Origin of the sequence: Ruegeria sp. HKCCSP351, assembly GCF_017872535.1 — a bacterium.
In the GTDB taxonomy this organism is placed as follows: domain Bacteria; phylum Pseudomonadota; class Alphaproteobacteria; order Rhodobacterales; family Rhodobacteraceae; genus Ruegeria.
In genome coordinates, this window is record NZ_JAEDOV010000011.1 from 1 (window position 1) to 56417 (window position 56417).

Below are 56417 nucleotides of genomic sequence, written 5' to 3' on the forward strand. Positions count from 1 at the left end.
CAAGATGCCCCAGTCTCTCCTGAGCGTCTCAACCGTCTTTCCAGTCCGTCAGGCCAACCTATGCTGCGCCGGTGAAGGGCGTTCTAAGTATTACTCTCAAAACCCGCAAGCAGAAAATGCACAAAAACCAAAGAAAAAGCAGATTTCAAAATTAGTTATTTATTTTCAATTTTTTAATGACTTTCAATCAAGCGGAGGCGCGCCAAAATCGCCAGAAACACAGACAGGGTTCCGCACTTTATCGCCTTGTTCACAATGTTACTCACAGACTCGCTTCCGAGTCAGGCAGAATCTGCTGTGTTGGACTGGAGTGACAGCCCTGGAATCGGCAACCTAAGGGCAAGAAGGATGACGATAGCTGCCAAATAGATCAGCGGCTCGATCTGAAACCCTTTTGCCAGCATCACATAATGCAGGCCTCCCAGCAAAGCAGCCGGGTATACCAACCAATGCAGCCTGCGCCACCGCGGCCCCAATCGCCGCACCGACCAGTTGTTGGATGTTGCCGTCAAAGGTAACAGTAAAAGAAACGCCCCCATGCCAACTGTAATATAAGGACGCTTGAGGATATCCGCCCAAATCTGGCTGGGAAGCTGAACGTCCAGAACCAGCCAGACAAGGAGATGCAGGCTGACATATACAAAAGTCAGCACCCCAATGGCCCGACGGAACTTCATCAGGTTCAAGCCCACAAATCGGCGCAAAGATGTGATGGCCAAGCCGGCAATCAGCAATTGTAACGCCAGTTCGCCATAGCGGTGCTCCAGCGCCTCAATCGGTTCGATCCCCAAACCGCCAGTCAGGCCAAGATAGAACAGCCAGGGCGCGGGCAGCGCGCCCATCAGATAAACAGCCCATACCGGAATACGCCGGAGTGTCTGATTGATGGCCTGCATGATTCTAGTAATTCCTGGTCAAATCCATACCTTCATAAAGGCTGGCGACCTCTTCTTCATAGCCGTTGAACATCAGCGTCGGTTTGCGCGACGCGAACAGGCCGCCGCCTATTTCACGTTCGGAGGCTTGCGACCAGCGCGGATGATCCACGTTCGGGTTTACATTGCTATAAAACCCATATTCGCGCGAGTTAGCCATGTTCCAACTGGTGGGCGGCTCTTCTTCAGTAAGCGTGATCCGGACAATCGATTTGATCGATTTGAACCCGTATTTCCACGGCACCACCAGACGCAACGGCGCGCCGTTCTGATTTGGAATCGGCTTGTCATAGATACCAGTGGCCATAATCGTCAGCGGATGCATCGCCTCATCCAGGCGCAAACCCTCGCGATAGGGCCATTCCAGAATGGGATAGCGCGTTCCCGGCATCTCATCCGGGCGGTAGGCCGTTTCGAACGCCACGTATTTCGCGCCGTCTTTTATCCCCGCCATGTTCAGAAGATCGGCCAGTTCGAATCCGTTCCATGGAATGACCATCGACCAGGCTTCAACGCAACGGAACCGATAGATGCGTTCTTCGAGCGTCATCTCGGACAGGATGTCCTTGAAATCATACTCACCGGGACGATCGACCAGACCGTCAATCTGGACGCTCCAGGGTTCGGTCACCAGCGTATGCGCATATTTCGCCGGATCGTCTTTTCCGGTCCCGAACTCATAGTAGTTGTTGTAACTCGTGATCTCTTCCCACGTGTTCGGCTCCAGCGCATCCTGCGCCGCCGCTGGTCGGGCCATTGCCGCCAAACCAACACCCGCCATCCCGGCCATGACCTGCCGCCGGTTCAGGAACGCCGCCCGTGGGGTGACGTCGGCATGTGTCATTGTATTGGTCCAGCGATGCGCCATCTGGGTCTCCGTCATATTCGTTTGTCATTACAGACTTAGGGTGCTGATAGCACAGACCCATGGAAACAGGCGTCACGTTTGAGCGACGAGATTGTAACGTTCCAATTGGCGACAGGCCCAGACAGGCGGATTGTGCCGCGCTCTGCCCGCTTTCGGCGGTCGTCACGACCTGAGCCAACTCGCAATGCTCGGACGTTGCTCCGGACAAGTACATATCGCTCAGAGTTGGCTCTGAACGGAGAACAACAGCTGGGTTGTCTGCCTGCAGCCTTTACAACGGCGGGTACAAGACTGCACTCTGTCAGGCAGGCACCATACGCGATCAACAGTGTTGCGGGCCTGTTTTTGCAGCCTCGTGGCCGCAATGGGAGGACGAAAAATGTGTGATATCTGTGTAATGAACGCCGTAAAAGACAGGATGCTATCCCGGCGTGGGTTCTTCAAAGCCGCGGCGGCATCGGGTGTTGCAGCTGCCGCAACCGGGGCTATGGCACCGGCCACACTGGCCGCGGGGCATGGCGGTGTCCAAGACATGACCCACACGCTCAGCCCGGATTTCCCGACCTGGGGCGGAGAGCCGGGTATTTCGGCCGAACAGGCATTCAATTTCGCGGAGCACGGATTCAATCTGTTCAATTTGTCGATCAACGAGCATACGGGCACGCATATAGATGCCCCGCTGCACTTTTCCGCGGATGGTGCATCGGTCGATGAAATCCCGGTCTCAGATCTGGTTGCACCACTTTGCGTGGTCGATATTGCAGCCCGCGCAGCAGAAGACGCCGATACGCGTGTCACCCCGGATGATTTGAGAGCCTGGATAGCCGCCAACGGTGACATCCCCGACGGGGCCTGCGTCGCCATGCACTCGGGATGGGCCGGCAAAACCGCTACGGACGCGTTCCGCAATTTCGACGGTGAAGCGCAGCATTACCCGGGCTTTCACGTTGAAGCTGCGCAGATGCTGATGGAGGAAACCGGCGCGCGGTCTATTGCAGTTGACACCTTGTCACTGGATCACGGCATGTCTGCGGATTTCGCCACCCATTATGCCTGGTTGCCTTCTGGCCGGTTTGGAATCGAATGCCTGGCCAATCTGGATCAGGTACCCGCATCGGGCGCGACTCTTGTTATTGGCGCACCGAAACACGCGGGCGGCACCGGAGGTCCGGCGCGGATAATTGCGCTGATGTAAGAACATTGTGGGTGGTTGCAGTGCGATCACCCACGCCCGGTACTTAAAGATTCGCCGAACAATCCGGGTAAACTACAGGCCCCACCGATTTCTTGAAAGGCTACAGATTTTCATGACATTCAGAATACTCGTGTTGTCGATGGCACTGCTGGCGTCGTCAGCTCTGGCAGACGTACAATCCTGCAAAAACTTACATGAACGCGCACCCGAGTTACTGAGTGACCTGAACCAGGTGGGATCAAAAGATTATGAGACAGAACATCCAGGCCTTGGTTATTCCGTCACATTTGCAGACCCTTCCTCCAAGATCACCGTTTTCTTCTACGACCATCAGGAAAGGAAAGTCACGAACGATATGGCCGTTGAAAGTTTCAGACAGGCCGCCCGGGACATTGCCGCCGTAGCTGAACAGCGCGGTGCCGAGTTGGGGGAAATCAACGCTTATCAGATGCGCGACAGTTCCCAGGTTCTGCCGCTTCGGGCCGAAATGGAAACGTCGGACGGGTTATCCGAGTTTCTGGCCGTTGGCGTGGTCAACGACTGCATTGTGAAGCTGCGCTTTACCGCCCAGTTTGAGATAGAGAAGGCTAAGGTCTGGATGAAGGTTCTGAACGACTACCTAAACAAAGGTTATAGGTCGCCAACGTAAAAAAAACCCGCCGTGAAGGCGGGTTTTTTACGTTTCATCGACTTAGTGAACCACTGCATCATTCGGGCGGGGCCGTTCCGACGTCCCCAACCGGTCACCGATGATCAGGCCGTCAGTTCCGGCAGTGACCGGAACGACCTCACCATCCTTGATCTCACCGGCCAGCAGCGCTTCGGCCAGCGGGTTCTGCAGGGCGCGTTGAATTACGCGTTTCAGCGGGCGGGCTCCGAAAACAGGGTCATATCCTTCATTGGCCAGCCATTCCTTGGCACCATCGTCCAGGGCCAGTTCGATCTTGCGGGCCGCCAGGCGCTTTTGCAGACGCGCCATCTGGATATCGACGATGCCATCCATATCGGCCCGCTTGAGGCGGTCAAAGATGATCGTTTCGTCCAGACGATTCAGGAACTCGGGCCGGAAATGTGCCCGCACCGCATCCATCACGTCACGGCGTGCCTGCGCGCTGTCCGCGCCATCGGGCAACTGGCTGAGCGCCTGAGACCCAAGGTTCGACGTCAGGATGATCAGCGTCTGCTTGAAGTCCACGGTGCGGCCCTGACCATCGGTCAGAACCCCATCATCCAGAACCTGCAACAGCACGTTGAACACATCCGGGTGCGCCTTTTCGACCTCGTCAAACAGCACGACCTGATAGGGCCTGCGCCGCACGGCTTCGGTCAGCACACCGCCTTCGTCATAACCGACATAGCCCGGAGGAGCCCCGATCAGACGGGCAACCGCGTGTTTCTCCATGAACTCGGACATGTCGATACGCACCATCGCGTTATCGTCGTCGAACAGGAAATTCGCCACGGCCTTGGTCAGCTCGGTCTTACCCACGCCGGTTGGTCCGAGGAACAGGAACGATCCCAGCGGACGGCCTTCGTCATTCAGACCCGCACGCGCACGGCGCACGGCGTTGGCGACGGCAGTCACCGCTGCATCCTGACCGATCACACGGGAATGCAGAGCGTCTTCCATCCGCAGCAATTTCTCGCGCTCGCCTTCCAGCATTTTCGAGGTCGGGATACCGGTCCAACGCTCGACCACCGAAGCGATCTGTTCCGGGCGCACCGTTTCCTCAGCCATCATGGCGTTGCTTTCGGCGTTTTCGGCCTCGGTCAACTTTTTCTCAAGTTCGGGGATGACGCCGTAAGACAGCTCACCTGCCTTCGCCAGATTGCCTTCACGCTTGGCGATCTCCAGATCAGCCCGCGCTTTGTCGAGCTGTTCCTTCAGGTCACGGGCACCCGCCAGTTTATCGCGTTCGGCCTGCCACTGAGCGGTCATCTCGGCGGATTGCTCCTGCAGGTCGGCCAGGTCCTTCTGCAAAGTTTCCAGACGGTCCTTCGAAGCCGCGTCATCCTCAAGCTTCAGCGCCTCTTCCTCGATCTGCATCTGCAGAATGTTCCGGTCGAGTTGATCGAGTTCCTCGGGCTTGCTGTCGACCTCCATCCGCAGACGCGATGCCGCCTCGTCGACAAGGTCGATGGCTTTGTCGGGCAGAAAGCGGTCAGTGATATAGCGGTGCGACAGGGTCGCCGCTGAAACAAGCGCTGAATCCGAGATACGCACACCGTGGTGCAGTTCGTACTTTTCCTTGATGCCGCGCAGGATGCTGATCGTATCTTCGACCGTCGGCTCCTGTACCATTACAGGCTGGAACCGGCGCGCAAGGGCCGCGTCTTTTTCCACGTATTTGCGGTACTCGTCCAGCGTGGTCGCACCAATACAATGCAACTCGCCCCGGGCAAGCGCAGGCTTGATCAGGTTGGCCGCATCCATTGCACCATCAGACTTCCCGGCACCGACCAACGTGTGCATCTCGTCTATGAACAGGATGATTTCACCCGCAGCTTCAGTCACTTCGGTCAGAACGGCCTTGAGGCGTTCTTCGAACTCGCCACGGTATTTCGCACCAGCAATCAGCGCACCCATGTCGAGCGCCAGCAGCTTCTTGTCCTTCAGCGATTCAGGCACATCGCCGTTGATGATACGCAGGGCCATACCTTCGGCAATCGCGGTCTTACCGACGCCGGGCTCACCAATCAGAACCGGGTTGTTCTTGGTGCGACGCGACAGAACCTGCATCGAGCGGCGGATTTCCTCGTCCCGACCGATGATCGGATCAATTTTGCCTTCGGCCGCTGCCTCGGTCAGGTCACGTGCGTATTTCTTGAGCGCGTCATAACCTTCTTCCGCCGACGCGCTGTCAGCGGTGCGACCCTTGCGAATGTCGTTGATCGCCTCGTTCAGTTTTTGCGCTGATACGGCTCCGGCGTCCAATGCATCCTTGGCCTTGGACTTCACCATGCACAGCGCCATCAACACGCGTTCGACCGGCACGAAACTGTCGCCCGCCTTTGATGCCAACTTTGCAGCCTCGTCCAGTACTTTGGCGGTCTGGCCGTCCATGTAGATCTGGCTCGCGTCGCCGCTGACCTTGGGGATTTTCCCTATCGCGGTGTCCAGCGCTTCAACCACGCGGTTCGGGGCCCCACCCGCGCGTGTGATCAGGTTGCTGGCCAACCCCTGATCGTCATCCATCAATGCTTTGAGTATATGAGTGGGCTCCAGCCTCTGGTGCCCCTCGCGCAGCGCAATGGTTTGCGCTGCCTGCACGAATCCCCGTGCCCGCTCGGTGAACTTGTTCAAGTCCATGATATTCTCCTTTTCCAAGCGCCCCGTTTTGACATGCCCGCCTGGCAGCACATGTCGGTCGAAGCCTCACATTCAATCTGGGAAATATCTTCAGTGGTTCAAGAGGCTAAAACACAGAAATCGACCTATTCGCGCTGGATGGTATAGACTGAATAACCACCGGTCTCGGCGACCTGAACGGCACCCAGATCATTCACCAAAGATTGGGCTGCCGCACTTCCCGTCGGGCAAGAAACCAGATCTGCCGTATGGTCCAGGAAATTGCCGGTAAACGCCGTTTCACCAGTAAGTTGACACCAATCATCCTCGGACCTGTAACCACCAACCAAACGCAAATCGTCATTGGTCGGCACAGGTGCAGCCCCTGTATCCGTCTCCTCGGGCGGCGTTTCATTACATGCGGCCAGTGCAATCAACGCGCCCAACAAAACCAGCTTTTTCATTTGTCGCCCCTTATTTTGAATTCGAGTTTTCAATACAGAGCACGATAACACGATTTGAAGCTGCCTGCGCGGCTTAGCAGATGGACAGAGCGGCCCGAAGCCGCTAGGACGCAGACGTTTGCCAAAAAGGAGCGCCCCCCATGTCTGATGACCGCCTGATCGTAGCCCTTGATGTTCCCAACGCTCTGCAAGGGTTGGCCATGGCAGAACGTTTGGGGGACAGTGTTTCTTTCTATAAGATCGGGCTGGGTATGCTGACCGGTGGCGGGCTGGCATTGGCCAACGAACTGAAACAGGATCACGGCAAGCGCATCTTCCTGGATATGAAGTTATTCGACATTGGCAACACAGTTGAAAATGCCGTGCGGGGATTGGCGCAATTCGATCTGGATTTTCTGACCGTGCATGGTGACCCTCATGTGGTGCGCGCTGCCAAAGAAGGTGCTGCGGGTAAAGACCTGAAGATCCTCGCCGTGACCATCCTGACCTCGCTGAACCGCGACGATCTGGACGCAAGCCTTCTGAAATCCGGTGATGTGCAGGACTTGGTCGTTGAGCGCGCGGCCAAAGCCTTTGAAGCCGGTGCTGATGGCGTTATCGCCAGCCCGCAGGAAGCCGCCCTGATCCGCGTCCTGCCTCAGGCTGAAGGTCGTCTGATCGTAACCCCTGGTGTGCGCCCTGCTGGCGCAGCGCTTGGCGACCAGAAACGTGTAGCCACCCCGGCAAGCGCCATTCAGGAAGGCGCAGATCACATCGTTGTCGGCCGCCCGATTTATCAGGCAAAAGACCCAAAAGCCGCTGCTGAGGCTGTTCTTTCCGAACTAAATTCTCTGAAGGTAAGCTAAAACCGCTTGGTTTATTCAGGTGCGTTTTGCGTTGAATTTTCCGCGCAACAAGTTGACCTTAGGTCACTTTTTGACAAAACCGCGCCAAATCGTCTCTGTGCCAGAAAACACACATTCAAAACCCGAGTTTTCTCCGCACGACCTTCATCCTATCGAAACTAAGGATTTTCAGAGATTCTGAAGGGGAAATACTCCCCAACGAACCGCTTCTTCCTGAGGTTCGTTACTTCCCCCCGCGATGTGCGGGGGGTCTTCTTTCCAAATCGCCCCATGTCAGCAGGGCCTTTGATCCAGGATCACAGGTGATATAAAGAACGTCCAAGCCAACTGCGGAACGCATGAGGACGCAGATGCCCGGTCTTTGCCGAGATTGCCTGACCACATTGTCAAACGAACAACGCTGTACTGCCTGCGGCAGTCCGCGGATAAAGACACACCCAGAACTGTTTGACCTGTCGATTGCCCATATGGATTGTGACGCCTTCTATGCTTCGGTGGAGAAACGTGACAACCCGGAACTGGCGGACAAACCGGTTATCATTGGCGGCGGCAAGCGCGGCGTTGTTTCAACTGCCTGCTACGTTGCCCGTATTCGCGGCGTCCGGTCGGCTATGCCCATGTTCAAGGCCTTGCAACTCTGCCCCGAAGCCGTCGTGATCAAGCCCCGCATGTCCGTCTACGCCCAGGTGTCGCGCGACATCCGCGCGATGATGGATGAATTGACACCCGTGGTCGAACCCCTGTCGCTGGACGAAGCCTTCATGGACCTGTCGGGAACCGAACGTCTGCACGGCGCGCCACCTGCCGTCATGCTGGCGCGTCTGGTCAAGCGCATGAAGGAAGAAATCGGTGTCACCGGATCTATCGGGTTAAGTCACAACAAATTTCTGGCCAAGGTCGCATCGGACCTCGACAAACCGCGCGGGTTTTCAGTGATCGGCAAGGCGGAAACGGCAGAGTTTCTGAACGACAAACCCGTACGGTTGATCTGGGGCATTGGCCCGGCTGCGCAGGAAGCGCTGGACCAGGCCGGGATCAGAGCTTTCAGTGATTTGCTGCGTTGGGATCAGGAGGCACTAACCGCACGATTCGGCTCAATGGGATATCGCCTGTGGCACTTGGCCCGAGGTCAGGACAAGCGACGCGTATCCGCGCATGAGCCGATGAAATCCATCAGCAACGAGACGACATTTTTCGAAGATACGTCGAGCCTTGATATTCTGGACGGCCATTTGTGGCGGATGGCCTTGAAAGTGTCGGATCGCGCCAAGGCAAAGGATCTGGCTGGTCGGGTTGTCACGTTGAAACTGAAGAAAGCCAATCACAAGATCCTGACGCGGCGCGTATCCTTGCGGGATGCGACACAGATTGCCGACCGGATTTACCGCACGGCCCGGGGCCTGTTCGATCAGGTTGGCGATCAGGGGCCATATCGGTTGTTGGGCTGTGGTTTGTCCGATCTTTGTCCGGCGGATCAGGCGGATATTTTTGGCGACCTATTGGATCCGGATGCCGCCCGCAGATCAAAGGCCGAACGGGCCACCGACAAGATTCGCCAGAGGTTCGGTGCCGAAGCAATCATGAAGGGCCGTGCGCTGCGCTAAAGCTACTCCGCCGCCAGACGCTCTGGGCTCGCACCCAGGTTGGAAATCTCCCGAACCACCTGCCTGAGCAGCTTCGAGAACGCCATGAAATTGGCATTGGGCGCGACTTTTTCCTCGTCCATGTACAAAGCGCGATCGATCTCGATCTGAACAGCGTGCTGCTGGCGGCCAGGACGACCATAGGTTTGCGTCACATATGCTCCGGCAAAAGGCGCATTGCGCGCCACGTTGAGACCCGCTGCTGCAAAAGCCGCTTCAATGATATCCACAACCTCAGAGGATGCGGACGCGCCAAACCGGTCGCCCAGCACGATCTCGGGTCGCCTTCCGCGCGCAGTGCCCGCCATGGCCACCGCCTCATGTGGCATCGAGTGGCAGTCCACCAGAATTGCCTGACCGAACATCTCGTGTGATTCGGCCAGCAGGGATTTCAACCGCGCATGATACGGGCGCCAATAGGTGTCGATGCGCAGCCGCGCTTCGTCCATGGTGAGTTTGCCGCGATAGATTGCCCGACCGTTGGCAACCACGCGGGGAATCACCCCCAGCCCTGACGCGACCCTTGGATTATGCCCGTGCCTGCGGGCACCGCTGATCAAGGCCGGGTCAAGCTCATCCAGACTGCGGTTCAAATCCAGATAGGCGCGTGGCATGGCCGCCTTGATCAAAGGGGCACCGTTTTCCGCGGCGGGCGCGAACAACTGATCAACAAATGCATCTTCTGAGGATCGAATCACGCTCCGGTTCAATACGGACCGGTTCAGAAATACCTCAGGATACTCCCGCCCGCTGTGTGGCGATGAAAAAACCACGCACGAGGTGCGGTTTTCGGGCATATCCAATACATAGGCTGCGCTTTGCATGATCCCTCCGTGTTCGCAATCAACATAGACCGGAAAAATTGTTCTTCCAAACCCCTTGAACCCATTTGCGACTCCTTTTATAGACCCCGCTACCGGCGCGGGGATCCGCGCCCCATTTCGTTATGGGGCAAGGCACGCAAAGGGAACGTGGGCGGTTAGCTCAGCGGTAGAGCACTTCGTTGACATCGAAGGGGTCACAAGTTCGATCCTTGTACCGCCCACCATGATTTCACTGTTCCGGTTTTCCGGGACACCCGAGTAACCCAGGCGCTGGCCACGTCCTTGATGAAGGCGCCGCAGATTGGAGACAGACCATGAAGGTCAAGAACTCGCTCCGCTCGCTCAAGAACCGGCACCGCGACTGCCGGATTGTGCGTCGCAAAGGCCGCGTCTACGTGATCAACAAGACGCAGCGCAAGTTCAAAGCGCGTCAGGGCTAAGAACTGCACATTACTGCTTAATGAAACCGCGCCTCCGGGTGCGGTTTTTTTTGTTTCACCCGCGCCTAAAATGTAATCCCTGCATGGATCAGAATGCCGATGACCATAAGAAAGTTCAGAACCATCGAAATCCCGTTGCCGACATAGATTGGAAGCTTTCCAACAACCAAGCCGTAAGCAAACCAAAGCAGGGATAAGGCGGTATATAGCGACCACGATAACAAGGATTGTCCCGAGGCATGGTGCGAATGCGTCAAGTACAGCTTCACGAGCTGCGGCAGTGTGGCAAAGGGACCGACCACACCAATAAAAACCATGAAGCCTTCAAAGCGCGACATCCAATGGCCAAGGTTAGATTTCTCTAATTTTTCAGCCAGTGTTTCGGGCATATCTCAGGTTCTTCCTTTAAGTGCACAAGCCAGCTTTTTTGATTTCCAAGACAATCTGTCCTGTCAAATTATCCGCTTGAAGCGTTTGGACCAAGCCCCCTCGGCCACGTTACCACCGACCTTTCCCCCTCGCATGCCTTCAGAGCATCGCATGTTGAACGCCACCAGCGACTTTTTGCCCAAGTAAATCAGTCGGATTTACTTGCATCCCGCTCAGAATCGTATAATTGAGAAAATCAGTCGGATTAATGACCGGCCCGAAATTTAATTGTTGAGGCACACAATGCTGAAATCCACGACCTGCCTAGCCGCCGCGCTGTCGGCTTTGATCGCAACCTCTGCCGCCGCCGAGGGCGAACTGAACCTCTATTCGTCGCGCCACTATGACACCGACGAACGGCTGTATACCGACTTTGAAGACGCAACCGGCATCAAGATCAACAGGATCGAAGGCAAAGCGGATGAACTGATTGCCCGGATGGAAGCGGAAGGCGCGAACTCACCTGCCGACGTGATGCTGACCGTGGACACGTCGCGTCTGGCGCGGGCCAAGAATGCAGGTGTCCTCCAATCAATCGACAGCGCTACACTGGAAGAGCGCATTCCCACCAACCTGCAGGATAGTGACAATCAGTGGTTTGGTTTCTCGCAACGCGGTCGGATCATCTTTTTCGACAAGGAAAACGTGACCAACCCGCCGGCCACCTACGCTGATCTGGCCAAACCGGAATACAAGGGAATGGTTTGTATCCGGTCTTCGACCAACACCTACAACCAGACCCTGTTGGCGTCGATCATCACACACGAAGGCACTGAGGCCGCCAAGTCCTGGGCCGAGGGCGTTGTCGCCAACATGGCGCGTGACCCGCAGGGCGGTGACACCGACCAGTTGCGCGGCATCGTTTCGGGCGAGTGTGACATCGCGGTTTCAAACACCTACTATTTCGCGCGTTCCATTCGCACAGACGTCAAAGGCTTGTCCGCAGAGCGCGACATGATCGGCTGGGTCTTCCCGAACCAGGACAGTTATGGCGCGCATATGAATCTATCCGGTGGTGGGGTCGCCGCGCACGCACCCAACAAGGAAAACGCGATCCTATTTCTTGAGTATCTGGCCAGCGATCAGGCGCAGAAATACTTCTCGGCGGGCAATGACGAGTTCCCGGCAGTTCCAAATGTCGAACTGGCCGAGTCGGTCCAGGCGCTGGGTGAATTCAAGGCCGACGACGTGAACCTATCAGACGTTGCAAAGAACATCCCCGAAGCGCAGAAGATCTTTAACGAAGTTGGCTGGAAGTAAGCCTTCTTTCGCTGGTTTCTTAAAAGGATGCGGCTTGTTCGCATCCTTTTTTGTTTGATAAGCTATATTTTTTAGCATATTTTCTCGTATATGAGATATTTTTTCAACTGCTTATAATGCCCGACACCCTGTCAACCCGCCTTGCCAATCGCCTAAGCGAACTGCGCCGCGGGCGTGGTTGGTCTTTGGATTACCTTGCCGAACACAGCAGGATCAGCCGCGCCACCTTGTCCCGCATGGAAAAAGGGGATGTCAGCCCAACAGCCGACAATCTAGGCCGTCTGTGTGCTGCATACGATCTGCCAATCTCGCGGCTGCTGATGATGGTTGAGGACAGCTTTGACCCCAAGGTTCCATTCGAACGCCAGACCGAGTGGCGCGACCCTGAAACCGGCTTCACCCGCCGTGCTGTTTCACCACCTGCAAATGGATTGAACGCCGAGGTTCTGGAATGCCACCTGCCCCGGGACACGGTCATCACCTACGAAGTGCCTCCTAAATCGGGGCAAGAGCATCATCTGATCTTAATGGACGGCGCGCTTACTCTGACGGTTGATGGAACGGCGCACGCGCTGAACGCCGGGGATTGCCTGCGCTACCATCTGTCGGGACCGACCCGGTTTGAAACAGGGGCGTCGCGTGGCGCACGTTACCTGCTGGTGCTTATATGATCACGCGCCTGACCGATAACGATTTTGACGCGGCACTGGATGACCTGGCTGAAATCCTGCATGCCTGTGTTCATGATGGGGCCAGCGTAGGTTTCATACTTCCGTTTACCCTGAATGATGCGCGTGCGTACTGGCACCAAAACGTACAGCCCGGTCTAAGGTCAGGTAAGCTGGACTTATTCGTTTCGTATGACGGTCCCCGCATTACAGGCACCGTTCAACTGATCCCGGCGGCAATGCCCAACCAACCCCACCGCGCCGATGTGGCGAAACTTCTGGTCCACCCTAACGCCAGACTGCGGGGGTTAGGCCGATCCCTAATGAATGCGCTTGTTCTTCGCGCGCAAGAGGTGGGGCGCACGGTGCTTGTACTTGATACGCGCAGCACCGATCCCTCGCGGCTGCTTTATCAAAGCCTTGGGTTTCAGATCGCGGGGGAAATACCGAATTACTGTCGGAACCCATTTGAACCAAAATTCGAACCCACAACTTATATGTACAAAAACCTTGACGCTTGAAAAGACGCGGCCCCCGCTACTCGGCGGCTCTGATCTTTTCGGGGAACTTGTTCGGCAACAGCCCGAGGCGGCGCGCACGACGAACATCTGCCAGCAGGTCCCGTTCGGCGGCCTCAAACAATTCTTCAGGGTCATCCAGAACAAAATACCCCATCTGATGCATGTCGATCCGGTAGGGTGTTCGTAGAATCGTCAGAACATCAAACGGGTCACGATCTGGTATGTCGCTGGTCACAGCGTAGACCAGTTCAGTCGGTGACGAGGCCAACCCTGATCCCAGCGCCTTGATTTGACCGTTCTGGCGGCGCAGACCAAACTCGATCGAAAACCAGTAGAGCCTGATCAGCCAAGCATAATCCGCGTCATCTGCCTGCTTTCCGGCTAGCCCGATGGCGTGGCTGAACGCGGCAAAACGCGGGTCGCTTAACAACGGGGTGTGTCCGAAAATCTCATGAAAGATATCCGGCTCTTCGATATAGTCGAAATCTTCCCGGGAGCGGATGAAAGAAGCGGCCGGAAAAACCCGATCCGCCAGCATCCCGAAAAATGTCTTGAACCCGATAAGCGCCGGAACCGGCTGCACCCGCCAGCCGGTCAGGTCCAGCAGCCGTTTCGAAATTTCTGCACAAGAAGGCACTTTGGTCTTCGGCAAATCCAGCCGCGCCAAACCGCTTAGGTATTCCGGCGCCATATAGCGCCGTACGTTTTCTTCCTGTGCCGCGTAAAGATCAGCCCAGACCGCATTCTCTTCGTCTGTGTAGGTAATGTGGCCATGTTCATCCGCTAGTTTGGCGACATATTTCGTAGATTTGGGCATCAGCATCCTCCTGCATGAGATCAGGATACCTCAACTCACACGGAGAATTTGTTTTGATATTCTGATTTTCGTCCGTACTATGAATGAAACATTCCGAGATACTACGATTTGCGGCCCAAATGCTTCACTCAGCCGACATCGATATTTTGCGAGAGCTTCAGGCCAGTGGACGTCTGTCTATGCAGGAGCTTGCCGACCGGACCGGATTATCTGCGTCGCAATGCTGGCGCCGCGTCCGTGACCTTGAATCGTCCGGGGTGGTTTCAGGGTATCGCGCGCAGGTTTCAGCCAAGGCTGTCGGTCTGAATGCCATTGCCTATGTCCACGTCGCACTGAAAGACCATCAGGAAAACAGCATCTCGGCGTTTCTTCGTCTGGTCGAGACCGAGCCGCAAATCGTTGAGTGCGCCTCGATCACCGGGGATCACGACTTTATCCTGAAAGTTTATGCCAAAACCCCCGAGGATCTTGAGGTCTTCATCATGCAGCGCTTGTTGAAATCAGGGCTGGTCCGCGACACCCGCAGCAACTTTGTGCTTCGCCAGACCAAGACCCGCGGCCCTTTACCCATTCTTTGACAGTGTCCGCCGAAACGGAACCTGAGCGGATGTGTCAGGTGCATAACCCATCCTTGCTATGACGTGGTGTTGAAGGGCAGAGAGTGTCGTTCAATTGGAAAAGCCCGGCCACCATTTCCTGGCGGCCGGGCTTTCAAGATTCAAAACGCGTCTTCAGAAATGAGCAGATTTCGCGGACGCAGGCTTTTCCATCGGCGGTGCGAACTTGGTCAAGTCGATCCCCTTGACCGCCGACTTGTATTCCTCGGCAGTTGGGGTCCGGCCCAAAATGGCCGAAAGCACGACAACCGGCGTCGACGCCAGCAGGGACTCACCCTTTTTCTCATCCGAGTCTTCGACAACACGCCCCTGGAACAGGCGCGTGGATGTCGCCAGAACGGTATCGCCTTTTGCAGCCTTTTCCTGGTTCCCCATGCAAAGGTTACAGCCGGGCCGCTCAAGATACAGGATATTTTCATATTCTGTACGTGCTTTGTTTTTCGGAAAAAGATCATCGAATTCAAAGCCCGAGTATTTCTGAAGAATGCTCCACTCGCCTTCTTCCTTCAGTTCATCGATGATGTTGTAGGTTGGTGCTGCGACAACCAGCGGGGCCTTGAATTCGACGGTGCCCCGTTCCTCTTCAAGGTTCTTAAGCATCTGCGAGACGATAATCAGATCGCCCTTGTGCACCATGCACGACCCGACAAAGCCCAGATCGACCTTCTTTTCACCCTTGTAGTAGGAAACCGGGCGGATCGTGTCGTGGGTGTAACGCTTTGATACGTCAGCATTGTTCACGTCAGGATCGGCAATCATCGGTTCGTCGATCTCATCCAGATCAACGACGAGCTCGGCAAAATACTTGGCGTTTTCATCGGGTTTCAGGGCCGGCTTATCACCCGACCTGATTTCCGCGATCCGCGCATTCGCCTTGTCGATCAGACCTTGCAGCGTCTGGGCTTCGTTTTCCATACCCTTGTCGATCATGATCTGGATGCGGCCTTTGGCGATTTCCAGAGATTCAATCAGCGTGTCATCTTCGGAAATACAGATCGACGCCTTGGCCTTCATCTCGGCCGTCCAGTCGGTAAAGGTGAACGCCTGATCCGCCAGCAAGGTGCCGATATGAACTTCGATGATCCGGCCCTGGAAGACATTGTCACCGAATGTCTTCAACATCTGCGACTGGGTGGCGTGAACCACATCGCGGAAATCCATATGGTCTGCCATCTGGCCTTTGAAGGTCACCTTAACCGATTCAGGGATCGGCATCGTGGCTTCACCGGTGGCCAGCGCCAGCGCAACGGTGCCCGAATCCGCGCCAAACGCTACGCCCTTGGACATGCGGGTGTGCGAGTCGCCGCCAATGATGATGGCCCAGTCGTCCACGGTGATGTCGTTCAGCACCTTGTGGATTACGTCTGTCATCGAATGGTAAACACCCTTGGGATCACGCGCAGTGATCAGGCCAAAGTTGTTCATGAATTTCATCAGTTTAGGAATGTTCGCCTGCGCCTTTGCGTCCCAAACTGACGCTGTGTGGCACCCGGACTGATATGCGCCATCAACTATGGGCGAGATCACTGTTGCCGCCATAGCTTCCAGCTCCTGCGCAGTCATCAGGCCGGTGGTGTCTTGCGACCCAACGATATTGACCTTAACCCGAGCATCCGAACCCGCGTGCAGAACCTTTCCGTCAGCCACGCCAACCGCGTTTTTGTTGAAGATCTTCTCGACAGCTGTCAGGCCCTGACCCTCGTGCGAGATTTCCTTGGACGGAGCAAATGCAGATTCCAGCGCAACGCCAAGGGTTTCTGCCGCAAATGTCTGCAGCTTCTTCCCAAAGACAATCGCGTAAGAGCCGCCAGCCTTGATGAATTCGACCTTTTGCGGCGTGAAGGACGACGATACATCGACAAGCTCTTTATCGCCTGCTTCATTGTAAAGCTTCTTGTCCTTTGTGTTGATGGTCAGAACGGTTCCGGTCTCGACCGAGTATTTCTGTTCAAGGACAGGGCTTTCGTCGTTGTTCAGAATCGGGTTGCCGTCGTCATCCAGCTTTTTGACCCAGTTCTTCAGGTCAATGCCGATACCTCCGGTCACACCAACGGTGGTCAGGAAGATCGGTGAGATTCCGTTTGTTCCCGCGACAACTGGTGCGATGTTCACAAAAGGAACATAAGGGCTGGCTTGCGTTCCGGTCCACAAGGCAACGTTGTTGACACCGGACATGCGCGACGACCCGACGCCCATGGTTCCTTTTTCGGCGACCAGCATGACGCGTTTGTCCGGGTGTTGTTTCTGCAAATCCTGAATCTCGGCCTGCGCCGCCGGTGTGATCATGCATTTGCCATGCAATTCCCGATCCGCACGAGAATGCGCCTGATTGCCGGGCGACAGAAGGTCGGTGGAAATGTCTCCTTCGGCCGCGACATAGGTCACAACCTTGATTTCCTCTTCGATGTCAGGCAGCCGGGTAAAGAACTCGGCCTTGGCATAGCTCTCCAGAATGTCCTTTGCGACTGCGTTTCCGGCCTCAAAAGCAGATTTGAGGCGCTGGGTATCCGCATCATACAGGAACACCTGTGTTTTCAGCACCTCTGCCGCCTGACTTGCAATCGACACATCATCGCCCAGCGCCAGATCCAGCAGAACCTCGACCGAGGGGCCACCTTTCATATGTGACAGCAGCTCGAACGCGAAGACCTGCGAGATTTCTTCGACCGAGGCTTCACCCAATATGATCTCTTTCAGGAACCGTGCCTTTTCACCAGCTGCGCTGGTTGTACCCGGCAGCGTGTTATAGATGAAATAGGTCAAAGACTCGGCGCGGTGAACGTTGTCCACATCCTTGATTTGTTCGATGATTTCCTGAATCAGCGCACCGTCTTCAATGGGTTTGGGGTGTAAACCTTGCTCTTTGCGCGTCTCGATCTCGTTCAGGTATTCTGTATATAGGCTCATGACGGTTCCGACCATTTAGCTGGTGCGCTGGCGGGTAACAAACCAGCACCTTTATTTTGTATGCCGCGGTATACTAAATGTTCGCAACTTGCAAGACACTCTCCTGCGACCCTGTGTCCTGATCGAGGATGTATCCGTCGAAATACCTGTCTGTCAGGCGTGATCTGTCTGTTGCTGCCAACAGGTATCAGCACCCTGGCACGCTAGCTTCCTGCTGCGGAAATCAGTTCCTTGGCCAGCGGCAAGGATGAATAACCCAGCCGGGATGGCGTCAATCCCAATCGCACGATCACCATATTATGAGAGGGGAAAATACCGATGGACTGCCCATCATGCCCCTGCAACCAAACCGCATCTTCAAAAGGTGGAAAACCTCCGGGTGCTTCCAGCCAAAGGTGACCCTTGGCGTATTTGCCATCCGAAGCATCAACCGGTTCGAACATCCAGTCCACATAACCTTCTGGTAATATCCGAGAGCCCTTCCAAACCCCTTTTTGCAGTAATAGCTGCCCGTACCGGGCCCAGTCACGCGCCGTCGCATACATATAACTGGATCCGATGAAAGTATCGCTGACATCCGTCTCGACAACCGCCGATGTCATGCCAATCGGTGCAAATAGCGCGTTTTGTGGATAGCTCAGCCCACCGTCGCCCAACTTGTTTTGCCAAACCCGAGACAGCGTCGTGGACGTGCCCGAGGAATAGTTGAAGTTCATTCCAATACTGGATTCAGCAACGCGCCCGGCAGCAAATTCGGCCATATCGTCACGAAGATACAGCATGCGTGTTACGTCTGAAACGTCCCCGTATTCTTCATCCCATTGCAGCCCGCTTGTCATCGCCAACATGTCAGCCACGGTAATACCCCGCCTTGCGTCGCCGGCCCAATCGGGAAAGCTGTCGACAAGCGTATCTGACAAGCTCATTTGACCCGCTTCAATCAAGGTGCCGATCAACCCGGCCGTAACTGTCTTGGTCATGGACCAGCCCAGTAACGGGGTATCCGCATCAAACCCATCGGCATATCGTTCAGCAATGATGCGCCCTTTTCGAACCACCACAACTGCGCGAAATCCTTCACCCACCAAACTGTCATTCAACATGACATTCTGAAGCTTCGAGTCTTGGGACAAGGCAACGTCATTCCCGTTTGGCCATAGACCGTCTGGCAGCGGATCAGGCGCGGAAAGTGTCTGATTGCTCAGATCAGCCTCATGAACATTTGTGCAGCCCAGCCCCTGACGAAACTGCGATGTCGCAGGCGCAAAGAACTGAAAGATCCGCGCCGTCACAGTCTGCGCGTCACGATCCACCTTAATTGAGATTTGCCCCAGCAACGGATGACCAGGTGCCTGCACGTCCACGGCCAGAACTTCGCCCGGAGCCCGTCCGGCAATGAAAACGTTCGAACACACGATCTTGGCAGAGTAATTGGTTCCCACCTTCAAAAGATCCGGGGGCGCGAACCAAAGGTAGCCAATCAGAGCCACCCCGCCCAGAACCACCGCACCGCCGGTCATTTTTAGTACTTTGCTGAACATCCGCCGCAACCATTTCTGCCGCTACCTCGCGCGGCAAAGGTTAGAAGCAACCGAGTCGGCATTACCACAGTTTCGTTACGTCGATTGATGGGTCAGAGCTTGTGGACAAATGCGTGGTCAGTGCCTTCCAAGTTGCACATCGCTCAATCAGCAAACAGCGCAAATCGACCGCAGCCCTCAGCTCGCGGAGCATTGATCTTTATACCATGTAGGAGTGCTCAAAACGCCGCATCCCCACCATTTGTTTTACTCAAAAAACTGAAGATTTTTGCTCACAATTTCACGCGCCATTTGCGCATAAGCCTGCACGATTTCCCAAAAACTTACGTAATTCGAGAGACGTGATCAATTAGTGGTAGTCACCAAATATCTCTTAAAAAAATTTGAACCCCTCATTCAAGAGGGTATTCGGATTGGAAAAAGTCAATCCCAATCAGAGGGAAAACAGCCCATTATCAGACTCGTGTTGGGTCCCGCTCGAAGAAAGGACATTGCCGAATACGCGAAGTGAGCGCGTCCAAACCAGCGCGCTCACTCAATATGGTATTGCCTGTCACCACGACTTAAAAAGCGATGTGTTACTCGGCTGCAACCGTTTCCTCTGCCAGCGACGGATAATCGGTGTACCCTTTTTCATTGCCACCGTAGAGGGTAGTTGGATCCAGCTCATTCAACGCGGTGTCTTTCTCTAGCCGGCTGACAAGATCCGGGTTGGAAATGAACGGCCGACCAAAGGCCACCAGATCGACGGCTCCGGATTCAACCGCTTCGATTGCCATTTCCCGATCGTAAGAGTTGTTGCCCATTTTCGCACCGTCAAACAATTCATAGAGCGCCTTCAGATCGCAACCTTCCGGAATATCGCGCGGGCCGCCGGTCTGTCCTTCTACGAGATGGAGATAGGCCAACCCATAGGTATTCAGCAATTTAATCGCATGTGCGAATGTCGCCTGCGGGTCGCTGTCGGAAATGTTATTGGCTTCCGAGAATGGGCTGAGGCGAACACCCACACGGTCGGCACCCCACACGTCGACAACCACATCCGTGACCTCTTGCAGGAACCGTGCCCTGTTCTCGATAGGACCGCCGTATTCGTCTTCACGCTTGTTGGACTCATCGCGCAGGAACTGATCGATAAGGTATCCGTTGGCTGCATGGATCTCGACACCGTCGAAACCCGCTTTCTTGGCGTTTTCCGCGGCTCTCCGGTAGTCCGCAACAATGCCAGCAATTTCTTCGATGGCCAGAGCCCGCGGTTCAGATGTTTCAACAAACTGTTCACCATCAAACGTCTTGGCCTTAGCGCCAATTGCGGAAGGTGCAACAGGGGCGCCACCATCTTGCTGCAAGCTGTAATGCGAAATCCGACCCACATGCCAAAGCTGGATTACAATCTTCCCGTCATTGGCATGGACGGCCTCAGTCACTTTTTTCCAGCCGTCGATCTGCGCTTCGGAATAAATGCCGGGCGTCCAGGCATAGCCCTTGCCTTGGGGCGAGATTTGCGAAGCCTCCGTGATGATCAGACCTGCACCCGCCCGCTGGGCGTAGTACTTAGCCTGCAATTCATGGACACTGTCATCCTCGGCTCTTGCCCGGTTGCGGGTCAATGGCGCCATGACAATGCGGTTTTTCAGCTCGATTGCACCAGCTTTGATGCCGGAGAACAGTTTTTCATCAGCCATTGCTGCTTCCTTCTTTGGTAAACTTCGTTCAGATATTATTGGACCAATTAGTCCAATATTAGGGTCACTGTCTGTTGATTGAGTTTGTTTTAGGTTTCATTTCCTTATGGTGGCGGGAGGCCTTATGGCGAAATCACCAACCGGGCTTGTTTCAGGGTTTGCGATATCTGCTCAGCGGGAACGCCCGCCTTGCGCAAGGCTAGTGTTCCGATTGCAAGGGACGCAAAGGCGCGCGCCTTGTCGAGGGCCTGTCCCGGATCCGAAGGCTCTAGCGCTCTCGCAATAATCTCGTCAATACTCTCCAAATGCTGCCGCCCGAGAGCCGCCACTTCATCATCATGAGGAGCAAGTTCCGTCAAGCAGTTGATAAGCATGCAGCCATCACGACCGCCTTGAGGGTTCGCCAAAGCTTCCATTATCGCACCAACAGGGTCATCTCCGCCCGCGTCAGCAACGTCACGCAGCGCTTTCAAACCACGCCTTGAATAGTGGCTGAGGGCTTTGTGAAACAGAGCCTGCTTGTTGCCGAACGCTCCATAGAAGCTGGACCGACTCAAACCCATGGCCTTGGTCAGATCCTCCACCGACGCGGTCTCGTAGCCCTTGTGCCAGAATACGCACAAGGCTTTTTCCAATGCCTCAGCTTCGTCAAAGGCACGGGGCCGACCTGGGCCTGCGGGTGTTTTGATGCCACCATCTGAAAGGGTATCTTTGCTCATGAGTAAGATTTGGAATGATCAGTCCAGAAATTCAAGGTGCCGGTGGGAAGTTTTTTGGAACAGTCAGTCCATATTGCGATCAGATACAGGAGTATAGGCCGGAAAGAATGAAAAACCTCACGTTGGTTGACCCGATTTAACTGCCCGGTTTGATTGTTGGTTCACACCATGCAGGTGTGCTCCTAACACTGCATCTCCGGCATTGATTTCTCAAAAGATAATCTTGCAATTTCGTCCATGACCCCGCGCAGCGTTTGCCCATAGGTTTGCATGCCACATAGAACCCATCGAACAAACAACCGTGTAGGTGCGCTCATAACGCTGCATTCCCAACATTGATTTCATTGAAGAAAATCTTGGAAGATTGCCCATAACTCTGCGCGGTATTTGCGCATAACTTTGCACGATTTGCCCATAAGTTTGCGTGCCACAGAGAATCCATCGAACAAACCAGATCCTAAGGCTTATCTGCAATTCTCATATGCAACTTATTCCCAATCACCAGCAGACGAGCGCCACGTCTTAGCGTCCGCATCCCAAACACTGGCGGTGACGCAAGGCGTTGGGTTCATTCCGTCGCAATTGGATCCATGAATATCCGCAACAACAACGCGTTGACGCCCAAAATCAACAACCGTCCAGCCCTGGTTGAGCAAGGATTGAACCTCCTCTTCTATCAAGAAGTGCGACATGCATCCGCCAGTTCCGCAGTAAAGAGATGCGGCGCTCGAACACACAAAACCAGACTCATTCAAAACCCAGTCTCGTTGTAGATCTCCGTCGAGATCGACCCTTTCAACCGCGCCCCAGGCTATGTCAAACTGACCGTCGTTGAACTCCGCGCAGGCTCGTGCCGCCAAATCAACCCTCGCCTGCAAACCGGACGGAAGTTGCGATACATCAGCCGCGACAGCTGGTGAGGTCCAAACAAGGCCCGAAGCAAGCACAATCCCGGCGACGAAACATTTTATCTTACACGCTATTTGGGAAGCTGGTTGGAAGGAGGAATCAATTGCACTGATCATACCTGTAGTCCCCATATTCCAGCCAGTTTGCCGAGCCTTCGCTAAAAATCAGAAACTCAGACCTGTCCTCCCCAAGCAGGGCGACGACAAATCCGGCGGGCGGCACAGAGTTTCCGAAGTAACTGTAGGCCGTCATGGCTCTGATCGACTCGCCGTTGACCGTTACTCGCGCGTCCCACTCGCCCTCTGGATTGTCCAGAATTACATATTCGATCTGGCGTTTTATCGCTCCGCCACCACAATAGACAATGCCCTCGGGTGCTTCGTAGGACCCCCCCTGGCTAGTATCTGAATCGCACGCGGAACGAAGGGACCGAATTGCCGCGCCGGAACCTTTCAAGTCAAAGATTCCGTAGCTGACATCTTGATCAATCATCGACAGATTAACCGATGCATTGGCCGCAAGCTGGTCCAGTACAAAACTATAGTCTTGCTGACTATTGAAACTGACCTCGACAGGATAATTGTCGACGATCTGAAAAGCCGCGTTTTCTGCGCCAACCTGAAATGCCCCAACTTCGGTGGTGCCGTTCTTCAAAAAACGAATGGAAAGCCCTTGCTTCTGCAAAATGTCCTGGCTGTCCTCATATCCAGCCGGAGCAAAGCGGATACGGTCACACTGAAGTTCAAGGGTCATGTTTCCGGTCTGAATAAATGCATTGGGATTAGGCCCGGAGTTGAACGACCACTCCGCCGATGCTGTGGTCGCCATTGCGATCATCAACGCTCCAATGGAAATCGTTTTGAACCTCATTTTTTCTCTCCATGGTGTTACGTTTCGCGCAGTCATTCAGCAGAGATTCCGGCCCGTTACCTAGGCAACCAGATCAGGAAACAGGTTCGCCATATTCGTTTTCGCCTTCTTGGGAAGGTCGCGTCAGCCACCAGATCATCAGGATGGACAGAACCAATTGCAGAATTGAGACAACAACAATACCGGTCACGCCCAGGACTGCGGCGGGTCCTCGTAATGCATCGGGGTTTTCGGTCCCTTGTTCCAACACCGAGAAGAACGCCACCCCACCCAACATAACAAAAAGCGTTGCAATGCTGAGCGCCATCGGCAGCAGCAAATACCAGCCAGGTCGCCCTGTATCATGCAGCCTTCGCCAACCGGCGGCCAGCATAGGTACGATAACTGCAAGTTGGAAAACAAAGGACAGAACCCGAGATCCTTGCCCTGTTTCGAGGTTGATCCCAAATATGATGGTATCCAGCACAGCTAAAGCAGCACTCACGAGAACCACAAACAAGAAGAACCACCAGTATTCTGAGCGTAAAGCCCGACCGGAGAACTGGAAGTATTTCGAGAAACACGTTTTAACGGCTTCAACAAACCCCATTTTCAATCCTTTCTTAGTTTCTGTGCGACCTCAGAACGCCTCGCCGACCCAAAAGAATACACTCTCCCTTATGGATGTTCCCACTTACCTTTATGCTTGAAAGCAAAAGCCTATCGCACAAGAGCGTAATGAATTTTTCGCGCGAAAAAAATATTGATTTATCAAAAATAAGATTCAAACATTCGAATTCGACACAACTTTATTTTACCTCCGTTGTGGTCGCTACTGCTCGCTGTGCCGAGCCCTTCCGACTGCTGGAGTGAGTGCTGGTGGTCGGAAGGCCTTTTACATTGATCAAGCGTAGGGAGGACGCGATGCTCAGACTTAGTGTACTCGCCCTCTTTCCAGAGTTTGCTCTAGCATTTGCTAGTGACGTCATTCGGCCTTCACACGTTATTGTCGGCCCCGATAGTCAACGAAATATCGTCCCGCCGACCAAGCCCCCCGCGGCAAGTTTTGGGAAAGGTCGTCACAGGAACGTTGTGTGTTCTGTCGGCGCCCAAACGCGAGAGCTTCAAACAAGCGCATCCAATTTCGTTAATTTCAAGGGAACCAGAGGGAGAAGAAAATGTCTAACAAGATGGTGATGATTGCAGGCACAACTTGTTTCGCACTGCTTGCGGCCTGCGACGATACGAGTACATCAAGCGCGTCCGCCGAGCTCACTCCGGCTCAGCAGGCGTGTTTGCGAGATGTAGCCAGCGCGACGAACAACTCGCAAGTCGTAGTACTCTCATCCGCGTTTAGCGAGGCGGGAACACAAGTCACTGTCGGCGTTGGCGAGGATCGTGCTCCGTGGAATTGCATTGCTTACAGTGATGGCGCGACAGCTGGTATCGAGTTCCTGGGCGACGAAGGCGCATTGTGAGTAGTCTGATGCGTAGCCGATAACGGCTTCGCAGCACTGGCTTGATCTGCTGAGGCTAGACTTGGTTTGTAGAATAACCACCATCGTATTCGCGGTCCTGTACCTGTTGGCGTTGGTTGCATTCTTGACGGGCACATTTGGCTGGCTGGGACAGGAACGAGACCCCTTGTCCGGAGTGTTCCTACTGCCGTTGGGACTACCTTGGATACTTGTAGCGGACTTAATTTCGGAGCCCGCCAAGCCGTGGTTCGCGGCGATTGCACCGGCGCTCAACCTGTTAGCGCTGGTTTTGATTTGCAGATGGGCACGCAGTTTGCGCCAGAAGTGAAGGCGGAGCTCTTTCGCACCCAAAAGGAAAAAACATGGGGAAAGCGATCTTGGGAATTGTGATCGGGCTCGTCCTTGGCGTGGTTAGGGCGGTGACCTTGGGTGGCGGGGCCGCAGTGGGGGTCGGCGTTGCGACAAACCGTCAGAAATCCAGATTTTCGACGCTCAAGGCGTTCTTCTGGATAAATTCCCGACGAGGTTCGACAACATCACCCATTAGCTTGGTGAACAGATCGTCAGCTTCCACCATATCGTCAACGCGCACTTGCAGCAGCGTGCGTGCATCCGGGTCCAAAGTTGTTTCCCAAAGCTGGTCGGGGTTCATCTCTCCCAGACCTTTGTAGCGCTGTAGGGACAGGCCCTTTTCCCCTTCTTCCAGAATGGCGCGCAACAGGTCCAGCGGACCGTGGATCAATTGGCTACGATCACGGCGGATCAACGTGGCCGAGGTGTTGTAGACCTCTTGCAGGCTTTGCGTGAAGCTGCCTGTTTTGCGGGCCTCCCCCGACCGCAACATCGGGCCGTCCAAGGTGCGAACCTCTTCGACACCACGCAGAATGCGGGCCAGCCGAATTCCGTGATCCTGCGTGATCCGGCCCTGCCAGCCACGCTCATACTCCAACGCGATCAGGTCCAGACGGGCGGCAACCTTGTCAGCCACCCCTTGCAGATCGGCATCCACCGCACCCGGCACAAAGGCACCGGCAACAGCGGCCTGTTCCAGAATGTGGCGTGGGTAGTGCGTCGGAAAGGCGTCCAGAACGCGTTTCAACTGGCGCGCTTCGTCCACCACCCGGGCCAGGTCCTGACCAATGATCTCTTCGCCCGATCCCAGTTTCAGTACGGCGCCCTCGACCCCCTGGTTGACGAGATAATCGTCCAGAGCCGCCTGATCCTTCAGATAAACCTCTGATTTACCGCGCGAAACCTTATAGAGCGGCGGCTGCGCGATATAGAGATATCCACCTTCGATCAACTCGGGCATTTGCCGGTAGAAGAACGTCAGCAGCAGGGTTCGGATATGCGCGCCGTCCACATCCGCATCGGTCATGATGACGATTTTGTGGTAACGCAGCTTTTCAATGTTGAACTCATCACGGCCAATACCGGTACCCAGCGCCATGACAAGATTACCAATCTCTTGCGAAGACAACATCCGGTCAAACCGCGCGCGTTCCACGTTCAGGATCTTACCGCGCAGAGGCAGAACCGCTTGTGTCAGACGGTCCCGGCCCGTTTGCGCAGATCCACCCGCCGAATCCCCCTCGACAAGGAAGACTTCGGTTTTGGACGGGTCTTTCTCGGAACAATCCTTCAACTTGCCCGCCAGATAGTTCACATCCATCGCCGTTTTGCGGCGGGTCAGTTCACGCGCCTTTCGAGCGGCTTCGCGCGCCAGTGCGGCCTCGATGATCTTGCCGACGATCGCTTTGGCCTCGGTCGGGTTTTCTTCAAACCACTCGGCAAGTTTTTCGTTCATCAGACCTTCGACCGCCGGGCGAACCTCGGAACTGACCAGCTTGTCTTTGGTCTGCGACGAGAACTTCGGATCAGGCACTTTGACCGACAGCACACAGGTCAGACCTTCGCGCGCGTCATCACCGGTAAAGCTGACCTTTTCCTTTTTCGCAATCCCGCTGGATTGCGCGTAGTTGTTGATAGTCCGGGTTAGAGCACCACGGAAACCTGCCACATGGGTGCCGCCATCGCGCTGAGGGATATTGTTGGTAAAGGGCAGGACAGACTCGTGATAGCTGTCATTCCACCACATTGCGATCTCCACACCTATATCGTCGCGCTCGCCCTTGATATAGATCGGCTCGGACATGGCAGGGGTTTTGGACCGGTCGAGGTACTTGACGAACTCCTTGACCCCACCTTCATAGAACAGCTCGGTTTCCAGCCGTTCCGCCGGACGCTCGTCAATCAGGATGATCCGAACACCCGAATTCAGAAATGCCAGTTCGCGCAGGCGTTTTTCCAATGTCTCGAATGAGTATTCAAGGTTCGAGAATGTATCGGTCGAAGCCAGAAACCGCACTTCTGTTCCTGTCCGGCCCCCGCATTCACCGACAACCTTCAGGTGCTCGGCGGTTTCGCCACCTTCAAAACGCGCGACATGCTCTTTGCCATTGCGCCAGACACGAAGTTCCAGCCAATCCGAAAGCGCGTTCACTACCGAAACACCCACACCGTGCAGGCCGCCCGAAACCTTGTACGAGTTGCTGTCGAATTTCCCACCGGCGTGCAGCTGGGTCATGATCACCTCGGCCGCCGACACGCCTTCTTCCGGGTGGATGTCCACCGGAATACCACGCCCATTGTCGCTGACAGAAACACTGGAATCGGCGTGAATTTTCACCGTCACATGGTCGGCATGACCCGCCAAAGCCTCGTCAATCCCGTTGTCGACAACCTCATACACCATATGGTGCAGACCCGAGCCATCATCCGTGTCCCCGATATACATGCCGGGGCGTTTGCGAACTGCCTCCAAGCCTTTGAGAACCTTAATAGAATCTGCGCCGTATTCTTGAGGGGCCTGTGCGTCTTCGGACATTCAGTCAGTACCTATATTATTTTGGTAACTTATACGTTTTCTGGTAGGGATTGTCACGCCATCCCCCAATATTTTGTGTTGTTCCGGATCGTTTTTCGCCACCCGAAAAGGGGATCACAAACGATCGATATCAGAAGCGATATCCGCGGCAATTTCCAACGCATCGACATCCTCGCGCTCGGCCGACAATCGCAGCCCGAGAATGTCCGACTGATACCGTGCCGCCAATCGATCCGGATCATGTCCCGCCCCGATTTCACCGGCATCCTGAGCCTTGCGAAACAGATCCGCGAAACATTCTTTCATTTCCGCCATGTGATGGGCCGCCTGATCCGCAAGGTCATGATCCTTCGCCTTCAACTCGGCATATGTCTTTGCCAACATGCAGGCCTTTGCCGGGGTCTTGGGCGCTTCGATCACCAATCGGGGCTGCGCTTTCAGCGCTTCCTTCGGGCCCAGTTTTTCCGCCAGGGCCTTTAGGCGCGCCACACCTTCTTGCGTATAACTCTCCATTGTCAGCGCATAGAGCGCATCTTTCGACCCGAATGCCGCATAAAAACTGCCGGGCTTCAGCTTCAGCTCCCGCTCAAGGTCCTTCAGCGATGTACCAGCCCAGCCCTGACGCCAGAAGATATCCTTCGCCTTCGCGATCAACGCGTCACGATCATATGTAGGTTTGCGGGGCATCAACATCACCAATTCTTGAACGTTCACTCAAATATATACTTGAGCGACCACTCAAGAAACCCTAAATACGACCCATCGCGCCAAAAACAGGAGTTCCAACATGGCCAATTTCCCGTCTCACGACCTCGAAACCGCGCCTGAAGCGTCCAAACCGCTGCTGCAAAAGTCTCAGGCCGCTTTTGGTCGCTTGCCCGGCCTTCATAAGGTCATGGCCGAAAGCCCTCAGCATCTCGAAGGCTATCAGGTTCTGCACGGCCTGTTCCTGCAAACTGATTTCGACAATGATGAGAAAACCGTCGTCTGGCAGACCATCAATGTGGAAAACGAGTGCCACTACTGCGTGCCCGCCCACACCGGTATCGCCAAGATGATGAAGATATCGGACGAAATCTCGGACGCGCTGCGTAAAGAAACTCCGCTGCCTTCAGCCAAACTCGAAGCACTTCGCACCTTCACCCTGCAAGTGATGGAAACCCGAGGCAACCCGACCGAAGATCAGCTTCAGGCGTTCTTTGATGCGGGCTATTCCCATCGCGCGGTTCTGGATGTCGTGCTGGGTCTGGCCCAGAAAACCATGTCGAACTACGTCAACCACATGGCCAAAACCCCAGTGGACGAAGTTATGCGCGGCTTTCTGTGGGAACGTAAAGTCAGCGAACCGGCCTAAGCCGCCACGACCGAACCCTCATCGCTTTCGGTCACGATCAGCGTCTGGGCCCGGTCGCCCAATTCCGCAAACAGTTCAGGTCCGGTGCCCGTCATCCAGGCCTGAGCGCCCAGCGCGCAAACCTCGTCATAAAGCGCTGCGCACCGCCCAGCATCCAGATGCGCGGCCACTTCATCCAGCAGAACGATCGGAGGTGCGCCCAAGATCTCCGCCAGCGCCCGCGCATTGGACAGGATCAGCGACACCAAAAGCGCTTTCTGCTCACCAGTGGAACACTCCCTTGCCGGCACGCCCTTGGCCGCGAACACACCGTACAGGTCGGACCGATGCGGCCCCACCAGGGTCCGGCCCGCTGCCAGATCCCTGAACCGGCTCTCGCTCAACGCGTCTCGCAAATCTTCCACCGTCTCGGGAATTGCGCCTTCGGTTTGCACCAATTCAAGTTCAGCCGAAGGGAACACGGTTTCCGCCCGGTCCTGCGCCGCCCGCAGAAGATCCAGCGACCTCAACCGCGCGGTATGGATGCGGTGCCCCGTCTCGGCCAACTGCCCTTCAAGCGCGGCATACCAATGCGCGTCCCTGACCTGCTCTTTCAGCAGACGGTTACGCTCGCGCATCGCTTTTTCATAGATCAGCGATGTTTCAGCGTGGGCTGGGTCAAAACTCAGCGCAATACGGTCCAGAAACCGACGGCGCCCTTCAGCCCCTTCAATCCACAGACGGTCCATGGACGGGGTCAGCCAGACAACCCGCGCAAGTTTTCCCAGTTCGATCTGGGTCGCCGACTTGCCATCAATTCGCACCTGTCGCGCTGCGCCGCCCTCGGACCAGGTTTCGATTTCAAAACGCTGCCCCTGAGCGTCCAGCAACCCGGACAGTTTCCAACCCAACGCTTCGGGCCGCCGGGTCATCTCGGCTGCACTCGCCCGCCGCATCCCGCGACCGGGTGAAAACAACGACACCGCTTCAAGAATGTTGGTCTTCCCCGCACCGTTAGGCCCGTGAATGGCAACGGGTCGCCCGTCCAGAGACAACCGCGCCAGCTTATGAGATCGAAAATGCGAGACCGTAAGCTCGGTCAGGGCCAATCCCATGACCCCTCCCTTCATCTTTTCAAAAATACTCCCGCCGGAGGCATCGCGCGTCCGCGCGATCAGACGCGCATCGGCATGACGACGTATACGGCGCTCAGGTCGTTGCCTTCGCGCATCAATGTCGGGTCACCAGCCGAGTTGAACAGGAAAACTGCATTCTCACGATCCACCTGAGACGCAATCTCCAACAGGTATTTGGCGTTGAACCCGATCTCCAACCGCTCATCCCCGTAAGCGACGGCCAGTTCTTCCTCGGCGGCACCGCTGTCGGGAGCGTTTACCGACAGGATCAGCTTGTCACCTTCCAATTGCAATTTCACTGCCCGCGACCGTTCCGACGAAACAGTCGCAACGCGATCCACGGCCTGCGCGAACTCAGCGGCATCCACTTCAAGCTTGCGAGTGTTTCCTTGTGGGATAACACGTGTGTAGTCGGGGAAAGTGCCGTCAATAACCTTCGACGTCAGCGTGATATCCGGCGTAGCAAAGCGCACCTTGGTTTCACTGACCGAAACGGCGATATCCATCTCGTCGTCATCCAGCAACTTGCGCAACTCGCCGACTGTTTTGCGGGGTACGATCACGCCCGGCATATCCGCCGCACCATCCGGTAAATCTGCGTCAATCCTCGCAAGCCGGTGGCCATCGGTGGCCACACAACGCAACATTTTTCCACCTTCGGACCCATCTGCCACATGCATGTAGACACCGTTCAGATAGTACCGGGTCTCTTCCGTCGAGATGGCGAATTTCGACTTGTCGAACAACCGGCGCAGCAATGCCGCCGAAGCAGTGAAATTCGATTGATACTCAGACGATGCCATCACCGGGAAATCTTCTTTTGGCAGCGTCGCCAGCGAAAAATTCGACCGACCCGCTTCAACTGTCAGCCGTCCGGCAGCGCTGTCAGCGGTCAGTGTCACCAGCGCACCGTCGGGCAGTTTGCGCACAATCTCATGCAGGGTTGTTGCCGCAACGGTTGTCGCGCCTGCCTTTTCGACCTGTGCGGGTGCCTTATCGACCACTTCGATATCCAGATCGGTGGCACGGAACTGGACCTGATCGCCTTCGGCCTCGATCAGGACATTGGCAAGTATGGGAATGGTATTGCGACGTTCTACAACAGACTGGGCCTGCGAAACGGCCTTTAGTAGGGTGCCGCGTTCAATGCTGATCTTCATACCCTCAATTCCTCTGACTTGCGTACCGACTTGGGCGGGACTGGCACGTTAGCGGTTCCACCCCGAGGCACAAGGATTTTTTACGGATTTCTGGGTTGGAATGCACCAACCGTCAAGTGCGGCGTGCCCCACAGGCCTCAGTTCTGGTGCAACCGTGGATTATTACGCACAAAAAACGCCCCGGCGCAGAAGCCCGGAGCGTTTCTAAGCACTACTGACCCGGTTCAGGCTTCGAGAGACCGGCGCAACATTTCCACGTCTTCAGCGATCTGACCGTCGGTCAGCTTCAGCTCTTCAATGCGCTTGACGCCATGCATGACCGTGGTGTGGTCGCGCCCGCCGAACCGACGACCGATCTCTGGCAGCGACCGGCTGGTCAGCTGCTTGCACAGATACATCGCCACCTGACGGGGGCGCGCGTAGGATCGCAGGCGCTTGGGACCGATGATATCGGACATGCGGATGTTGTAGTATTCGGATACTTTCCGCTGAATCTCCTCAACCGTGATCTTGCGTTCGGATGCGCGCAGGACATCTGCCAGACAATCCTGCGTCAGCTCCATGTCGATCTCGCGCCCAACCAGCGAGGCAAAGGCAAACAGACGTGTCAGAGCACCTTCCAGCACGCGGACATTGGTTGAGATACGATGAGCCAGAAATTCAAGAACGCCATCGGCAATCGTCAGATCGGGGTAGGAGCTGCTGTATTGCTGGACCTTGTTTTGCAGAATGCCCAGACGCAATTCATAGTCGGTCGGATGCAGGTCAACGACCAGACCACATTGCAGGCGGGACTTTACACGATCTTCCAGGTCCTTGATTTCGCCCGGGGCGCGGTCGGCCGAAATGATGATCTGCTTGTTCTGATCCACCAGCGCATTGAACGTATGGAAAAACTCTTCCTGAGTAGAATCCTTTCCGGCAATGAACTGCACGTCGTCAACCATCAGCACATCGACCGAACGGAACAAATGCTTGAAATCCATCATCCGGCGTTCCCGCAGGGCCTGCACGAAGCGATACATGAACTGTTCGGCTGACAGGTACAGGACATTCAGTTCCGGATGCTTGGTTTTCAGCTCCCAGGCAATAGCGTGCATCAAGTGGGTCTTACCCAGACCCACTCCACCATACAGAACAAGCGGGTTGAATGTTACCGGGCCACCTTCGGACACGCGGCGCGCGGCAGCATGGGCCAACTCGTTGGGTTTGCCCACCACAAAACTGTCAAAGGTGAAACGCGAATCCAGCGGCGCGGCCTGCAACGACTCCAAAGCGTTCTGCGGACTATCCGTCGCTGCCAAGGGTACCGGCTCTGGCTGAGGTTGGGTGACCACCTTGGCTGCGGGCTTGGGGCGCGCGGGCGAGTTGGCAGCAACACGGAAGTCCAGGCGCTGAACGGTTTCCCCAGCCGTATTCAGCTCATACAAGATAAGGTCCGCAAAATTCTGGCTGACGTAGTTCCCCATAAAGTTCGTTGGCACGAAAAAAACCGCCACACCATCCTGCAGCTCTTTAAATTCCAGAGGCTCGATCCATGTGGTGTAATTATTCCGACCGACAGCCTTCAGCAATTTGTTACGCAGTAGTCCCCATTTCTCTTGTGTCATTCAGCGCCTCACGCATCCCATTCTTATTGGCCTGTCGGCCTTATCATACGAAGCCGGTTGCCCGGTCTTGTATTCACACGCCCAAAGGGAACCTATCGCCAAACCCAATGGTTTGGCGGGGATTGCCCCTGAAAGTTCGGTGCACCCGGATTTTCGACGCTCAACAATACACGAGCGTCCCGAAACTCGGGCTGCACATCACAATCTCAATTTTCAGACAGGGCCGAGAATCCCGGATAACCCGGACTTCGCGGCAAATCGGCAGCCCAGCTTGCGCCAGTCGTCGACGAATGTTTCCTGATCGATCTGATGCCCGTCAGTCCGACCGAGTAAACAGCCTGTCCCCCCAAGCGAGTGAATCGCTGACATCAGTGGTAGCAACTTGAAATGGGGCGCGGCAACGAAACTCTGATATTGACTCGGGTCTTTGGTCGAAAGAATCTCTCGGTTTCGTGAAGGCGCGGTATTCCGGCAACACGAAAAAAGGCGCCGCAATGCGCGGCGCCTTTGACATTAGTTCAGCCTTGCTGACTTGACCCTAGGTAACCCGCAGGCTTTAGCCCAGAGCTTTGACCCGGGCCGACAGGCGCGACATTTTACGCGCGGCAGTGTTCTTGTGGAATACGCCTTTGGTGACGCCGCGCATCAGCTCAGGCTGGGCGGCGCGCAGTGCTGCGGTTGCCGCATCTTTGTCACCGGATGCAATCGCTTCTTCGACTTTACGCAGATAGGTGCGGATGCGCGAACGACGCGCTTTGTTAACAGCGAAACGCTTTTCGTTCTGACGGGCGCGTTTCTTTGCCTGGGGCGAATTTGCCATGTGTCTCTGACCTTCGTTCGGTACGTTTATCAAGGGTTGCGCGCCACGGATATATCCGCACCGGATCAGAAATCACGAGTGTGAGTCGGGCCAAGCGGGCCGCACGCGCATGTATTGCGGCGCTCAATACCTAACATTTCAAGGATTGCCAAGCCGATTCTTGGAACTCACAGACCCGGCAAAGAAAAGGCGGGCAACGCCCGCCTTTCTTTAATCTCTTGCGATTTACTTGTCGCGAAACTGCGCAGCCCGCTTTTCAAGAAACGCCGCCATGCCCTCTTTCTGGTCTTCGGTGGCAAACATGGAATGGAAGACGCGGCGCTCAAACAGCATGCCTTCACTCAGCGGAAGCTCGTAACTGCGATTGACCGCTTCTTTTGCCGCAGCTGCCGTCAGCGCCGATTTCTCTGCTATTTTTTGCGCCGCACCGACGGCTTCGTCGATCAGTTTCTTGGCTGGTACGACCCGGCTGACCAAACCAGCGCGCTCGGCTTCGTCCGCGTCCATGAACCGACCGGTCAGGTTCATGTCCATCGCCTTGGACTTGCCGACAAAGCGCGTCAAACGCTGGGTGCCGCCCAACCCGGCTATGACGCCTAGGTTGATTTCAGGCTGACCGAATTTGGCAGTGTCCGCAGCAATGATGAAATCGCAGAGCATTGCCAACTCGCATCCCCCACCCAGAGCATAGCCCGCAACAGCAGCGATGATCGGTTTGCGAATCGCCGAAACTCGATCGTTTGCATCAGCAAAAAGGTTGGTGGTGTAGACATCTACAAAGCTCATCTCGGACATTTCCCGGATGTCCGCGCCAGCGGCAAAGGCCTTGTCCGATCCGGTGATGACGATGCAACGCACCTTGTCGTTGCTATCCGCCTCTTCCAGCGCAGTACACAACTCACCCAGCAACTGGGAGTTCAGCGCATTCAACGCATCCGGTCTGTCGAGTTTGATTAGGGCGACGTGGTCTTCGATTTCGACGATGATCGTCTCAAAAGCCATGAGAAAGAAGCTTCCGGTTGTTCAGTTCAGTTACGAGTCCTTACCACGCGAATTCTCTGGATCAAGCTATCTTTGGCATTGCGCACAGTAAAAGGATGAGCGACCGGACTGGGTGATTCTCTGGATCAGACCATTGCAACCCTCGGTCCGGCAGGGCTTTCCTTCGCGGCCGTAGACATCAAAGCTATGCTGAAAATATCCAAGTTCTCCATCGGCTTGCCGGAAATCCCGCAGGGATGATCCGCCTGCTTCGATCGCGTCCTGCAACACCTTCCGAATGATCGGAACCAGCGACGATACACGTGCCGCAGATATTTGCCCTGCTTTGCGACGTGGCGACACCTTGCCGCGATAAAGCGCTTCGCAAACATAGATATTGCCCAACCCAGCAACGATTCCCTGATCCAGAAGGGCTGATTTGACAGAGGTATTCCTGCCTTTGAACGCTTCAATCAGGTGTTGCTCATGGAAATCATTGCCCAAGGGTTCCGGTCCCAGAACCGCCAGAAGTTTGTGATCCTCGGCCGTGGCTGTGGGCAGAAGGTCCATCGCCCCGAACCGGCGTGGATCGTTAAAGGTGATACGCGCCCCGTTGGCCATGTGAAAAACAACATGGTCATGTTTCTCAGCGGCCGGATGCTCGCGCAGGAAATGACCTAGTGGATCGCCTGACACCGTCATTCGCCCCGACATCCCCAGATGGATCAACAAGGTCTCGCCACTGCTGAGGTCGGCCAGGATGTATTTTGACCGCCGCCGCAACCGATCCACCCGCTGCCCGGTCAGCCGTTCTGCCATGCGTTCAGGAAATGGCCAGCGCAGATCCGGGCGATTCACATCCGCCCTTTCAATCTCGACCCCTTCCATCGCAAGGCTCAGGCCGCGTCTTACAGTCTCGACCTCGGGCAATTCTGGCATTACAGGGCTCCTATTCCAAAGGGCCGCATTGTGCCCCGCTTCCAGAGCCCTATAACAGAAGCGAAATTCGACAAACGGCAAGGCTTATGTCCGACAACAGCGACAACACCACTCATTTCGGGTTCGAAACCGTACGCGAGGCTGACAAGGCCGGGCGCGTGCAGGGCGTGTTCAACTCGGTCGCCTCGAAATATGACGTGATGAACGATGTCATGTCGATGGGTATCCACCGGGTCTGGAAAGATGCGATGATGGACTGGTTGGCGCCACGCCCCGATCAGCGTTTGCTGGATGTTGCAGGCGGAACCGGTGACATTTCCTTTCGCTTTCTGAAACGCGCAGGCTATGGCCATGCCACGGTTCTTGATCTGACAGAACCCATGCTGGTCGAAGGACGGCAACGCGCCGAAGCCGACCAGATGGCCGACAGCCTGAACTGGGTGGTGGGCGACGCTATGGCCCTGCCGTTCGAAGACAACACCTTTGATGTCTACACGATCTCGTTCGGCATCCGGAACGTGACCCGCCCGCAAGAGGCCCTGAACGAAGCCTTTCGCGTTCTGAAACCTGGTGGCCGCCTGATGGTGCTGGAGTTCAGTCAGCTTCCCAATGACGGGCTGCAAAAGCTCTATGACCTCTACAGCTTCAATGTCATTCCACGCATGGGAAAGCTGATCGCGAATGATTACGACAGCTATCAGTATCTGGTGGAGTCGATCCGCAAGTTCCCCGATCAGGAAACCTTCCTGAACATGGTCCGAACCGCTGGCTTCGAAAACGCGAAATTCCGCAATCTCAGCATGGGTATCGCCGCGCTGCATTCCGGCTGGAAGATCTGACGCATGCGCGGTCCCCACAACATCATCCGCCTGATCCGAACGGGCGCCACGCTTGAGCGCACCGGCGCCATGAATGTGGTCCTCGACGCGTTCGAGGCACCACGGGCTATCCGATTTCTTGCCCACGCTCTAGGCAAACCGTTTTGGTGGCTGGGTTACAAGGGCGACCCAAAGATGCCGCCTGCAACACGTGCGCTCACCGCCCTGGGCCCGGCCTACATCAAGTTTGGTCAGGTGCTTTCGACACGCCCGGATGTTGTAGGCGATGAACTGGCTGTGCAGCTTCGTGTTTTGCAAGACAAACTGCCACCGTTCTCAAAAGCCGAGGCTTTGGCCGAAGTAGAAAGGGAACTGGGGCAACCTGTTGCCGAGATATTCAGCGAATTCAGTGAACCCATAGCTGCCGCCTCGATCGCACAGGTCCACAAGGCCAAGCTTGCGAGCACCGGAGAAGACGTGGCCGTCAAAGTCCTGCGTCCCAATATCGAACGCGCCTTTCGCAAGGATGTAGATGCGTTCTACTTCGCCGCCCGCATCGTCGATTTGTTTGCGCCCGGAGCCCGCCGATTGCGCCCGATGGAGGTCATTGAACATTTCGATGGCGTTGTACGGGGTGAACTGGATCTGCGTCTGGAAAGCGCTGCTGCCTCGGAATACGCGGCCAACACAAAAGACGACACAGGGTTCTGGCTGCCGCCCGTATTGTGGTCACTGTCGGCACGACGCGTGATGACACTCAGCTGGGCCGACGGTATTCCATTGGGTGAAAACGACGCGCTCGATGCCGCCGGCCACAACCGCCGTGATCTGGCGGAACGTGTGCTGCGCCTGTTCCTTCTTCACGCCCTGCGCGACGGCTATTTCCACGCCGATATGCATCAGGGCAACCTCAAGGTCGCCGCCAACGGTGATATCATCGCTTATGATTACGGTATCATGGGCCATATCGACGAATACACGCGCCGGGTCTATGCCGAGATACTGTTCGGCTTCATCCGCCGCGACTATAAGCGCGTGGCCGAAGTGCATTTCGAAGCCGGTTACGTTCCCGCACGTCAGGACGTCGACGAATTCGCCCGCGCCCTGCGTGCGGTTGGCGAACCGATCTTCGGCATGGATGCCTCGCATATTTCGATGGGCCGTTTGCTAAGCTATCTGTTCGAAGTGACAGAGCGTTTTGGCATGGAAACCCGAACCGAGCTGATCCTTCTTCAGCGCACGATGGTCGTGGTTGAAGGCGTAGCCCGGTCTCTGGATGACCACATCAATATCTGGGAAGTTGCCCGCCCCGTGGTCGAAGATTACATCAAACAATCCATCGGCCCGCGCGCCGCGCTTCGTGACTTTGCCAAAACAGCTTTGGTTCTGGCGCGCTTTGGCCCACGACTGCCGACGCTGGTCGAAGATGCATTGATTGCGCAGACACACAAAGATGAGCCGGATAATCCCGGACTGATGCAAAAAGTATTGCCCGCCGCTATCGGCGCTTTTGTCGGCGCAGCTGCTGTTTTGCTGATCGCCACACTCGGCTGATTGTGATCCGTAGCTTCATCTGGCTGAAAATATCCTCGGGGCGAATCGCGCCTTGCGCGATGGGGGGCAGACAGCCCCCCTTGCCCAGGCCCGGATCAGAGCCGCTCGATGGCAATGGCAATCCCCTGACCGCCACCAATACACATGGTGATCAACCCTTTTGATCCGCCTGTGCGCTCCAACTCGTAAAGCGTCTTCATGGTAATGATGGCGCCCGTCGCGCCTACAGGGTGCCCCAGCGCTATCGCGCCTCCATTCGGGTTCACCTTCGCCGCATCGAACCCAAGTTCCTGGTTGACGGCCAGCGCCTGCGCGGCAAATGCTTCGTTGCTTTCGATCACATCGAAATCTTCCGCCGAAAGACCCGTCTTCCTGAGCAGGTTTTGCACGGCCGGTACCGGGCCAATACCCATGACTTCGGGGCGCACGCCAGCATGTGCATATCCGATCACGCGCGCTTTTGGCTTCAATCCGGCCTTTTCCGCCGCGTCCGCCGTTGCCAGAACCATCGCCGCCGCGCCGTCGTTGATGCCCGAGGCATTGCCCGCCGTCACACGCCCATCTTTTTTGAACACCGGTCGCAACCCGGCCAGCGCATCGGCTGTCGTCGCCTTTGGATGCTCATCAACTTTGAAATCCACCATGTCACGCTTGACCTTCACCTGAACGGGCACGATCTGGCTTTCGAAATATCCGGCTTCAATTGCAGCTGCCGCGCGGGTCTGGCTAGTCAGGGCGAAGTCGTCCATCTGTTCACGACTGATCTGGTGTTCATCGGCAACGTTCTCGGCCGTCACGCCCATGTGCCCTGTGCCAAAGGGGCAGTTCAATGCACCCAGCATCATGTCCAGCGATGTGACATCACCCATTTTCGCGCCCCAGCGCGCCTGTGGAACAATGTAAGGGCTGCGCGACATGCTTTCTGCGCCACCTGCCACGGCGAAATCGGCATCGCCAAGCATCAAGGATTGCACTGCTGACACGATCGCCTGTGCCCCCGAACCGCACAGCCGATTTACATTCATCGCAGGGGTGCCGTTCGGAATTCCGGCCTGCATCGCGGCCACGCGCGACAGGTACATGTCCCGAGGTTCGGTGTTGATGACATGGCCAAATACAACATGCCCGATCTGAGCACCTTCTACCCCAGACCGCTCCAAGGCGGCTTCGGTGACCACCGTCGCCAGATCAATGGGCGCGGTTGACGCAAGTGCGCCACCGAAAGTTCCAATCGCGGTGCGCGCACCATCCAGCAATACGATGTCTGTCATGTCTTTCTCCTCTTGGAATCGTCGTCAGTATGCACACGCAGCATTATTCTGTCCTATAGGACGTGCCGTCACGGATGGAATTGACAAGCGAGGTCCCAATACGCATGGATTCCGTCATGACGGAGAACACAGACGATATCCTGAACCTTTTGCCCGCCCGCCTGAAAGAAGCACGACGGGCCAAAGGACTGTCGCTGGAAGCAGTCGCAAACCTCAGTGGCGTATCCAGATCCATGGTTAGCCAGATCGAACGCGGGGAAAGCAGCCCAACGATCTCGACCCTCTGGAACCTGACACGTGCGCTACAGGTGGATTTTGCCGGTCTTCTGGAAGGTTCAAAAGCCAGCGATCAAATCGAGGTGCTGCGCGCGTCCGAGGTGCCCAGCATCGACAATATGGGGCAGAACTGTCGCATTCGCATCCTGTCCCCACCGGAAGAGGCCGGAGGTCATGAGGTTTATGATATCGAGTTCGACACAGGCGGGGCCTTGAACAGTCAGCCCCATGCGCGCGGCGCGCACGAACAGCTGACAGTGCTGGAAGGCACCGTCAAAGTTACATCGGGCAGTGCCGTTTCGGAACTGAGCCAAGGGGACACCGCCCGCTATGCCGCGGATATCGTGCATTCCATCTCGGCCAAAGAACCTGCGCGGGTGTTTTTGATCGTAAAGAACGCCTGACATCAGCAATCTTCCGCCTTCACGGAAATTTTTCCTGTATATTGAAATTCCCCTATTTGGGAAATTCATCCGCTATGTTAGATGTGCGACTCAGTTGAACGGAGGTCGCCATGGCAGATGCATTCCTGTCCCACATCACGGACACACTCGCGCAGATCGAATCCGAAGGGCTGTACAAGCGCGAACGAATGATCACCTCGCCTCAGGGCGGTGAGATTACGGTGGGCGGAAAACGGGTGATCAACCTGTGCGCCAACAACTATCTGGGTCTTGCGGATCACCCCGCGCTGATCGAGGCCGCAACCAATGCGATGGGTCCGAAGGGTTTCGGCATGGCCTCGGTCCGGTTCATTTGCGGGACGCAGGATATTCACCGTGAACTGGAACAGCGGTTGGCCAAGTTCCTGAACAAGGACGATGCGATCCTGTTCGCGGCCTGTTTTGATGCCAATGGCGGGCTGTTCGAACCGTTGCTGGGGCCTGAAGATGCCATCATTTCGGACAGTCTGAACCACGCCTCTATCATTGACGGGGTGCGGCTGTGCAAGGCCAAGCGCTATCGCTATCTGAACAATGACATGAATGACCTTGAAGCGTGGCTGAAGCAGGCGCGCGAGGATGGCGCGCGTCATATCATGATCGCAACCGATGGCGTGTTCTCGATGGATGGCTATTTGGCCAACTTGCCGAAAATTCGCGAACTGGCTGATAAATACGATGCCATCGTCATGGTCGATGATTGCCATGCAACAGGCTTCATGGGGCCGCGCGGCGCCGGAACACCGGATCACTTTGGTGTTGATGTCGACATTCTGACAGGAACTTTGGGCAAGGCACTTGGGGGGGCAATCGGCGGCTACATCGCCGGGCCGCAGCCAGTGATCGACCTGCTGCGGCAGCGGGCGCGGCCCTATCTGTTCTCGAATTCGCTGCCGCCATCCATCGTCGCCGCAGGGCTTGAGGCAATCCGCCTGGTCGAAGAGGGCGACATTCTACGCGCGCAGTTGTTCGGAAACGCAAAGTACTGGCGTGCCGGTCTGGAAAAGCTTGGTTTTGATCTGTTGCCCGGTGAACATCCGATTATCCCTGTCATGCTGGGCGATGCAACGCTGGCACAAGAGATGGCCGCCAAGCTGTTTGATGAGGGCGTGTATGTCTCGGGCTTCTTCTTTCCTGTTGTTCCCCGCGGACAGGCGCGGATCAGAACGCAGATGAACGCTGCCCTGACGCGGGACGAACTGGACCGCGCGTTGGCGGCCTTTGGCAGGGTCGGCAAGGAACTGGGGGTGATTTGATGCGACCCAACACGATGAAAGCGCTGGAAAAGTCGAAACCCGAAGAAGGGTTGTGGATGGTACAGGCCCCGGTTCCCGAAATCGGGCCTGATGAGGTGCTGATCAAGATCAACAAGACCGGAATTTGCGGTACCGACATTCACATCTGGAACTGGGATGAGTGGGCCTCTCACACCGTTCCGGTTCCGATGATCACTGGTCATGAGTTCGCCGGGGAAATCGTCGAGATTGGGCGCAACGTCACCGGTCTGGATGTTGGGCAGCGCTGTTCCGGCGAAGGGCATCTGATCGGCACTGAAAGCCGTCAAAGCCGAGCCGGCAAGTTTCACCTCGACCCCGGCACGCGCGGGATCGGGGTGAACGAACAGGGCGCGTTTGCGCAATACCTGAAACTGCCTGCTTTCAACGTTGTTCCCCTGCCGGACGATATCCCGGATGAGATCGGGGCAATCCTTGATCCGCTGGGCAATGCTGTACACACCGCGCTAAGCTTTGACCTTCTGGGCGAGGACGTCCTGATCACCGGCGCAGGACCCATCGGCATCATGGCGGCCGCCGTTGCCCGCCATGCAGGTGCCCGCAATGTTGTGATTACGGACATTAACGCTGAACGATTGAAACTGGCTGAACATGTGGTGCCGTCGGTGCGGACCGTTGATGTTTCCAAACAAGATTTGCACGACATCATCGCACAGCTTGGAATGAAAGAAGGCTTTGATGTGGGGCTTGAAATGTCCGGCTCACAAGCCGCGCTGGACCAGATGGTCGAAGCGCTTGTGATGGGTGGGAAAATCGCCTTGCTGGGGATACCGCCGGGGAAATCTCCGGTCGACTGGTCGCGCATCGTTTTCAAGGCGATCACAATCAAGGGCGTCTATGGTCGCGAGATGTTCGAGACCTGGTACAAGATGATCGCCATGCTGCAAAACGGTTTGGATGTGTACCGCGTGATCACGCATCGCTTTGCGGTTGATGATTTCTCGGATGGTTTCGCCGCGATGAAATCAGGCCTCTCTGGCAAGGTTGTCCTTGACTGGACCTAACCCGCTGGAAAGTTACGAACTCAACGCCTAGACAGGTGCAAGGATCGCACAAGGGAGGCATGAGATGGGCGAGAACAAAGACGATCGTCTGTTGCAAAGAGGTGTCGAAGACACTCTGGTCACTGATTTCGCCGAGACACATCGCAAAAGCTATGGAGATTTTCTGCAACTCAAAACACTGCTGAACCTGCAAAAGACCTTTCAGGACCCCGCGCAGCCGGACGAGATGCTGTTCATTATCATCCATCAGGTCAGCGAACTGTGGCTGAAACTGATGCATCACCAACTGGTCGAGGTGCGCCGTTTTTTGCAACAGGATGAATTTGGCCCAGCGATGAAAAACCTCGACCGCATCAAGGCCATTCAGCGGCAGCTGATTGCGGCCTGGGAAACCCTGCTGACCATGACGCCTGCCGACTATTTAACGTTTCGGCCGGCACTGGGCAGCTCGTCAGGGTTTCAGAGCTACGGGTATCGGCAGATTGAGTTCATTCTCGGCAACAAGGATGCGTCAACACTGAAGGTCCATGCGCATGACCCAGAGGTGATGGAGATGCTGAATGCCGCTCTGACCAAACCGTCGCTTTATGACGAAGTGTTGCACATGCTGGCCCGTCAAGGGTTCGACGTGCCCAAGGATCTGATCGAACGCGATTACGCCCAACCCTATTGCGGCGATTCGCGCGTGGTACAAATCTGGGTCGAGGTATTCCGCAACACTGAAAAATACTGGGATCTTTATGCTTTGGCCGAAAAACTAATGGATGTGGAAAGCCTGTTTCAACGCTGGCGCTTTGATCATGCCACCGCAGTTGAGCGCGTGATCGGGATGCAACCCGGCACTGGTGGCTCAAGCGGCGTGGCCTTTTTGCGAAAGGCGCTAGAGCTGCGGTTCTTTCACGACCTTTACGACGTGCGTACGGAATTGATGTATAGCGGGCAGACCTAAGACATGCTGTATCGAGGATTTTCGCAATCCGATCTGGAGCGGGAGTATTCCCCCAGCACAATGATCGGCGGCGACCTGAGCCCTTATCTTGCCGGTTATAAAGCACTGAGCGCTCGGGCGCGGGCCGACTTTCCGGTACGGGAAAATCTGGCTTATGGTGATAGCCCCCTACAAGTTCTGGATTTCTTTCCCGCTCGCGATGACAAGGCACCTCTTCACGTTTTCATTCACGGCGGGTACTGGCAGGCGCTCAGCCAGAATGAATCGTCTCTGATGGCACCCGGTCTGGTAGAACACGGGCAAGCTTTTGCGACTGTGAACTATACGCTGGCACCCGATGCCCGGATTGGTGACATGATCGACGAATGCCGTGACGCGTTGCTGTGGCTGGCGGCCCAGGCGGAGGAGCTGGGGTTCGATCCGTCGCGGATCACCTTGTCAGGTCACAGTGCAGGCGCGCATCTGGCGGCGATGGTAATGGCAACCTCATCAGATGCACTTGCCAAAGCGGGGCTTCGGGTGCGGGATGTGATTCTGATCAGCGGTATATACGACCTGGAACCGATCAGCGTGATGTCGGTGAACGATCCGCTGCAATTGACGCCGGTCGAGGTCAACGATCTGTCACCTATCCGCAATCTGCCCCGGCCCGGTCCTCGATACCACGTTTCGGTAGCCGAACGGGATACGGGTGAGTTCATTCGCCAAAGCCGCGACTATGCCGAAAGGCTGCGAAAGGCCGGACACCCGGTTAGTTTTACGCTCGCGCAAGGAATGCATCATTTCGATATAATCATGCATTCAGCTACATTTCTGCGTCGGACAAAATAAGAGCTTCGTCAAAAGAAAACAGCGGCCTGAGGGGGCCGCTGTTTTTCGTTTTCATCTTTTGCCGGGTTAGTCCAGCGTGCGGGTGACTTCTTCGCGCTCGAAGATTTCGATCACGTCGCCTGCGCGAATGTCATCGTAGTTCTCGAATGCCATACCACATTCCTGACCCGACTGAACCTCGGCCACTTCATCCTTGAAACGCTTCAGCGTCTTTAGCGTTCCTTCGTGAATCACCACGTTGTCGCGCAGCAAGCGGACACCGGCGGAACGACGCGCCACGCCTTCGGTGACCAGACAGCCAGCAACCTTGCCAACGCCGGTAACCTTGAAGACTTCGCGAATCTCGGCGTAGCCAATGAACTTCTCGCGAATTTCGGCGCTCAACAGGCCGGATGCGGCTGCTTTCACGTCGTCTACGAGGTCATAGATCACCGAGTAATAGCGAATCTCGACGCCCTTCTGGTTTGCGGTATTCCGTGCCGAGGCATTTGCCCGAACGTTGAAGCCAAAGATCGGAGCTCCAGACGCTTCGGCCAGACCGACATCCGTTTCAGTAATGGCACCAACACCCGAATGCAGAACGCGCACGCGTACTTCTTCGTTGCCGATCTTCTCCATCGCCTGAACGATGGCTTCCGCCGAACCCTGAACATCTGCTTTCATCAGAATAGGCAGCTCGGTGACGTTTTCGTCTTCCTTGGCCTTCTGCATCAACTGCTCAAGGGTCGTTGCGGCACCGGCGGCGGCGCGTTTGTCCTTAGCGGCCTGTTCACGGTAGGCGGCGATCTCACGGGCCTGTGCTTCGGTCTCGGTCACGTTCAGAACATCGCCTGCTTCAGGCGTACCATTCAGACCAAGAACCTCAACGGGAACCGACGGGCCAGCCTCCTTGACGCGCTCACCCTTGTCGTTGATCAGCGCGCGGACTTTACCATACTGCTCACCCACGACAAAGATATCGCCCTGACGCAATGTACCGTTCTGAACCAGAACCGTTGCGACCGGACCGCGGCCCACGTCCAGCTGTGCCTCGATCACGGCACCTTGGGCAGCGCGATCAGGGTTGGCTTTCAGTTCCAGAATCTCGGCCTGCAATGCGATGGCTTCCAGCAGCTCGTCCAGACCCTGACCGGTGATGGCAGACACTTCTACGTCCTGAACTTCACCCGACATTTTCTCGACGATCACTTCGTGTTGCAGCAGATCGGTGCGCACCTTGTCCGGATTTGCATCATGCTTGTCGATCTTGTTGATCGCCACGATCATCGGCACCTTGGCTGCCTTCGCGTGATTGATCGCCTCAATGGTCTGCGGCATGACAGCGTCATCGGCAGCGACAACCAGAACCACGATATCCGTCACTTGGGCACCACGCGAGCGCATCGAAGTGAAAGCCGCGTGGCCGGGTGTATCCAGGAAGGTCAGCGTCGAGCCACCATCCGTTTTCACCTGATAGGCACCGATATGCTGGGTGATGCCACCGGCCTCACCAGCCACAACTCGGGCATCACGGATTGCATCCAGCAGCGAAGTTTTCCCGTGGTCGACGTGACCCATAATGGTGATGACAGGTGGACGGGGCTTCAGATCTTCCTCGCTGTCTTCGATCTCTTTGATGACGTCTTCGACATCCGAATCAGAGACGCGCGTGACCTTATGGCCGAATTCTTCAATGATAAGCTCGGCAGTATCGGCATCGATGGTCTGGTTCTGCGTGACCATCATACCCATCTGCATCAGCGATTTGACCACGTCAGCCACACGCTCGGCCATACGGTTGGCCAGTTCCGAGACCATGATTGCCTCAGGCAGTTGTACGTCGCGGATCACCTTTTCCCGCTCGACCGAACCGCCCATGGCTTTCTGACGAGCGCGTTCCTGCTTGCGCTTCATCGCTGCCATCGACCGTTGGCGGCTGCCTTCGTCACCGGTGGCCTGACCCAGTGTCAGCTTGCCGGAACGACGGTTGTCTTCGCGACCCTTGCCACGACCGCGCTGTTCGCGTTCGCGATCCTGCTTGCGAGGTGCGGCAGCAGGCGCAGGTTTGCTGGCCGGGTTGCGCGAAGCTTTGGCTTCTTCCGGAGCTGGCGCCGCAGCAGCAACAGCAGCACGCTTGGCTTCTTCTTCAGCCTCCAGGCGCTTGCGCTCTTCGTCTTCGGCTTTCTGACGTGCGCGCTCTTCGGCTTCACGCTGCTCGCGCTCTTTCGCCTCCTGTTCCGCGCGGCGGCGCACACGCTCTTCTTCGCGCGCCTTTTCAGCGGCTTCGCGTTCAGCGGCCTCTTCGACCTCGCGGGCTTTTGCAGCCTGCAAAGCCTTCATACGGCGCGCCATTTCCGCGTCGGAAATACCTGCGGGGCGACGCGACGGATCACCCGAAGGTGCGGCACCGCCACCCGGCTTTGCCGCGCCCGGCTTGGGGACCACCACGCGTTTGCGTTTGGTTTCCACCACGACATTCTTGGTGCGTCCGTGGCTGAAACTCTGTTTCACATTTCCGGGGCGTGCCCCGCCACGTAGACCCAATGTCTTTTTGCCGTCACTATCGCTCATAAAGCTTCTTACCCTTCCGCGCGGCCCTTGCCGCCGTCATCCGTTTCGCGCAAGCCACGCAGGCGCTGCGCTTCCTCTACAACACGTTTGGCGAGTCCGCCAGAGGCCAAGGCCGCATGAATCACCGTTTGGCGCCCAAATGCCTGCCCTAATTCGTCTGCCGTCAGCCAACCGATGTATTTTCCGAAGTGCGGCGTACTGAGCTTCGACTTGCCGCGCCCCGATCCATCAGTGGCCTGAATCAGGACCTGAGCCTCTTCCCGGTCCAACCACGACTTGACCTTTTCATACCCGGCAACCGCGTCGCCGGACTTGCGCGCCAGACTGAGCAACTCAATCACGCGGCGCGCGATCTGTTTTTCAACCTCTGCCGCCAGATCCTGAGGCACGGTCACCTGTGCCTTGAACCCCCGTGCAAACAGTTTCTTGCCTATGGCCTTGTCCAGCGCGGCACGATCCGCCGCCACATAAACGCCTCGCCCCGGCAGTTTCGCCGCGACATCCGGAAAGACCTGACCATCCGGCCCCGTCACAAAGCGGATCAAGCCATATTTAGGCTGAACCTCGCCCGAGGCGATACACTTACGCTCAGGTCCATCAGACCTATCCTTATGGACACCACCGCGACTCATACGCGCCACCCGAGACCTGAGATCAGGCCTCGACCTCCTCGTCTGCTTCGTCTTCTTCCGCCTGCTCCAGCTCGGCCGGATCAACCCAACCCAACAGGATACGCGCAGTCATGACCATGTCTTGTGCTTCTTCGAGTGTAACGCCAAAAGGCTCCAGCACGCCATCATCCTTGACGCGTTCACCGTCGACCGTGGTCCAGCCACCGGCCAGTTCCCAGTCGGCACAGGTTGCGAAGTCTTCCAGCGTCTTCACATCGTCCTTGGCCAGCGCCTCTACCATCTGGGGTGTCAGACCTTCGAATTCAATGAGGCTGTCCTCGGCGCCCAGTGCGCGGGCTGCATCCAGGGCGGCTTTGGCCTGGGCCTCCAGGAACTCGCGCGCCCGGGTTTGAAGTTCCTGCGCGGTGCCTTCGTCGACACCGTCAATGACCAGAAGTTCATCAATCTCGACATAGGCTACTTCTTCGAGGTTGGTGAAGCCTTCGGACACCAGCAGTTGCGCAAAGAACTCGTCCAGATCCAGACTGTCCATGAACAGTTTGGTGCGAGATTCGAATTCCTTCTGACGACGCGCCGATTCTTCAGCTTCGGTCATGATGTCGATATCCAGACCGGTCAGCTGGCTTGCCAGGCGCACGTTCTGACCGCGACGACCGATTGCAAGAGACAGCTGCTCTTCAGGAACGACAACCTCGATTTTGCCTGCTTCTTCGTCCAGAACAACCTTCGAAACCTCGGCAGGTTGCAGCGCGTTGACCAGGAAGGTCGGTTGGTCTTCGTTCCAAGGGATGATGTCAATCTTCTCACCCTGTAGTTCGTTCACAACGGCCTGCACGCGGCTGCCGCGCATACCAACGCAGGCGCCAACGGGATCAATCGAGCCGTCATACGAGATCACGGCGATCTTGGCACGCGAACCGGGGTCACGAGCCACGGCCTTGACTTCGATGATACCGTCATAGATTTCCGGCACTTCCATCTTGAACAGCTCGGCCATGAATTCCGGCGCGGTACGCGACAGGAAGATCTGGTGGCCACGCACTTCGCGACGCACTTCCTTGATATAAGCACGCACACGATCGTTCGGGCGATAGCTTTCGCGACCGATCTTGTCATTGCGGCGCAGAACAGCCTCGGCACCGCCCAGATCGACGATGACATTGCCGAATTCCTCGCGCTTGACGGCACCGTTGATGATGGTGCCCGCACGATCCTTGAATTCTTCATACTGACGATCCCGCTCGGCTTCGCGGACCTTCTGCAGGATCACTTGCTTGGCGGACTGCGCCGCGATCCGGCCCATTTCGACCGGCGGCACTTCTTCAACGAAAACGTCACCTACCTGCGGGTCTTCCATGTACTGCTTGGCTTGTTCGACGGTGAACTCGGCCTGATAGTTCTCAAGCTCGTCATCCTCGACCACGGTGCGCACGCGGGTAAAGGTCGCCTTGCCGGTCTTGCGGTCGATGCTGACGCGAATGTCCATCTCGGCGCCGTAGCGGCTCTTGGCGGCGCGAGCGAGCGATTCCTCCATCGCTTCGACAACCAGACCGGGGTCGATCATCTTTTCGCGGGCCACGGCCTCGGCAGTCTGCAGCAGCTCCAGCTGGTTGGCTGAGGTAATTGCCATCAGTTCGTCTCCTCTTCGGACCCTTCGGTCTCAATCTCGTCGAAAGCGTTTTCGTTCAGGGCGCCCGCATCTTTGCGCTGGCGCAGCATTTCCTTGATCAGGTCGTCGGTCAGGACCAGCTTGGCATCGCTCAGCCAGTCGAATTGCAGACCGATGGTGATGGTTTCATCCCCCTCGGGGATGTTGATCAGAACCTCGTCCCCTTCGATCCCGGCCAATTCGCCCTTAAAGCGTCGGCGGCCGTCAATCAGTTCGGCGGTCTCGATCTTGGCCTCATACCCTTCGAAGGTCTCGAAATCCTTCAGACGGGTCAGGGGGCGGTCGATACCGGGGCTGGACACCTCTAGCGTATAGGCGTCGAGGATCGGGTCCTCGACGTCCAGGGTGGCGCTGATCGCATTCGAAATCTCGGCGCAGTCATCCACTTCGATGCCGCCTTCGGGTTTGTCAGCCATGATTTGCAGCGTGGTCTGCTTGCCACTCATCAGCCGGACACGGACCAACTCATACCCCAGGTCTTCAATCACCGGGGTAATGATCTCGGCAAGTCGCCGGTCGATGGCAGCTTTGGCTATCAGGTCGTTTGTCATCAGGTTCTCTACCCTGTCAATCGGGCACAAAAAAACGGGCGCGCGGCCCGTCGAATTTTCCGGTGGAGCCTTGGACCGGAAGTCCAACGCGCCGCTGTTGAAACTGCGTATACGCAGGATGATCCGAGTCTGCAACCCCTGACAGAAGTGTCACCTGGAATTACACGATCCACCACCGTTCAGCGATACGACCGTCGTCCAAAACAGTGCGTCCGGCAATCTGCCGCGGCAATCCCACTGCCCCAGAGATGGCCAGTGCCATGTCCGTCTCGGACGGATAGTAGCGAAGACCGCGCGTACCACGGATCTCTGACGGATCTGGGAAAGCCGCAATATCGACGTAGCCATCGCGCAATGCCTCGGCGCGGACACGGGCATCGGGAATAACGATCACTTCGAATGCATCGACCCAACCGGCCTGACCGTCCTTGTAATGCCCCGAAACACGGCGACCCAGGAAATGTCGGCCGTCTTCGGCGCGCTCGACACGGTAGCAACCCGTACCGTTGGCCCTGTGTAGCGGCGTGACGCCTTCGCCATTGCGGGCAATGACAAAACGACTTTCTGCCAAAAGGAATGGAAGGCCCGGATTTGCCTCGGCCAGTTCCAGCCGCAAACGGTTGACAGTCAAAGCCTCGGTATGCCCGATCTCGCCCAATACGGCCGCAACGTCTGCGATATCCAAAGGCGCTCCGTCGTGGAACACCGCATCATTGCGCAGATCAAAGCTCCAGACCTTCGCATCGGCGTCGGTTTGCCAGCCGGTCGCAAGCTCGCCCCGCAAAGTGCCATCCGGGGCGATCTCGGTCAGCGTGTCGAAAACCGCACCGCGTGCCACCTGCCCAAGACTGTCGTCGCGCGGCACAGCCAATCGCAGCGTGCCGCCTTTCTCGGGTCTGTCCGCCAGGGACGCGCCAGTCGCGGCAAGCAGCGCGGCCGCGGCACCCGAAGCAAACAAGGCACGGCGGTCGATGCGTGTCATGCCAAACCCTCCGCTACGCGATCCATGATCCGGATCAGTTCTGCGCTGATCCCGGGTTCAGAAAGCGCATGACCGGCCTGACGTACCATCTTAATCTCGGCATTCGGCCAGCGTTCGCTCAGCGACCAGGCGGCCTGCGGCGGGCAAATCATGTCGTATCGCCCCTGCACGATGTGTCCCGGGATATGAGCGATCCGGTCCATTTGATCTAGGATCTGCCCATCCTTTTCCAGAAAAACCTTATTGTAGAAATAATGATTCTCGAGCCGGGCAAATGTACGTGCGTATTCGCCGGGGCTTTCGCCCACTGATCCGTTCGTGTGGATCGATGCCAGCGCATTTTCCCAGTGCGACCATGCCCGCGCATACAAGGTCTCGGTCGCGCGGTCCCCAGAGAACAGGCGTTTGTTATAGGCGGTGATGGTGTCCTTCAGCTCGGCCTCGGGCAAAAGCGCGGTGAACTTCTGCCACTGCTCCGGCCAGAAACGCCCCACTCCGCCGCCATAAAACCAGTCAAGTTCAGCCTGAGTTGCCAGAAACACACCCCGCAGCACCAAGCGGCTGACCCTGTCGGGATGCGACTGCGCGTAGATCAGCGCAAGCGTCGCGCCCCAGCTGCCGCCAAAAGCTATCCATTCATCAATCTCGAACAGTTCGCGCAACCGTTCAATGTCGGCCACCAAATGCCAAGTCGTGTTGTTCTCAACCGAAGCCGTGGGGCGAGACCGGCCACACCCACGCTGATCAAATAGAATCACCCTGTACGCATGCGGATCAAAGTAGCGACGCATTGCAGGGCTGCAGCCGCCACCCGGACCGCCATGCAGGATCACGACGGGTATGCCTTCGGGATTACCGCATTGTTCCACATAGATACGGTGCCCGTCGCCCATATCGACCATACGCTGGTCGAACGGATCGATCGGCGGGTACAGATATTGAACTGCGCGCTTTTGGTCCGGGTACTTGTCCATTATGGCCCTATATAGTCCTTAAGCGTAAAAGAGCATACGGAGACAGGAATGCAAGCGCATCCGAACACGGTGGATCCGTCCGAGATCGCAAAATTCGAAGCGATGGCGGCAGAATGGTGGGATCCTCATGGGAAATTCAAACCCTTGCACATGCTGAATCCTTGCCGTTTGGATTATATCACACAGCAGATCGCCGGAGAATTCGATCGCGACCTAAAGTCGCCTATGCCGTTCGAAGGCCTGCGCCTGCTGGATATCGGTTGTGGCGGTGGGCTGCTGAGCGAACCCATGGCGCGTCTGGGGGCCGAGGTCGTTGGGGCCGATGCCGCCGGAGGCAACCTGCCTGTTGCGCGCATCCATGCCGAGCAGTCCGGTTTGCAGATCGACTATCGCCACACCACAGCCGAAGACATGGCCGCCGCTGGTGAGCAGTTCGACGTGGTCCTGAACATGGAAGTGGTCGAGCATGTGGCCGACCCGGCGGGTTTCCTGACCGCCTCGCAGCAGTTGCTCAGGCCCGGCGGGCTGCTGATCTGCTCAACCATCAATCGCAACACGAAATCTTATGCGATGGCCATTTTCGGGGCTGAAGTGGTGATGCGCTGGCTGCCGCGCGGCACGCATGAGTGGAACAAGTTCATCACGCCGGAGGAGCTGTTTGACCTGCTGCGCCAGGCCGGGCTGGACCCGGTGGACCGCAAGGGGTTTGTCTTCAACCCGATCCTGTGGAGCTGGTCGATCTCGGACCGGGATTTGAGTGTGAATTACGTGACGGCGAGTGTGAAGCCGGGCTGAGGGTTATTCCCCTTCCAACTGCTTTCTCAGATCGCGCAACACTGGCAGTGTTGAACGAACACGGTCATCCCCCAACTCTCCGACCACGCGGTTGATCAACGGGGCAATCGAAGAAATCGCCTGATCGCGTGCGCGGCGCCCTGCGGGGCTGATCGCCACCATCTTGCGGCGGGCATCGTCCCAATCGGGTCGGATGTGGATGTATCCGGCCCACTCCAGCTTGGCCAAGGTGTTGGTCATCGCGCCGCGGGTGACGTGGAACGTGTTGGCCAGCTGTGCCGGGCTGCGCTCATCCGCGACAAAAGCCAAGTGGTTCAGAACCGAGAAATGCGAGATTTCCATGCCCTTGGGCAGCACACGGCTAAGCCGGTTCCGCAATAGCTGATCGGCGGTCAGGATCTCGCTGAACAGCGTGACCGCAAGGGCATTGGTGTCGTCTGTCATTGTTCCGTTCTGTCAGGGTCCGTCGAAGGAACGGCGGTGGTGCAGTGAAGGGACACGTCGTCGTGCCTCAGTCACAGAACTATCATCCAAATCGAAAATGTGAATGCCTGGATCGGTCCCTGCGTCGATCAGCACCTTTCCCCACGGGTCGACGACCATGCTGTGCCCGTGAGTATAGCGGGTTTTGCCGCCGGTTTTCGGGTGTTCCCCCGTCTGGGCCGGGGCCAGCACCCAACACCCGGTTTCGATTGCGCGCGCGCGTAGCAAGGCTTCCCAATGCGCGGCGCCCGTGACTGGTGAGAACGCGGCCGGGACGGTCAGAATGCGCGCGCCCGCCTGCGCCAGTGCCGCGTGCAAATATGGAAAGCGGATATCGTAACAGATGGTCAGACCAACCTTGCCGAAATCCGTCTCGGCGATGACCGCTTTTTCACCTGGACGGTAATTCTTTGATTCGCGGAACGTCTCGGTCTCGGTGACCTGCACATCGAACATATGGATTTTGTCATACCGCGCCACGATCTGACCTTGCGGTCCGATCATAAAGCAACGATTGGTAAAGCGACCGTCACTCTCATGGGTCTTGAGCCCCAACGAGCCGATCAGAAGCCACACACCCAGATCAGCAGCCTGTTCGCGCAGGCCCGCCAAGGTGATGTCATCTTCTTCATGTTGTAAAACCGCGCGCTGCCGTGTGGTGCTGGTCGAAACGCAATTCGTAACCTCTGGTGTCAGAACAAAGCGGGCGCCCTGTTCTGCCGCTTCGGCCATCATGCCTCGTACCATCCCGAGGTTTTCAGCCGGATCGTCCGACGAGGTGATTTGCAGCAGCGCGGTTTTCATCAGGCCGCAAGCAGAGGGTCAAGCTTGCCCTGACGCTCCAACTCGTACAAATCATCGCAGCCGCCGACATGCGTAGCGCCGATGAAAATCTGCGGGACCGTGCGTTTACCCCCGGCACGTTGAATCATTTCAGGTTTGCGTTTGGGGTGCATCAACACGTCGATCTCCTTGAACTCGACACCTTTCTGCTTCAGCAGGCGTTTGGCCGCATGACAAAAGCCGCACAGTGGCGATGTATAGATCTCTACCGACTTCATTTTCCGTTCCCTTCGGATATCGCGCAATCTTGGGCGAATTAGGCATCCTTGGCAACGCGCGCCAGAGCCAACACGAAAATATGATTTGCCCCCGCTGCCTGACAGACCCGAGTGCATGCGGCCAGTGTTGCCCCGGACGTCATCACATCGTCCACCAGCAAAATGTCCCGGCCAATAAGGTGTCGGGCATTTCGGGGGTGAAGGCATATTGCGTCTTCCAAAATCTGTGCCCGCTCGGCTGCTGTTTTGCCATCCAATACCTGCGTCTTCTTTTTGCGAATCAACAGATCGGGTACACATTCCAATCCTGTCTCACGCCCCAGGTTCTGCGCCAACAGAGCTGACTGATTGTATCGCCTTTTGAGCAAGCGCGACCAATGCAGAGGAACCGGAGCAATCACCACATCCGGTCGCAGCAATGGGCGCCCTGCCTGCGCCATCCACTGTGCGGCAGGGCGGGCCAGTTCAGGCCGATCACCATGTTTCAGCGCCAGGATCAGTGACCGCGCCTTGCCGTCATACAAAAGCGCCGCGCGGCCTGCCCTCCAGGGGCGCGCGGTCTTCAGGCAATCATCGCACTCAGTCCGAAACCCATCCTGCCCCCCAATCAGGGGCATACCGCAGCTTTCGCAGACCGTGCCGCCAATAAATGGCGTTTCGCGCCAGCATGGGCCACACAGGCCAAAATCGGACTCTGTCAGGTCGCCACACCCCATACAACGTGGTGGATAAATAAGCGCAAGTGCGGTTTGAATCCGTTGCGCGATGCGATACTTGCCAGCTATGAAACTGCCCGAACCCACTGCGCCCTCACTTTTTGACCGTGCCGCCATTCTGCGTCATCGCAGCCGCGTGCAGGATGATGCCCTTTTTCTGCACCGCGCCGCGATGGAAGAGGTTCAGGATCGGCTCTCCATGGTTAACAAAACCTTTACGGCACCAGCGATCGTGACGGCCTACCGGCAGCTTTGGACGGACGCTTTTCCCGAAGCCTTGATCATTGCGGATGACGAAGTGCTGGCACTGCAACCCGGCGCGCATGATCTTGTGATCCACTCCATGACACTGCACTGCGCAAACGATCCGGTAGGTCAGTTGATCCAATGCCACCGCGCGATGAAACCTGATGGGTTGTTGCTGGTTGTTTGTCTGGGCGGCGAAACGCTGCACGAACTGCGCGCGGCGTTGGGTCAGGCCGAGATTGACGTTACCGGTGGCCTCAGCCCCCGCATCGCCCCAATGGCCGGGCTGCGGGACATGGGCGGTCTGTTGCAGCGCGCCGGTCTGGCCTTGCCGGTCGCAGACTCGGTGCCACTCACGGTTGAGTATCGTGACATCTGGCACCTGATGCACGATCTGCGGAATATGGGTGAGGCCAATGCGTTATCCGCGCGCCTGAGACATCCGACCAAACGCGCAGTATTTGAGACCGCGCAAAACACTTATGTGTCTCATTTCAGCACAGGATCGGGACGCTTGGCAGCCACGTTCGAACTGATCTGCCTGACAGGATGGGCCCCCCACGACAGTCAACCAAAGCCACTGCGTCCCGGGTCGGCGCAAACACGTTTGGCTGACGCCTTGCGCACGGACGAGGGCAAACTGCCCGATTGACGCGCGACCAAATCCCCTTATTTCAGGCCCTAACGCTAGAAATTCAGGAAGCTTCATATGTTTGATGCCACTCGACCCGCTCATGCTCCTACGAATCACCCCAAGATCAGGATGGGTCGCGTCGGCGTATTGCTGGCCAATCTGGGCACGCCGGACGACTACACATATTGGCCAATGCGCCGATATCTGAATGAGTTTTTGTCGGATCAGCGCGTCATCGACTATCCGAAATGGAAATGGCAGCCGATTCTGCAGGCGATCATCCTGACCAAGCGGCCATTCAGTTCCGGCGAGGCTTACAAATCGATCTGGAATCAGGAAAAGGGCGAAAGCCCGCTGATGACCATCACCAAGGACCAGACCGCCAAGCTAAGCCAGGCGATGCATGCACGTTACGGTGATCAGGTCATGGTCGATTTCTGTATGCGTTACGGCAACCCGTCGACCAAATCCAAAGTGCGCGCGATGGTAGCGGCAGGGTGCGATCGCATCTTGTTCTTTCCGCTTTACCCACAATACGCTGGCGCAACGACGGCCACCGCCAACGACCAGTTCTTTCGCGCACTGATGGACGAAGCCTGGCAGCCCGCCACGCGAACCGTTCCGGCCTATTTCGATGAACCTGCTTATATCGATGCGCTGGCGCAGTCTGTTGAACGAGCATACGAGGCTATGGAGACAAAACCCGACATTCTTGTCTGCTCATATCACGGGATGCCCGAGCGGTATCTTCACCAGGGCGATCCCTATCACTGCCAGTGTGCTAAAACGACAAGGCTGTTAAAGGAGCGACTGGGCTGGACGGATGATCAACTGGTATCGACTTTCCAGTCGCGCTTCGGTCCCGAAGAATGGCTAAAACCTTACACTGTGGATCACGTGGCCGAACTCGCGAA

54 protein-coding genes and 1 tRNA gene (1 of these 55 running past the window's edge) are annotated in these 56417 nt (G+C 56.4%); 22 read left to right on the forward strand and 33 right to left on the reverse strand.

Going from position 1 to position 56417, the window contains the following annotated elements; genetic code table 11:
• Positions 1–281 precede the first annotated feature (281 nt).
• Both msrQ and msrP read right to left on the reverse strand, forming a co-directional pair.
• On the reverse strand, positions 282–896 hold the full coding sequence (msrQ, locus tag I9182_RS18135; RefSeq protein WP_209599177.1) for a protein-methionine-sulfoxide reductase heme-binding subunit MsrQ: 615 nt from the start codon (positions 894–896) through the stop codon (positions 282–284).
• 4 nt (positions 897–900) lie between these two features.
• Positions 901–1803 (reverse strand): protein-methionine-sulfoxide reductase catalytic subunit MsrP, encoded by a 903-nt coding sequence (msrP, locus tag I9182_RS18140; protein ID WP_209599247.1) that lies wholly within the window; start codon positions 1801–1803, stop codon positions 901–903.
• A gap of 379 nt (positions 1804–2182) precedes the next feature.
• On the opposite strand from msrP, the gene I9182_RS18145 reads away from it, so the two are divergent.
• Both I9182_RS18145 and I9182_RS18150 read left to right on the forward strand, forming a co-directional pair.
• Complete coding sequence (locus I9182_RS18145) at positions 2183–2998, forward strand: cyclase family protein (protein ID WP_209599178.1); 816 nt, start codon at positions 2183–2185, stop codon at positions 2996–2998.
• 112 nt (positions 2999–3110) lie between these two features.
• Positions 3111–3647 (forward strand): hypothetical protein, encoded by a 537-nt coding sequence (locus tag I9182_RS18150; protein WP_209599179.1) that lies wholly within the window; start codon positions 3111–3113, stop codon positions 3645–3647.
• Positions 3648–3689: 42 nt separating this feature from the next.
• Here the strand turns inward: I9182_RS18150 and clpB are convergent, their stop codons facing one another.
• Together clpB and I9182_RS18160 are read right to left on the reverse strand one after the other, a co-directional pair.
• Positions 3690–6308, reverse strand: coding sequence for an ATP-dependent chaperone ClpB (gene clpB, locus I9182_RS18155; RefSeq protein WP_209599180.1), 2619 nt, complete (start codon positions 6306–6308; stop codon positions 3690–3692).
• A gap of 125 nt (positions 6309–6433) precedes the next feature.
• Positions 6434–6751, reverse strand: coding sequence for a hypothetical protein (locus I9182_RS18160; RefSeq protein WP_209599181.1), 318 nt, complete (start codon positions 6749–6751; stop codon positions 6434–6436).
• A 140-nt stretch (positions 6752–6891) separates the two neighbouring features.
• Between I9182_RS18160 and pyrF the strand changes: the two genes are divergently transcribed.
• Both pyrF and I9182_RS18170 read left to right on the forward strand, forming a co-directional pair.
• A complete protein-coding gene (pyrF, locus tag I9182_RS18165; protein ID WP_209599182.1) occupies positions 6892–7596 on the forward strand; it encodes an orotidine-5'-phosphate decarboxylase in 705 nt (234 codons plus the stop codon).
• A gap of 350 nt (positions 7597–7946) precedes the next feature.
• A complete protein-coding gene (locus I9182_RS18170) occupies positions 7947–9200 on the forward strand; it encodes a DNA polymerase IV (RefSeq protein WP_209599183.1) in 1254 nt (417 codons plus the stop codon).
• Positions 9201–9202: 2 nt separating this feature from the next.
• Here I9182_RS18170 and I9182_RS18175 read toward each other — a convergent pair whose 3' ends face one another.
• Complete coding sequence (locus I9182_RS18175) at positions 9203–10063, reverse strand: N-formylglutamate amidohydrolase (protein WP_209599184.1); 861 nt, start codon at positions 10061–10063, stop codon at positions 9203–9205.
• A gap of 149 nt (positions 10064–10212) precedes the next feature.
• Here I9182_RS18175 and I9182_RS18180 point away from each other — a divergent pair.
• Positions 10213–10287: transfer RNA gene (locus I9182_RS18180), tRNA-Val, on the forward strand.
• 90 nt (positions 10288–10377) lie between these two features.
• The gene (ykgO, locus tag I9182_RS18185; RefSeq protein WP_008755722.1) at positions 10378–10503 is read left to right on the forward strand and encodes a type B 50S ribosomal protein L36; all 126 of its coding nucleotides are present in this window, start codon (positions 10378–10380) and stop codon (positions 10501–10503) included.
• A 65-nt stretch (positions 10504–10568) separates the two neighbouring features.
• Here ykgO and I9182_RS18190 read toward each other — a convergent pair whose 3' ends face one another.
• Entirely contained in the window at positions 10569–10892 is a 324-nt protein-coding gene (locus I9182_RS18190; protein ID WP_209507156.1) for a SemiSWEET transporter, read from the reverse strand.
• Between the two features lie 283 nt (positions 10893–11175).
• Between I9182_RS18190 and I9182_RS18195 the strand changes: the two genes are divergently transcribed.
• From I9182_RS18195 to I9182_RS18205, 3 genes are all read left to right on the forward strand, one after another.
• Entirely contained in the window at positions 11176–12192 is a 1017-nt protein-coding gene (locus I9182_RS18195) for a Fe(3+) ABC transporter substrate-binding protein (protein ID WP_209507157.1), read from the forward strand.
• A gap of 116 nt (positions 12193–12308) precedes the next feature.
• On the forward strand, positions 12309–12863 hold the full coding sequence (locus tag I9182_RS18200; RefSeq protein ID WP_209599185.1) for a helix-turn-helix transcriptional regulator: 555 nt from the start codon (positions 12309–12311) through the stop codon (positions 12861–12863).
• Entirely contained in the window at positions 12860–13381 is a 522-nt protein-coding gene (locus I9182_RS18205) for a GNAT family N-acetyltransferase (protein WP_209599186.1), read from the forward strand. The genes I9182_RS18200 and I9182_RS18205 overlap by 4 nt, the downstream gene beginning before the upstream one ends.
• 16 nt (positions 13382–13397) lie before the next feature.
• Here I9182_RS18205 and I9182_RS18210 read toward each other — a convergent pair whose 3' ends face one another.
• Entirely contained in the window at positions 13398–14198 is an 801-nt protein-coding gene (locus I9182_RS18210) for a phenylalanine 4-monooxygenase (RefSeq protein ID WP_209507160.1), read from the reverse strand.
• A 119-nt stretch (positions 14199–14317) separates the two neighbouring features.
• On the opposite strand from I9182_RS18210, the gene I9182_RS18215 reads away from it, so the two are divergent.
• Positions 14318–14776, forward strand: coding sequence for an Lrp/AsnC family transcriptional regulator (locus I9182_RS18215; RefSeq protein ID WP_209507270.1), 459 nt, complete (start codon positions 14318–14320; stop codon positions 14774–14776).
• A 153-nt stretch (positions 14777–14929) separates the two neighbouring features.
• Here I9182_RS18215 and I9182_RS18220 read toward each other — a convergent pair whose 3' ends face one another.
• The 7 genes from I9182_RS18220 to I9182_RS18250 all read right to left on the reverse strand — a co-directional run bounded on the left by I9182_RS18220 (position 14930) and on the right by I9182_RS18250 (position 24035).
• A complete protein-coding gene (locus tag I9182_RS18220) occupies positions 14930–17722 on the reverse strand; it encodes a bifunctional aconitate hydratase 2/2-methylisocitrate dehydratase (RefSeq protein WP_209599187.1) in 2793 nt (930 codons plus the stop codon).
• 203 nt (positions 17723–17925) lie between these two features.
• Positions 17926–19263: a serine hydrolase gene (locus I9182_RS18225; protein WP_209599188.1), complete on the reverse strand. Its 1338-nt coding sequence runs from the start codon at positions 19261–19263 to the stop codon at positions 17926–17928.
• Between the two features lie 578 nt (positions 19264–19841).
• The gene (locus I9182_RS18230; protein ID WP_209599189.1) at positions 19842–20948 is read right to left on the reverse strand and encodes an alkene reductase; all 1107 of its coding nucleotides are present in this window, start codon (positions 20946–20948) and stop codon (positions 19842–19844) included.
• Positions 20949–21070: 122 nt separating this feature from the next.
• Positions 21071–21667 (reverse strand): TetR/AcrR family transcriptional regulator, encoded by a 597-nt coding sequence (locus I9182_RS18235; protein WP_209599190.1) that lies wholly within the window; start codon positions 21665–21667, stop codon positions 21071–21073.
• 488 nt (positions 21668–22155) lie between these two features.
• The gene (locus I9182_RS18240) at positions 22156–22692 is read right to left on the reverse strand and encodes a hypothetical protein (RefSeq protein WP_209599191.1); all 537 of its coding nucleotides are present in this window, start codon (positions 22690–22692) and stop codon (positions 22156–22158) included.
• The gene (locus I9182_RS18245) at positions 22676–23446 is read right to left on the reverse strand and encodes a hypothetical protein (protein ID WP_209599192.1); all 771 of its coding nucleotides are present in this window, start codon (positions 23444–23446) and stop codon (positions 22676–22678) included. Before I9182_RS18245 ends, I9182_RS18240 begins: the two co-directional genes overlap by 17 nt.
• Positions 23447–23519: 73 nt before the next feature.
• Positions 23520–24035 (reverse strand): DUF805 domain-containing protein, encoded by a 516-nt coding sequence (locus I9182_RS18250; RefSeq protein ID WP_209507167.1) that lies wholly within the window; start codon positions 24033–24035, stop codon positions 23520–23522.
• Positions 24036–24603: 568 nt separating this feature from the next.
• Between I9182_RS18250 and I9182_RS18255 the strand changes: the two genes are divergently transcribed.
• The gene (locus I9182_RS18255; protein WP_170568100.1) at positions 24604–24903 is read left to right on the forward strand and encodes a hypothetical protein; all 300 of its coding nucleotides are present in this window, start codon (positions 24604–24606) and stop codon (positions 24901–24903) included.
• Positions 24904–25372: 469 nt separating this feature from the next.
• Here the strand turns inward: I9182_RS18255 and gyrB are convergent, their stop codons facing one another.
• Positions 25373–27790 (reverse strand): DNA topoisomerase (ATP-hydrolyzing) subunit B, encoded by a 2418-nt coding sequence (gene gyrB, locus I9182_RS18260; RefSeq protein ID WP_209507176.1) that lies wholly within the window; start codon positions 27788–27790, stop codon positions 25373–25375.
• A gap of 114 nt (positions 27791–27904) precedes the next feature.
• A complete protein-coding gene (locus I9182_RS18265; protein WP_209507177.1) occupies positions 27905–28477 on the reverse strand; it encodes a TetR/AcrR family transcriptional regulator in 573 nt (190 codons plus the stop codon).
• A gap of 100 nt (positions 28478–28577) precedes the next feature.
• Here I9182_RS18265 and I9182_RS18270 point away from each other — a divergent pair, with 100 nt between their 5' ends.
• Positions 28578–29144, forward strand: coding sequence for a carboxymuconolactone decarboxylase family protein (locus I9182_RS18270; protein WP_209599193.1), 567 nt, complete (start codon positions 28578–28580; stop codon positions 29142–29144).
• On the opposite strand, the gene recF is transcribed toward I9182_RS18270, so the two are convergent.
• From recF to mutM, 6 genes are all read right to left on the reverse strand, one after another.
• Positions 29141–30238 carry a DNA replication/repair protein RecF gene (gene recF, locus I9182_RS18275; RefSeq protein ID WP_209507179.1) on the reverse strand — a complete coding sequence of 366 codons (1098 nt, stop codon included), beginning with the start codon at positions 30236–30238 and terminating at the stop codon, positions 29141–29143. The genes I9182_RS18270 and recF overlap by 4 nt on opposite strands.
• A 59-nt stretch (positions 30239–30297) precedes the next feature.
• A complete protein-coding gene (dnaN, locus tag I9182_RS18280) occupies positions 30298–31419 on the reverse strand; it encodes a DNA polymerase III subunit beta (RefSeq protein WP_209507180.1) in 1122 nt (373 codons plus the stop codon).
• A gap of 224 nt (positions 31420–31643) precedes the next feature.
• Positions 31644–33029, reverse strand: a complete 1386-nt coding sequence (dnaA, locus tag I9182_RS18285) for a chromosomal replication initiator protein DnaA (RefSeq protein WP_209599194.1) — start codon at positions 33027–33029, stop codon at positions 31644–31646.
• Between the two features lie 556 nt (positions 33030–33585).
• A complete protein-coding gene (gene rpsT, locus I9182_RS18290) occupies positions 33586–33849 on the reverse strand; it encodes a 30S ribosomal protein S20 (protein WP_039541017.1) in 264 nt (87 codons plus the stop codon).
• Positions 33850–34074: 225 nt separating this feature from the next.
• Positions 34075–34851: an enoyl-CoA hydratase gene (locus I9182_RS18295; protein ID WP_209507182.1), complete on the reverse strand. Its 777-nt coding sequence runs from the start codon at positions 34849–34851 to the stop codon at positions 34075–34077.
• Between the two features lie 66 nt (positions 34852–34917).
• The gene (gene mutM / locus I9182_RS18300) at positions 34918–35769 is read right to left on the reverse strand and encodes a bifunctional DNA-formamidopyrimidine glycosylase/DNA-(apurinic or apyrimidinic site) lyase (protein ID WP_209599195.1); all 852 of its coding nucleotides are present in this window, start codon (positions 35767–35769) and stop codon (positions 34918–34920) included.
• Positions 35770–35855: 86 nt separating this feature from the next.
• Between mutM and ubiE the strand changes: the two genes are divergently transcribed.
• Both ubiE and ubiB read left to right on the forward strand, forming a co-directional pair.
• A complete protein-coding gene (ubiE, locus tag I9182_RS18305; protein ID WP_209507184.1) occupies positions 35856–36608 on the forward strand; it encodes a bifunctional demethylmenaquinone methyltransferase/2-methoxy-6-polyprenyl-1,4-benzoquinol methylase UbiE in 753 nt (250 codons plus the stop codon).
• Between the two features lie 3 nt (positions 36609–36611).
• Complete coding sequence (gene ubiB, locus I9182_RS18310; RefSeq protein ID WP_209599196.1) at positions 36612–38141, forward strand: 2-polyprenylphenol 6-hydroxylase; 1530 nt, start codon at positions 36612–36614, stop codon at positions 38139–38141.
• A gap of 95 nt (positions 38142–38236) precedes the next feature.
• On the opposite strand, the gene I9182_RS18315 is transcribed toward ubiB, so the two are convergent.
• Positions 38237–39412 (reverse strand): acetyl-CoA C-acyltransferase family protein, encoded by a 1176-nt coding sequence (locus tag I9182_RS18315; RefSeq protein WP_209599197.1) that lies wholly within the window; start codon positions 39410–39412, stop codon positions 38237–38239.
• 116 nt (positions 39413–39528) lie between these two features.
• Between I9182_RS18315 and I9182_RS18320 the strand changes: the two genes are divergently transcribed.
• From I9182_RS18320 to I9182_RS18340, 5 genes are all read left to right on the forward strand, one after another.
• The gene (locus I9182_RS18320) at positions 39529–40092 is read left to right on the forward strand and encodes an XRE family transcriptional regulator (RefSeq protein WP_209507187.1); all 564 of its coding nucleotides are present in this window, start codon (positions 39529–39531) and stop codon (positions 40090–40092) included.
• Between the two features lie 110 nt (positions 40093–40202).
• On the forward strand, positions 40203–41387 hold the full coding sequence (locus tag I9182_RS18325; RefSeq protein ID WP_209599198.1) for a glycine C-acetyltransferase: 1185 nt from the start codon (positions 40203–40205) through the stop codon (positions 41385–41387).
• 14 nt (positions 41388–41401) lie between these two features.
• Entirely contained in the window at positions 41402–42430 is a 1029-nt protein-coding gene (gene tdh / locus I9182_RS18330) for an L-threonine 3-dehydrogenase (protein ID WP_209599248.1), read from the forward strand.
• Between the two features lie 64 nt (positions 42431–42494).
• Entirely contained in the window at positions 42495–43379 is an 885-nt protein-coding gene (locus tag I9182_RS18335) for a tryptophan 2,3-dioxygenase family protein (RefSeq protein ID WP_209599199.1), read from the forward strand.
• Between the two features lie 3 nt (positions 43380–43382).
• On the forward strand, positions 43383–44210 hold the full coding sequence (locus I9182_RS18340) for an alpha/beta hydrolase (RefSeq protein ID WP_209599200.1): 828 nt from the start codon (positions 43383–43385) through the stop codon (positions 44208–44210).
• Between the two features lie 66 nt (positions 44211–44276).
• On the opposite strand, the gene infB is transcribed toward I9182_RS18340, so the two are convergent.
• From infB to pip, 6 genes are all read right to left on the reverse strand, one after another.
• Positions 44277–46760 carry a translation initiation factor IF-2 gene (gene infB, locus I9182_RS18345; RefSeq protein ID WP_209599201.1) on the reverse strand — a complete coding sequence of 828 codons (2484 nt, stop codon included), beginning with the start codon at positions 46758–46760 and terminating at the stop codon, positions 44277–44279.
• A gap of 8 nt (positions 46761–46768) precedes the next feature.
• Complete coding sequence (locus tag I9182_RS18350; RefSeq protein WP_209507192.1) at positions 46769–47392, reverse strand: RNA-binding protein; 624 nt, start codon at positions 47390–47392, stop codon at positions 46769–46771.
• 22 nt (positions 47393–47414) lie between these two features.
• On the reverse strand, positions 47415–49022 hold the full coding sequence (gene nusA / locus I9182_RS18355; RefSeq protein ID WP_209507193.1) for a transcription termination factor NusA: 1608 nt from the start codon (positions 49020–49022) through the stop codon (positions 47415–47417).
• On the reverse strand, positions 49022–49612 hold the full coding sequence (gene rimP, locus I9182_RS18360) for a ribosome maturation factor RimP (RefSeq protein ID WP_209599202.1): 591 nt from the start codon (positions 49610–49612) through the stop codon (positions 49022–49024). The genes nusA and rimP overlap by 1 nt, the downstream gene beginning before the upstream one ends.
• A 160-nt stretch (positions 49613–49772) precedes the next feature.
• A complete protein-coding gene (locus tag I9182_RS18365; protein WP_209599203.1) occupies positions 49773–50594 on the reverse strand; it encodes an ABC transporter substrate-binding protein in 822 nt (273 codons plus the stop codon).
• Positions 50591–51568 carry a prolyl aminopeptidase gene (gene pip, locus I9182_RS18370; RefSeq protein ID WP_209599204.1) on the reverse strand — a complete coding sequence of 326 codons (978 nt, stop codon included), beginning with the start codon at positions 51566–51568 and terminating at the stop codon, positions 50591–50593. The genes I9182_RS18365 and pip overlap by 4 nt, the downstream gene beginning before the upstream one ends.
• Positions 51569–51616: 48 nt before the next feature.
• Here pip and ubiG point away from each other — a divergent pair, with 48 nt between their 5' ends.
• The gene (ubiG, locus tag I9182_RS18375) at positions 51617–52363 is read left to right on the forward strand and encodes a bifunctional 2-polyprenyl-6-hydroxyphenol methylase/3-demethylubiquinol 3-O-methyltransferase UbiG (RefSeq protein ID WP_209599205.1); all 747 of its coding nucleotides are present in this window, start codon (positions 51617–51619) and stop codon (positions 52361–52363) included.
• 3 nt (positions 52364–52366) lie between these two features.
• On the opposite strand, the gene I9182_RS18380 is transcribed toward ubiG, so the two are convergent.
• From I9182_RS18380 to I9182_RS18395, 4 genes are read right to left on the reverse strand one after another with little or no spacing between them, the layout of a single operon-like run.
• The gene (locus I9182_RS18380; RefSeq protein WP_209507198.1) at positions 52367–52807 is read right to left on the reverse strand and encodes a MarR family winged helix-turn-helix transcriptional regulator; all 441 of its coding nucleotides are present in this window, start codon (positions 52805–52807) and stop codon (positions 52367–52369) included.
• 12 nt (positions 52808–52819) lie between these two features.
• Positions 52820–53650, reverse strand: a complete 831-nt coding sequence (locus I9182_RS18385; protein WP_209507199.1) for a carbon-nitrogen hydrolase family protein — start codon at positions 53648–53650, stop codon at positions 52820–52822.
• The gene (gene grxC, locus I9182_RS18390) at positions 53650–53907 is read right to left on the reverse strand and encodes a glutaredoxin 3 (RefSeq protein WP_209507200.1); all 258 of its coding nucleotides are present in this window, start codon (positions 53905–53907) and stop codon (positions 53650–53652) included. Before grxC ends, I9182_RS18385 begins: the two co-directional genes overlap by 1 nt.
• Before the next feature lie 38 nt (positions 53908–53945).
• Complete coding sequence (locus tag I9182_RS18395) at positions 53946–54674, reverse strand: ComF family protein (RefSeq protein WP_348540349.1); 729 nt, start codon at positions 54672–54674, stop codon at positions 53946–53948.
• A 16-nt stretch (positions 54675–54690) separates the two neighbouring features.
• On the opposite strand from I9182_RS18395, the gene I9182_RS18400 reads away from it, so the two are divergent.
• A complete protein-coding gene (locus I9182_RS18400) occupies positions 54691–55521 on the forward strand; it encodes a methyltransferase domain-containing protein (protein ID WP_209599206.1) in 831 nt (276 codons plus the stop codon).
• 57 nt (positions 55522–55578) lie between these two features.
• Positions 55579–56417: the 5' portion of a ferrochelatase gene (gene hemH / locus I9182_RS18405; protein ID WP_209507202.1), read on the forward strand. 211 nt of this gene lie beyond the right edge of the window; 839 of the gene's 1050 nt are visible here — the first part of the coding sequence; its start codon is at positions 55579–55581; its stop codon lies beyond the right edge, outside the window.

What these genes read in the sequence shown, in the direction of transcription:
- I9182_RS18245 (WP_209599192.1), bottom strand. Translation starts at nt 23,446, where the DNA reads ATGAGGTTCAAAACGATTTCCATTGGAGCGTTGATGATCGCAATGGCG.
- I9182_RS18250 (WP_209507167.1), bottom strand. Translation starts at nt 24,035, where the DNA reads ATGGGGTTTGTTGAAGCCGTTAAAACGTGTTTCTCGAAATACTTCCAG.
- I9182_RS18385 (WP_209507199.1), bottom strand. Translation starts at nt 53,650, where the DNA reads ATGAAAACCGCGCTGCTGCAAATCACCTCGTCGGACGATCCGGCTGAA.
- ubiG (WP_209599205.1), top strand. Translation starts at nt 51,617, where the DNA reads ATGCAAGCGCATCCGAACACGGTGGATCCGTCCGAGATCGCAAAATTC.
- rimP (WP_209599202.1), bottom strand. Translation starts at nt 49,612, where the DNA reads ATGACAAACGACCTGATAGCCAAAGCTGCCATCGACCGGCGACTTGCC.
- I9182_RS18400 (WP_209599206.1), top strand. Translation starts at nt 54,691, where the DNA reads ATGAAACTGCCCGAACCCACTGCGCCCTCACTTTTTGACCGTGCCGCC.
- I9182_RS18365 (WP_209599203.1), bottom strand. Translation starts at nt 50,594, where the DNA reads ATGACACGCATCGACCGCCGTGCCTTGTTTGCTTCGGGTGCCGCGGCC.
- I9182_RS18380 (WP_209507198.1), bottom strand. Translation starts at nt 52,807, where the DNA reads ATGACAGACGACACCAATGCCCTTGCGGTCACGCTGTTCAGCGAGATC.
- I9182_RS18240 (WP_209599191.1), bottom strand. Translation starts at nt 22,692, where the DNA reads ATGATCAGTGCAATTGATTCCTCCTTCCAACCAGCTTCCCAAATAGCG.
- I9182_RS18150 (WP_209599179.1), top strand. Translation starts at nt 3,111, where the DNA reads ATGACATTCAGAATACTCGTGTTGTCGATGGCACTGCTGGCGTCGTCA.
- I9182_RS18190 (WP_209507156.1), bottom strand. Translation starts at nt 10,892, where the DNA reads ATGCCCGAAACACTGGCTGAAAAATTAGAGAAATCTAACCTTGGCCAT.
- I9182_RS18160 (WP_209599181.1), bottom strand. Translation starts at nt 6,751, where the DNA reads ATGAAAAAGCTGGTTTTGTTGGGCGCGTTGATTGCACTGGCCGCATGT.
- ubiB (WP_209599196.1), top strand. Translation starts at nt 36,612, where the DNA reads ATGCGCGGTCCCCACAACATCATCCGCCTGATCCGAACGGGCGCCACG.
- I9182_RS18295 (WP_209507182.1), bottom strand. Translation starts at nt 34,851, where the DNA reads ATGGCTTTTGAGACGATCATCGTCGAAATCGAAGACCACGTCGCCCTA.
- nusA (WP_209507193.1), bottom strand. Translation starts at nt 49,022, where the DNA reads ATGGCAATTACCTCAGCCAACCAGCTGGAGCTGCTGCAGACTGCCGAG.
- I9182_RS18200 (WP_209599185.1), top strand. Translation starts at nt 12,309, where the DNA reads ATGCCCGACACCCTGTCAACCCGCCTTGCCAATCGCCTAAGCGAACTG.
- recF (WP_209507179.1), bottom strand. Translation starts at nt 30,238, where the DNA reads ATGGGATTGGCCCTGACCGAGCTTACGGTCTCGCATTTTCGATCTCAT.
- pip (WP_209599204.1), bottom strand. Translation starts at nt 51,568, where the DNA reads ATGGACAAGTACCCGGACCAAAAGCGCGCAGTTCAATATCTGTACCCG.
- I9182_RS18265 (WP_209507177.1), bottom strand. Translation starts at nt 28,477, where the DNA reads ATGCCCCGCAAACCTACATATGATCGTGACGCGTTGATCGCGAAGGCG.
- msrQ (WP_209599177.1), bottom strand. Translation starts at nt 896, where the DNA reads ATGCAGGCCATCAATCAGACACTCCGGCGTATTCCGGTATGGGCTGTT.
- I9182_RS18320 (WP_209507187.1), top strand. Translation starts at nt 39,529, where the DNA reads ATGACGGAGAACACAGACGATATCCTGAACCTTTTGCCCGCCCGCCTG.
- I9182_RS18235 (WP_209599190.1), bottom strand. Translation starts at nt 21,667, where the DNA reads ATGAGCAAAGATACCCTTTCAGATGGTGGCATCAAAACACCCGCAGGC.
- I9182_RS18170 (WP_209599183.1), top strand. Translation starts at nt 7,947, where the DNA reads ATGCCCGGTCTTTGCCGAGATTGCCTGACCACATTGTCAAACGAACAA.
- infB (WP_209599201.1), bottom strand. Translation starts at nt 46,760, where the DNA reads ATGAGCGATAGTGACGGCAAAAAGACATTGGGTCTACGTGGCGGGGCA.
- rpsT (WP_039541017.1), bottom strand. Translation starts at nt 33,849, where the DNA reads ATGGCAAATTCGCCCCAGGCAAAGAAACGCGCCCGTCAGAACGAAAAG.
- I9182_RS18220 (WP_209599187.1), bottom strand. Translation starts at nt 17,722, where the DNA reads ATGAGCCTATATACAGAATACCTGAACGAGATCGAGACGCGCAAAGAG.
- pyrF (WP_209599182.1), top strand. Translation starts at nt 6,892, where the DNA reads ATGTCTGATGACCGCCTGATCGTAGCCCTTGATGTTCCCAACGCTCTG.
- I9182_RS18195 (WP_209507157.1), top strand. Translation starts at nt 11,176, where the DNA reads ATGCTGAAATCCACGACCTGCCTAGCCGCCGCGCTGTCGGCTTTGATC.
- I9182_RS18210 (WP_209507160.1), bottom strand. Translation starts at nt 14,198, where the DNA reads ATGCCCAAATCTACGAAATATGTCGCCAAACTAGCGGATGAACATGGC.
- I9182_RS18145 (WP_209599178.1), top strand. Translation starts at nt 2,183, where the DNA reads ATGTGTGATATCTGTGTAATGAACGCCGTAAAAGACAGGATGCTATCC.
- I9182_RS18175 (WP_209599184.1), bottom strand. Translation starts at nt 10,063, where the DNA reads ATGCAAAGCGCAGCCTATGTATTGGATATGCCCGAAAACCGCACCTCG.
- msrP (WP_209599247.1), bottom strand. Translation starts at nt 1,803, where the DNA reads ATGGCGCATCGCTGGACCAATACAATGACACATGCCGACGTCACCCCA.
- I9182_RS18225 (WP_209599188.1), bottom strand. Translation starts at nt 19,263, where the DNA reads ATGTTCAGCAAAGTACTAAAAATGACCGGCGGTGCGGTGGTTCTGGGC.
- dnaN (WP_209507180.1), bottom strand. Translation starts at nt 31,419, where the DNA reads ATGAAGATCAGCATTGAACGCGGCACCCTACTAAAGGCCGTTTCGCAG.
- I9182_RS18335 (WP_209599199.1), top strand. Translation starts at nt 42,495, where the DNA reads ATGGGCGAGAACAAAGACGATCGTCTGTTGCAAAGAGGTGTCGAAGAC.
- I9182_RS18230 (WP_209599189.1), bottom strand. Translation starts at nt 20,948, where the DNA reads ATGGCTGATGAAAAACTGTTCTCCGGCATCAAAGCTGGTGCAATCGAG.
- tdh (WP_209599248.1), top strand. Translation starts at nt 41,402, where the DNA reads ATGAAAGCGCTGGAAAAGTCGAAACCCGAAGAAGGGTTGTGGATGGTA.
- dnaA (WP_209599194.1), bottom strand. Translation starts at nt 33,029, where the DNA reads ATGACACAAGAGAAATGGGGACTACTGCGTAACAAATTGCTGAAGGCT.
- grxC (WP_209507200.1), bottom strand. Translation starts at nt 53,907, where the DNA reads ATGAAGTCGGTAGAGATCTATACATCGCCACTGTGCGGCTTTTGTCAT.
- ubiE (WP_209507184.1), top strand. Translation starts at nt 35,856, where the DNA reads ATGTCCGACAACAGCGACAACACCACTCATTTCGGGTTCGAAACCGTA.
- mutM (WP_209599195.1), bottom strand. Translation starts at nt 35,769, where the DNA reads ATGCCAGAATTGCCCGAGGTCGAGACTGTAAGACGCGGCCTGAGCCTT.
- I9182_RS18205 (WP_209599186.1), top strand. Translation starts at nt 12,860, where the DNA reads ATGATCACGCGCCTGACCGATAACGATTTTGACGCGGCACTGGATGAC.
- clpB (WP_209599180.1), bottom strand. Translation starts at nt 6,308, where the DNA reads ATGGACTTGAACAAGTTCACCGAGCGGGCACGGGGATTCGTGCAGGCA.
- I9182_RS18340 (WP_209599200.1), top strand. Translation starts at nt 43,383, where the DNA reads ATGCTGTATCGAGGATTTTCGCAATCCGATCTGGAGCGGGAGTATTCC.
- I9182_RS18270 (WP_209599193.1), top strand. Translation starts at nt 28,578, where the DNA reads ATGGCCAATTTCCCGTCTCACGACCTCGAAACCGCGCCTGAAGCGTCC.
- ykgO (WP_008755722.1), top strand. Translation starts at nt 10,378, where the DNA reads ATGAAGGTCAAGAACTCGCTCCGCTCGCTCAAGAACCGGCACCGCGAC.
- I9182_RS18215 (WP_209507270.1), top strand. Translation starts at nt 14,318, where the DNA reads ATGCTTCACTCAGCCGACATCGATATTTTGCGAGAGCTTCAGGCCAGT.
- I9182_RS18315 (WP_209599197.1), bottom strand. Translation starts at nt 39,412, where the DNA reads ATGACAGACATCGTATTGCTGGATGGTGCGCGCACCGCGATTGGAACT.
- I9182_RS18255 (WP_170568100.1), top strand. Translation starts at nt 24,604, where the DNA reads ATGTCTAACAAGATGGTGATGATTGCAGGCACAACTTGTTTCGCACTG.
- I9182_RS18325 (WP_209599198.1), top strand. Translation starts at nt 40,203, where the DNA reads ATGGCAGATGCATTCCTGTCCCACATCACGGACACACTCGCGCAGATC.
- I9182_RS18350 (WP_209507192.1), bottom strand. Translation starts at nt 47,392, where the DNA reads ATGAGTCGCGGTGGTGTCCATAAGGATAGGTCTGATGGACCTGAGCGT.
- gyrB (WP_209507176.1), bottom strand. Translation starts at nt 27,790, where the DNA reads ATGTCCGAAGACGCACAGGCCCCTCAAGAATACGGCGCAGATTCTATT.